This window comes from Labrys sedimenti, assembly GCF_034424805.1.
Classification (GTDB): Bacteria; Pseudomonadota; Alphaproteobacteria; order Rhizobiales; family Labraceae; genus Labrys; species Labrys sedimenti.
The window spans coordinates 1-55,861 of record NZ_JAXOUF010000011.1; the positions used below are offsets into that span (position 1 = coordinate 1).

Annotated in this window: 56 protein-coding genes and 1 pseudogene (1 of these 57 cut by a window edge); 17 read left to right on the plus strand and 40 right to left on the minus strand. The window is 62.5% G+C overall.

Annotation, left to right across the window (positions count from 1 at the left end; all coding sequences use genetic code 11):
• Positions 1-69 precede the first annotated feature (69 nt).
• The 5 genes from U1R88_RS24730 to U1R88_RS24745 all read right to left on the minus strand — a co-directional run bounded on the left by U1R88_RS24730 (position 70) and on the right by U1R88_RS24745 (position 3,700).
• Positions 70-717, minus strand: a complete 648-nt coding sequence (locus U1R88_RS24730) for a GIY-YIG nuclease family protein (RefSeq protein ID WP_322433646.1) — start codon at positions 715-717, stop codon at positions 70-72.
• Between the two features lie 85 nt (positions 718-802).
• A complete protein-coding gene (locus U1R88_RS24735; RefSeq protein ID WP_322433647.1) occupies positions 803-1,642 on the minus strand; it encodes an HAD family hydrolase in 840 nt (279 codons plus the stop codon).
• A gap of 183 nt (positions 1,643-1,825) precedes the next feature.
• The gene (locus U1R88_RS35830; protein ID WP_489671955.1) at positions 1,826-2,074 is read right to left on the minus strand and encodes a YdcA family protein; all 249 of its coding nucleotides are present in this window, start codon (positions 2,072-2,074) and stop codon (positions 1,826-1,828) included.
• Entirely contained in the window at positions 2,010-2,270 is a 261-nt protein-coding gene (locus U1R88_RS24740; RefSeq protein ID WP_322433648.1) for an excalibur calcium-binding domain-containing protein, read from the minus strand. Before U1R88_RS24740 ends, U1R88_RS35830 begins: the two co-directional genes overlap by 65 nt.
• A gap of 299 nt (positions 2,271-2,569) precedes the next feature.
• Positions 2,570-3,700 carry a polysaccharide lyase family protein gene (locus U1R88_RS24745; RefSeq protein ID WP_322433649.1) on the minus strand — a complete coding sequence of 377 codons (1,131 nt, stop codon included), beginning with the start codon at positions 3,698-3,700 and terminating at the stop codon, positions 2,570-2,572.
• Positions 3,701-3,953: 253 nt separating this feature from the next.
• Between U1R88_RS24745 and U1R88_RS24750 the strand changes: the two genes are divergently transcribed.
• Positions 3,954-4,124, plus strand: coding sequence for a hypothetical protein (locus tag U1R88_RS24750; RefSeq protein WP_322433650.1), 171 nt, complete (start codon positions 3,954-3,956; stop codon positions 4,122-4,124).
• 102 nt (positions 4,125-4,226) lie between these two features.
• Positions 4,227-4,757, plus strand: a complete 531-nt coding sequence (locus U1R88_RS24755; protein ID WP_322433651.1) for a DUF3455 domain-containing protein — start codon at positions 4,227-4,229, stop codon at positions 4,755-4,757.
• An 86-nt stretch (positions 4,758-4,843) separates the two neighbouring features.
• Here U1R88_RS24755 and U1R88_RS24760 read toward each other — a convergent pair whose 3' ends face one another.
• Positions 4,844-5,527 (minus strand): hypothetical protein, encoded by a 684-nt coding sequence (locus U1R88_RS24760; protein ID WP_322433652.1) that lies wholly within the window; start codon positions 5,525-5,527, stop codon positions 4,844-4,846.
• Between the two features lie 137 nt (positions 5,528-5,664).
• On the minus strand, positions 5,665-6,156 hold the full coding sequence (locus tag U1R88_RS24765) for a hypothetical protein (RefSeq protein WP_322433653.1): 492 nt from the start codon (positions 6,154-6,156) through the stop codon (positions 5,665-5,667).
• A gap of 452 nt (positions 6,157-6,608) precedes the next feature.
• Between U1R88_RS24765 and U1R88_RS24770 the strand changes: the two genes are divergently transcribed.
• Positions 6,609-8,609: a peptidoglycan-binding domain-containing protein gene (locus U1R88_RS24770; protein WP_322433654.1), complete on the plus strand. Its 2,001-nt coding sequence runs from the start codon at positions 6,609-6,611 to the stop codon at positions 8,607-8,609.
• Between the two features lie 113 nt (positions 8,610-8,722).
• On the opposite strand, the gene U1R88_RS24775 is transcribed toward U1R88_RS24770, so the two are convergent.
• From U1R88_RS24775 to U1R88_RS24785, 3 genes are all read right to left on the minus strand, one after another.
• The gene (locus tag U1R88_RS24775; protein WP_322433655.1) at positions 8,723-8,962 is read right to left on the minus strand and encodes a hypothetical protein; all 240 of its coding nucleotides are present in this window, start codon (positions 8,960-8,962) and stop codon (positions 8,723-8,725) included.
• 141 nt (positions 8,963-9,103) lie between these two features.
• Complete coding sequence (locus U1R88_RS24780) at positions 9,104-9,337, minus strand: DUF6429 family protein (RefSeq protein ID WP_322433656.1); 234 nt, start codon at positions 9,335-9,337, stop codon at positions 9,104-9,106.
• A gap of 52 nt (positions 9,338-9,389) precedes the next feature.
• Entirely contained in the window at positions 9,390-9,704 is a 315-nt protein-coding gene (locus U1R88_RS24785) for a hypothetical protein (RefSeq protein WP_322433657.1), read from the minus strand.
• Between U1R88_RS24785 and U1R88_RS24790 the strand changes: the two genes are divergently transcribed.
• A complete protein-coding gene (locus U1R88_RS24790) occupies positions 9,687-10,100 on the plus strand; it encodes a VOC family protein (RefSeq protein WP_322433658.1) in 414 nt (137 codons plus the stop codon). The genes U1R88_RS24785 and U1R88_RS24790 overlap by 18 nt on opposite strands.
• A gap of 172 nt (positions 10,101-10,272) precedes the next feature.
• Here the strand turns inward: U1R88_RS24790 and U1R88_RS24795 are convergent, their stop codons facing one another.
• From U1R88_RS24795 to U1R88_RS24825, 7 genes and pseudogenes are all read right to left on the minus strand, one after another.
• On the minus strand, positions 10,273-10,461 hold the full coding sequence (locus U1R88_RS24795) for a DUF2171 domain-containing protein (RefSeq protein ID WP_068291536.1): 189 nt from the start codon (positions 10,459-10,461) through the stop codon (positions 10,273-10,275).
• Between the two features lie 207 nt (positions 10,462-10,668).
• A pseudogene (locus tag U1R88_RS24800) lies at positions 10,669-10,932 on the minus strand (general stress protein); the annotation flags it as partial.
• Positions 10,933-11,150: 218 nt separating this feature from the next.
• Positions 11,151-12,209 (minus strand): methyltransferase, encoded by a 1,059-nt coding sequence (locus U1R88_RS24805; RefSeq protein ID WP_322433659.1) that lies wholly within the window; start codon positions 12,207-12,209, stop codon positions 11,151-11,153.
• Between the two features lie 750 nt (positions 12,210-12,959).
• Positions 12,960-14,183, minus strand: coding sequence for a multidrug effflux MFS transporter (locus U1R88_RS24810; RefSeq protein ID WP_322433660.1), 1,224 nt, complete (start codon positions 14,181-14,183; stop codon positions 12,960-12,962).
• A gap of 79 nt (positions 14,184-14,262) precedes the next feature.
• Entirely contained in the window at positions 14,263-14,553 is a 291-nt protein-coding gene (locus U1R88_RS24815) for a hypothetical protein (RefSeq protein ID WP_322433661.1), read from the minus strand.
• Positions 14,550-16,868: an FdhF/YdeP family oxidoreductase gene (locus U1R88_RS24820; RefSeq protein WP_322433662.1), complete on the minus strand. Its 2,319-nt coding sequence runs from the start codon at positions 16,866-16,868 to the stop codon at positions 14,550-14,552. The genes U1R88_RS24815 and U1R88_RS24820 overlap by 4 nt, the downstream gene beginning before the upstream one ends.
• Before the next feature lie 359 nt (positions 16,869-17,227).
• The gene (locus U1R88_RS24825) at positions 17,228-19,279 is read right to left on the minus strand and encodes a caspase family protein (protein ID WP_322433663.1); all 2,052 of its coding nucleotides are present in this window, start codon (positions 19,277-19,279) and stop codon (positions 17,228-17,230) included.
• A 459-nt stretch (positions 19,280-19,738) separates the two neighbouring features.
• Here U1R88_RS24825 and U1R88_RS24830 point away from each other — a divergent pair, with 459 nt between their 5' ends.
• Positions 19,739-21,028, plus strand: a complete 1,290-nt coding sequence (locus tag U1R88_RS24830; RefSeq protein ID WP_322433664.1) for an aminotransferase class V-fold PLP-dependent enzyme — start codon at positions 19,739-19,741, stop codon at positions 21,026-21,028.
• Between the two features lie 24 nt (positions 21,029-21,052).
• On the opposite strand, the gene U1R88_RS24835 is transcribed toward U1R88_RS24830, so the two are convergent.
• Together U1R88_RS24835 and U1R88_RS24840 are read right to left on the minus strand one after the other, a co-directional pair.
• Positions 21,053-21,868, minus strand: coding sequence for a hypothetical protein (locus tag U1R88_RS24835; protein ID WP_322433665.1), 816 nt, complete (start codon positions 21,866-21,868; stop codon positions 21,053-21,055).
• A 180-nt stretch (positions 21,869-22,048) separates the two neighbouring features.
• Positions 22,049-23,428 (minus strand): cytochrome P450, encoded by a 1,380-nt coding sequence (locus U1R88_RS24840; protein ID WP_425545480.1) that lies wholly within the window; start codon positions 23,426-23,428, stop codon positions 22,049-22,051.
• A 108-nt stretch (positions 23,429-23,536) separates the two neighbouring features.
• Here U1R88_RS24840 and U1R88_RS24845 point away from each other — a divergent pair, with 108 nt between their 5' ends.
• Positions 23,537-24,181, plus strand: coding sequence for a TetR/AcrR family transcriptional regulator (locus U1R88_RS24845; protein ID WP_322433666.1), 645 nt, complete (start codon positions 23,537-23,539; stop codon positions 24,179-24,181).
• Between the two features lie 262 nt (positions 24,182-24,443).
• On the opposite strand, the gene U1R88_RS24850 is transcribed toward U1R88_RS24845, so the two are convergent.
• Entirely contained in the window at positions 24,444-24,878 is a 435-nt protein-coding gene (locus U1R88_RS24850; RefSeq protein WP_322433667.1) for an SAM-dependent methyltransferase, read from the minus strand.
• 7 nt (positions 24,879-24,885) lie between these two features.
• Positions 24,886-26,121 carry a bifunctional glucose-1-phosphatase/inositol phosphatase gene (gene agp / locus U1R88_RS24855; RefSeq protein ID WP_322433668.1) on the minus strand — a complete coding sequence of 412 codons (1,236 nt, stop codon included), beginning with the start codon at positions 26,119-26,121 and terminating at the stop codon, positions 24,886-24,888.
• Between the two features lie 166 nt (positions 26,122-26,287).
• Between agp and U1R88_RS24860 the strand changes: the two genes are divergently transcribed.
• Together U1R88_RS24860 and U1R88_RS24865 are read left to right on the plus strand one after the other, a co-directional pair.
• The gene (locus U1R88_RS24860; RefSeq protein ID WP_322433669.1) at positions 26,288-26,470 is read left to right on the plus strand and encodes a hypothetical protein; all 183 of its coding nucleotides are present in this window, start codon (positions 26,288-26,290) and stop codon (positions 26,468-26,470) included.
• Entirely contained in the window at positions 26,467-26,754 is a 288-nt protein-coding gene (locus tag U1R88_RS24865; protein ID WP_322433670.1) for a hypothetical protein, read from the plus strand. Before U1R88_RS24860 ends, U1R88_RS24865 begins: the two co-directional genes overlap by 4 nt.
• A gap of 50 nt (positions 26,755-26,804) precedes the next feature.
• Here the strand turns inward: U1R88_RS24865 and U1R88_RS24870 are convergent, their stop codons facing one another.
• Positions 26,805-27,977: a PcfJ domain-containing protein gene (locus U1R88_RS24870; protein WP_322433671.1), complete on the minus strand. Its 1,173-nt coding sequence runs from the start codon at positions 27,975-27,977 to the stop codon at positions 26,805-26,807.
• Between the two features lie 298 nt (positions 27,978-28,275).
• Here U1R88_RS24870 and U1R88_RS24875 point away from each other — a divergent pair, with 298 nt between their 5' ends.
• From U1R88_RS24875 to U1R88_RS24885, 3 genes are all read left to right on the plus strand, one after another.
• Entirely contained in the window at positions 28,276-28,776 is a 501-nt protein-coding gene (locus tag U1R88_RS24875; RefSeq protein ID WP_322433672.1) for a hypothetical protein, read from the plus strand.
• Positions 28,777-28,890: 114 nt separating this feature from the next.
• Positions 28,891-29,310, plus strand: coding sequence for a hypothetical protein (locus U1R88_RS24880; protein WP_322433673.1), 420 nt, complete (start codon positions 28,891-28,893; stop codon positions 29,308-29,310).
• 849 nt (positions 29,311-30,159) lie between these two features.
• Positions 30,160-30,984 (plus strand): hypothetical protein, encoded by an 825-nt coding sequence (locus U1R88_RS24885; RefSeq protein ID WP_068291335.1) that lies wholly within the window; start codon positions 30,160-30,162, stop codon positions 30,982-30,984.
• Positions 30,985-31,150: 166 nt separating this feature from the next.
• Here the strand turns inward: U1R88_RS24885 and U1R88_RS24890 are convergent, their stop codons facing one another.
• The 8 genes from U1R88_RS24890 to ugpB form a co-directional block, all read right to left on the minus strand.
• On the minus strand, positions 31,151-32,104 hold the full coding sequence (locus tag U1R88_RS24890) for a DUF6454 family protein (protein WP_322433674.1): 954 nt from the start codon (positions 32,102-32,104) through the stop codon (positions 31,151-31,153).
• A gap of 61 nt (positions 32,105-32,165) precedes the next feature.
• The gene (locus tag U1R88_RS24895; RefSeq protein ID WP_322433675.1) at positions 32,166-32,780 is read right to left on the minus strand and encodes a pyridoxamine 5'-phosphate oxidase family protein; all 615 of its coding nucleotides are present in this window, start codon (positions 32,778-32,780) and stop codon (positions 32,166-32,168) included.
• Between the two features lie 45 nt (positions 32,781-32,825).
• Entirely contained in the window at positions 32,826-33,239 is a 414-nt protein-coding gene (locus U1R88_RS24900; RefSeq protein WP_322433676.1) for a VOC family protein, read from the minus strand.
• 143 nt (positions 33,240-33,382) lie between these two features.
• Positions 33,383-33,793 (minus strand): hypothetical protein, encoded by a 411-nt coding sequence (locus tag U1R88_RS24905; RefSeq protein WP_322433677.1) that lies wholly within the window; start codon positions 33,791-33,793, stop codon positions 33,383-33,385.
• Positions 33,794-33,872: 79 nt separating this feature from the next.
• The gene (ugpC, locus tag U1R88_RS24910; protein ID WP_322433678.1) at positions 33,873-34,928 is read right to left on the minus strand and encodes a sn-glycerol-3-phosphate ABC transporter ATP-binding protein UgpC; all 1,056 of its coding nucleotides are present in this window, start codon (positions 34,926-34,928) and stop codon (positions 33,873-33,875) included.
• Between the two features lie 7 nt (positions 34,929-34,935).
• A complete protein-coding gene (ugpE, locus tag U1R88_RS24915; protein WP_068291325.1) occupies positions 34,936-35,784 on the minus strand; it encodes a sn-glycerol-3-phosphate ABC transporter permease UgpE in 849 nt (282 codons plus the stop codon).
• 162 nt (positions 35,785-35,946) lie between these two features.
• The gene (ugpA, locus tag U1R88_RS24920; protein ID WP_322433679.1) at positions 35,947-36,828 is read right to left on the minus strand and encodes a sn-glycerol-3-phosphate ABC transporter permease UgpA; all 882 of its coding nucleotides are present in this window, start codon (positions 36,826-36,828) and stop codon (positions 35,947-35,949) included.
• Positions 36,829-37,104: 276 nt separating this feature from the next.
• Positions 37,105-38,415 carry a sn-glycerol-3-phosphate ABC transporter substrate-binding protein UgpB gene (ugpB, locus tag U1R88_RS24925; protein WP_322433680.1) on the minus strand — a complete coding sequence of 437 codons (1,311 nt, stop codon included), beginning with the start codon at positions 38,413-38,415 and terminating at the stop codon, positions 37,105-37,107.
• A 650-nt stretch (positions 38,416-39,065) separates the two neighbouring features.
• Here ugpB and U1R88_RS24930 point away from each other — a divergent pair.
• Complete coding sequence (locus tag U1R88_RS24930) at positions 39,066-40,223, plus strand: diphosphate--fructose-6-phosphate 1-phosphotransferase (protein WP_322433681.1); 1,158 nt, start codon at positions 39,066-39,068, stop codon at positions 40,221-40,223.
• Positions 40,224-40,247: 24 nt separating this feature from the next.
• Here the strand turns inward: U1R88_RS24930 and U1R88_RS24935 are convergent, their stop codons facing one another.
• A complete protein-coding gene (locus tag U1R88_RS24935) occupies positions 40,248-40,904 on the minus strand; it encodes a DUF2161 domain-containing phosphodiesterase (RefSeq protein ID WP_322433682.1) in 657 nt (218 codons plus the stop codon).
• A gap of 9 nt (positions 40,905-40,913) precedes the next feature.
• A complete protein-coding gene (locus U1R88_RS24940) occupies positions 40,914-41,933 on the minus strand; it encodes a ribonuclease T2 family protein (protein ID WP_322433683.1) in 1,020 nt (339 codons plus the stop codon).
• 415 nt (positions 41,934-42,348) lie between these two features.
• Between U1R88_RS24940 and U1R88_RS24945 the strand changes: the two genes are divergently transcribed.
• The 3 genes from U1R88_RS24945 (at position 42,349) to U1R88_RS24955 (ending at position 45,653) form a co-directional block, all read left to right on the plus strand.
• A complete protein-coding gene (locus U1R88_RS24945) occupies positions 42,349-42,519 on the plus strand; it encodes a hypothetical protein (RefSeq protein WP_156771610.1) in 171 nt (56 codons plus the stop codon).
• A 361-nt stretch (positions 42,520-42,880) separates the two neighbouring features.
• On the plus strand, positions 42,881-44,134 hold the full coding sequence (locus U1R88_RS24950) for an MFS transporter (RefSeq protein WP_425545481.1): 1,254 nt from the start codon (positions 42,881-42,883) through the stop codon (positions 44,132-44,134).
• Positions 44,135-44,246: 112 nt separating this feature from the next.
• Entirely contained in the window at positions 44,247-45,653 is a 1,407-nt protein-coding gene (locus U1R88_RS24955; RefSeq protein ID WP_322433684.1) for an MATE family efflux transporter, read from the plus strand.
• Between the two features lie 10 nt (positions 45,654-45,663).
• Here the strand turns inward: U1R88_RS24955 and U1R88_RS24960 are convergent, their stop codons facing one another.
• Complete coding sequence (locus tag U1R88_RS24960; protein WP_322433685.1) at positions 45,664-47,157, minus strand: caspase family protein; 1,494 nt, start codon at positions 47,155-47,157, stop codon at positions 45,664-45,666.
• 157 nt (positions 47,158-47,314) lie between these two features.
• Here U1R88_RS24960 and ilvA point away from each other — a divergent pair, with 157 nt between their 5' ends.
• Positions 47,315-48,829: a threonine ammonia-lyase, biosynthetic gene (gene ilvA / locus U1R88_RS24965; RefSeq protein WP_322433686.1), complete on the plus strand. Its 1,515-nt coding sequence runs from the start codon at positions 47,315-47,317 to the stop codon at positions 48,827-48,829.
• A 536-nt stretch (positions 48,830-49,365) separates the two neighbouring features.
• Here ilvA and U1R88_RS24970 read toward each other — a convergent pair.
• From U1R88_RS24970 to U1R88_RS25000, 7 genes are all read right to left on the minus strand, one after another.
• Complete coding sequence (locus tag U1R88_RS24970; RefSeq protein ID WP_068284544.1) at positions 49,366-49,653, minus strand: hypothetical protein; 288 nt, start codon at positions 49,651-49,653, stop codon at positions 49,366-49,368.
• Between the two features lie 202 nt (positions 49,654-49,855).
• Positions 49,856-51,004 carry a hypothetical protein gene (locus U1R88_RS24975; RefSeq protein ID WP_322433687.1) on the minus strand — a complete coding sequence of 383 codons (1,149 nt, stop codon included), beginning with the start codon at positions 51,002-51,004 and terminating at the stop codon, positions 49,856-49,858.
• 89 nt (positions 51,005-51,093) lie between these two features.
• Positions 51,094-51,555 (minus strand): molybdenum cofactor biosynthesis protein MoaE, encoded by a 462-nt coding sequence (locus U1R88_RS24980; protein ID WP_322433688.1) that lies wholly within the window; start codon positions 51,553-51,555, stop codon positions 51,094-51,096.
• A 19-nt stretch (positions 51,556-51,574) separates the two neighbouring features.
• Positions 51,575-51,826: a molybdopterin converting factor subunit 1 gene (gene moaD, locus U1R88_RS24985; protein ID WP_322433689.1), complete on the minus strand. Its 252-nt coding sequence runs from the start codon at positions 51,824-51,826 to the stop codon at positions 51,575-51,577.
• Between the two features lie 19 nt (positions 51,827-51,845).
• Positions 51,846-52,448 carry a CDP-diacylglycerol--glycerol-3-phosphate 3-phosphatidyltransferase gene (gene pgsA, locus U1R88_RS24990; RefSeq protein ID WP_068284733.1) on the minus strand — a complete coding sequence of 201 codons (603 nt, stop codon included), beginning with the start codon at positions 52,446-52,448 and terminating at the stop codon, positions 51,846-51,848.
• A 41-nt stretch (positions 52,449-52,489) separates the two neighbouring features.
• Complete coding sequence (uvrC, locus tag U1R88_RS24995; RefSeq protein ID WP_322433690.1) at positions 52,490-54,457, minus strand: excinuclease ABC subunit UvrC; 1,968 nt, start codon at positions 54,455-54,457, stop codon at positions 52,490-52,492.
• Between the two features lie 104 nt (positions 54,458-54,561).
• The gene (locus tag U1R88_RS25000) at positions 54,562-55,311 is read right to left on the minus strand and encodes an SDR family oxidoreductase (protein WP_322433691.1); all 750 of its coding nucleotides are present in this window, start codon (positions 55,309-55,311) and stop codon (positions 54,562-54,564) included.
• Positions 55,312-55,566: 255 nt separating this feature from the next.
• Here U1R88_RS25000 and U1R88_RS25005 point away from each other — a divergent pair, with 255 nt between their 5' ends.
• A protein-coding gene (locus U1R88_RS25005) for a hypothetical protein (protein WP_322433692.1) crosses the window boundary here: on the plus strand, positions 55,567-55,861 show its 5' portion. It continues 173 nt past the right edge of the window; 295 of the gene's 468 nt are visible here — the first part of the coding sequence; it begins with the start codon at positions 55,567-55,569; its stop codon lies off the right edge, out of view.

The following is a 55,861-nucleotide window of genomic DNA, read 5'->3' on the forward strand; positions in this document are numbered from 1 at the left end:
CCCTTCGTCTGGCGCGCCGATCCGGATACCATCATCGCCGCCAGAAACCGTGGGTTCCAAACGTTGGAGTCAATCCACTAGGTGCTCGCTTGCCCGGACACCAGGATTAATAATCCCCTGTTTATAGTAAGCATCTCCGAGACGAATTTCGAACTTCTCAATGCCATTGCTATTCTTTAAAATAACTTCAGAAGAAAAATCTGTGATATTTAAATCTTCCTCAGAATTTTTTGAAAATTCGTCTATCGTTTCTCTTTCAGCTTCTTCCGAGATGGGCTGGCCGCGCTCGCGACCGTTCCAAGGAGGATCAAACTGCTCAATCAAGGAGTCCTCCAAACCAGCGGCTATATTGAGCTCAAACTCCCCATAACGCAGATGGGAAATTGGGTTGAAAACCAAAATGCGGACACTCTTACCCGCTGCTAATGTTTCCCGAATCTTCCCGTTACAACGCCAGTTAGTCCTCTGCCTCACATTGGGTGCGCGATAACCTGATAGCCGCTCTCTAATTGAACGGGCTGTCTTGCCTATATACATTACCTCCTCGCCCGCAATAAATGCGTACAGAGATCTTTTTTCCTGTAACAACACATTGATAGATAGACGATCGGCGTCATATATTTGATAGACTATACCCCCCGCGCTATCTCCTGCCATCCAAACAGCGATATCCCGAAACCCCAGATTGAACAAATTCTCAACACTACGACGTATCATAACTACAAAATCCTAATTTATTCTATGATTCACATTATGCATGTTAGCGCCAGCAACTGCTGTTCAACAGGATTTAGTGATTTCGTTACTTCTTTCCCAATTTCCTTAATTGAATATCAGCGGCTACTTTACGCAAAATAGCCCGCACCTGCAGATCAACCGCCGCCCCTATCGTATAATTGGCTGGCGCCGAGAAATTAACGCGGCCCTCATTAATGAGCGCCTGTGCCTTTTCTCGCGCACCTTTGGCGTTTGGTTTATACACCGCAATCGCATGCCCCCCTTGCTCTTTAACAAGTCGGAAGCAAGGAATGTCTGTCTCTCCATCTCCAATAAAAATCATATTAGTGAATGGAATTGGCCTTTTCTCGGGCTCCACATATCTATTAACAGAGCCATGGTCCCAGACGTTATCTACACCTTTATTTATACGAAATAGATACTGAGTTTTTGTGGTATAATTTAACGCAAGAGCAGGCCAATGCGCAACACCATTATGATCATACCAAAATGACGATGCAAAAATGCTTTTAAATTTTTTAGCTATCAGCGTTCCAGATATCATCTCACGAATACCGGAAGATAAAATATAGTGATGGATTCTTATATCTAATTCGTTCCCATAATCATTAATATTATCGAACCAATTTTCAACTCCTTCGAATAATTCAACTTTTTTACCAAAGTCTTCAAAATCACGCTTGTGAACAGACACCTTAGCCGCGCGAGCTCTATCAAGCATCAATCCCATATATATAAGAATATTGTCTCCCTCTATTTCCTTTGATTTATCCGAAACTTCTTTCCAAAACTCTTCCGATTTCATACCGATCTTAGGTACAAAATCGTATTCCTGCATATTTCCAGGCGCTAAGGTGCCGTCAAAGTCATATGCGATCGCGAAGTTTATTTTCCTCTTTGCCAACTCATCCCCCTATGAGTAGAGAACACCAGTAATAACGACAGCTCATTTAAATCACCATGGACACATCCACTCGTCGTAGGTCGGCCAAGCCTGTGCTGTTGAATACATGGCAACTACTACTCCCTCCCATCTCGCTCCAAATTACGATGACAGTGCATTCAGTCGCTGCTGCGCCCCAGGCGTTTAGTTTTTGTGGCACGTCTGCTTTGACTGGCTAACCGTACCATTTCGGCAGAGAAACCTGCCGTCCGCCGTACAAGCCTTTACCCCTCCCTTACGCCCCGAACAGGGCGTATTGCGTGCTTCGGCTACGACATTTGTCGCCAAGCTTGCGATGATCGTCAGCGCGACGATGCGAACCCGCATATCAATTTTCTCCATCTGTTGCGGTATTGGGCTCTTCGACCGGCAGATCGGGCCGAGCCGCGGCATTCGCCTTGCGTGCGCGGCTGACCGTGTCAGCGGTCTTGCAAAGGTTTTCACAGGGCAGGCCATCGCTATCGCGGTCGAGCTTCGATGCTCCACAATGATCGAAACGCCAGACCGCCTCTTGGCAGGAGGTCATGTCCTTGCAGTAGCGATCCGTGCATGAAAGATCCTGCGCCAACGAGACAGTCGAAAAGGCCATGGCAGTTCCAACGGCAATCAAAAATCGCATCGACTGTCGCCCCTCTTGATGAGGCCGCCATTGGTGGAAATGGAACTACGATGACGGTGCACCAACTCTGTGCCTCATCTCCTCCCCCCTTCATTCAGCGGTCTTGCTTGAAGTAGAGCCAAGCAACCTTGAAGAGCGGAGCCCGTGACATTTCCGTGAAAAGTAACTAGGCCGCCAAGTATCACGGCGACAGTTTACTCATTGTCCGGCAACCCTGTGTGGCCGAAACCCACATCAGGCAAACCGTCACAGCTCTCGTCATTCCCCTCTCACTGCGTCTCCAACGGATGCATGTGCCCGAGCCGCAGCCCGGCCAGATCCGAGGCCTGGGAGAATTCGTCGAGGTCGACGCTGAGCGTCCCCGGCTGCCTGAGGCGATAGAGGCCGAGCTTGATAGATTGCATCCCTGGATCGGCCTTGGGATCGATCGGCGGCCGGGTGCCGAAATCGCCGCTGACACGCACGATCTTCCGGCCGTCGGCCCAGACTTCGAGCAGGGCGCCAACAGGCCTGCCGGACGGGTCGTCGTGCGAACCCCGGATATGATAGACCATGTCGACCCAGGCCTCCCTCGGCGTCGGCAGCGGCCGGTTCGACACCGGCTCGATGCGGACGAGGTGGCAGCCGAGATAGTTCTGCGGGGCGGACAGGAAGGCGAGCCCTTGCAGGTAATCGGCGGCACGGTTCTCCCCGCTGCGCCGGTCCTCCGCCTCCGTGCCCGGCAACGGTGCCGGCAGGGGTGCGTTGGCCGGCATCACGCCGGTCAGAACCTCCGCCTGCCGCTGCTGCCCGATCTTGCCCCGTATCAGCGCGACAGCCTCTTCGCGCACCCGATCGTCGGACGCGTCGAGGGAGGCGAGAAATTCCTGGGCCTGGAGCACCTCGGCCACATTGTTGCGTTCCGTCGCGACGAGGCACCGCCCGTTGGCCGTTTCCACGGTGATATGAAAAATGCCGTCATCGTAGCGCTGCGCCACGAACGGGCTGTCATTACCCGGCCCCTTCCATTGGCCGATGACGGTGCGGTGGCTGCCGGTATCGGCGACCTGCCCCCGGATACGGAAGCTGAACGCGTACCAGCTGTCGGAACCGTAAGGGAGCGCCTGTTTCTTCGTGACCTGCAATTCGGCACGCTGGCAGCCGCCCGCCGGCATTTCCTCGAGCGGGCAATCATTGCCGCCATCGGCGTCCGTCGTGACGATCGAGATGGCGCCCGCGGTTCCGCCGATGCCGGGGACGAGAGGTTGCACCTGCCTGGACGGATAGCCCCCGACGAACTTGCTGAAGCTCCACAAGGCTCGGTCGGCGCTGCCGCTGTCGAAACCATCATGGAGATCGCCGGCCCGGGAACCTCCGGCCAGGCTCGACGAGATCAGCAAACCGGCAACCAACCACCGCATGCGCCGCCCCCCTCAATCGCGCGAGCATAACGAAATCTAGCCCTTGTGGGCCATGATCCCAATAACTTTGAGGAAATAGGACGTGACGGGTCAGTGAAATGCGCAGTAGGCAAGCGGCGCGCACTCTGAGGCAAACGGCGTGACAGGCCTCTGGCACTTTGTTATGCGGGACGGATGCATCGACGTTTACCGCTTTCTTCTCCGCACATGTCCGGGCGCCTCGGGGGCGCACCGGCGGGAACCGGAGAAGATCATGAACTTCAAACGTAAGCACCCTAAATCGGCCCGCAGCGGCTGCCTGCTGTGCAAACCCTGGAAACGCCAGGGGACCTGTCTGCATGAGCGTCGAAAATTCACCGATCATCGCCGCGAGGTTGTCGCGAAGGAAAAGCTGGGGCAGTTTCGATGCGACCGGGGAGCTTGAACCTCTTGCCCGGAGGGCCCGCTGTTGCAGGGCCCATAACGCCCATGCCATGCTACCCCGGCCGCGACAGACACCAGCCCAAGATCGGGCCAGGAGATCATGATGCCCACGCACAGAACCTACGCATTCGTCGCCGCGGCGATGCTGCTTGCCGGCGGAACCCAAGCTGCCAGGGCGGCCGAAGCCGTGCCGGCCGCGTTGCTGCCGCCGGCCGGCTACACGCTTGTTTTCACCGCCAAGGCCAAGGGCCTGCAGGTCTATACCAGCACGGCGGAAGCCGGCGCGGCGCCGAAATGGGTGCTCGAGGCCCCCGTGGCGGAACTGGCGGCGAAACAGGGCGCCGTCCATCATTATGCCGGCCCCTCCTGGGAGGCCGCCGATGGCAGCAAGGTCGTCCGCGACAAGGATACGCCTGTGGTGACGGTGCCGGCCAGGAAGGCCGACGCCGATATCCCCTGGCTGCTCATCAAGGTGACCGCCGATCCGGCGGCCGGTGCGTTGAGCAAGGTCGGCTATGTCCAGCGGCTCGCCACCCATGGCGGCGTCGCCCCGGCCACGACGCCCGTGCGCACCGGAACGAAAGTCGGCGTGCCCTACACCGCGACCTATGCGTTCTTCGCCAAGGCCAACTGAGCCATCACGGGAAGCGGGAGCGCCAATGGCCGACAGACAGGCGCCACCTGCCTCTTCCAGCGCAGTTGCCGACACTACAGTGAAGGTTACCTGATTTCATAGCCTCCCTTCACCAAACGTTCGTGGCGCGTTTGTGAAAAATGAAGATTATCAAGAACGAAGCTATCCTCTTCCGGAAAGTCCTTCCTGATATCCTGGATCTTTTCCTTCAATCGAATGCGGCGAGCTATATCCAGTCCCCTCATTGCCCGTTTGAGGTCGGCTTCATTCCAGAAGTCATTGCTAAGCGGATTTTGAAATGTTGGCTTGCGACTGCCAACGCCTGAGTTGACCAATTGGGAGAACGCTTCGAATGTTTCATCGGATGCATTAACCGCCCATTTGATGGTCGTGACCCGGACATAAAGATCCAGGTCGTGCAGGCATTTTGCCAGGCCGGCTCCAATCGCTTCGTCGTAGCATCCTGAGTTCGTTGCATACCCAACGAAGGCACGTCGGCAGTCGGAAAGAGGGTCGTCTGCCAGCGGCATTACGGATGCTTTCAAGCCGTCGATCGCCTCACCGAGCTCACCAAGATAATATGCACCTCGGAGGCGGTCTCGAGAGCGCTCGGACTGGATGAGTTCCACAAGAAAACTCAGGTCAAACCCCAGCCGCCATCTCTTGAGTAGATCTTGCTCGGCTCTATATCTCAAATCTCCATCCAGATCGTTGCGTATGAGACTTTTGATAATGTCTTCAGTCGAGTATTCGGGCACATTTTCAGCCATGATATCACTTAGTGAAATTACTCTTTATCGTAATTCTAGTTAGCTTAACTCTCTCGCCTTGACGACAGAAAGTCGGTCCGCAACGCACTTGTCAGGTCTTGTCAGCTGCACCATCGCCGCGACCCGGCGCCGTCAGCTTAGGACCGTCGCTTCAGCAGTTCCGCGAAGGTCGTGCGCTGCCGTGGCAGGACAAAAGGTACGGCACCGCGCTTGCCCAGGCCGAAGGGATCGCCCGCCACGCGCTCGACGACATGGCCCTGATAGAGGGCGATCCCCTCGCATTCCCAGTTGCCGCCATGGTTGAGCGTCAGCGGATTGTAGGTGTTGGCTCCGTATTGGAAGCAGATGTTGTCCTGGAAACCGGTGGTCGGATCGGCGCCGACGAGACGCCAGCGACCCTGCAGCACGATACCGTTGCCGGGATACCAGAGGGCGGTCCTGCCATCCTTGCTGAGATATTCGACCTGCGTGCCATGGGCGCTGAACGTCATGTTGGTCGTGCCGCCCTGGAATTTCTTCTTGGTCTCCGGGCTCGGCGGCGTCGTGCTGTTGGCGTTCACCCCTATCAGGGGCGCGCAGCCGGCTATCAAGGCAGACACCCCCAGTACCAACATGAAGTTCCGCAACATCGTTACCTCTGCTGTTCAAAATTACCTAATTCTTGTGGTGCGCAGTTTTGATCGGCCAGCGGTTCCATTCCGTATACCAGTAAAATGCGCTCGCAATGACAGCCGGCCGTCTTGTTGGAATCCAAGCCAAACAACCATGAAGGCCGCAACCGTGACAGCCCCGTGAAAACCGGCTGGGGAGCACCAAAACAGTCATTGAAAACATCGCCCGGCGGTGCGTACCTTATCGGTGAACTATCCATGCCTGAAATACGTGACTTCGCAGCAGAAGGCCTCGCTCTGCATCGCATCCGTGCACGTCTATAGTGACTGTCGATTTCAGTAAGCACCCTTTTTCTGCCGTGAGTTCCTCAATCCTTTTCACGCCGCGACGCAGTGCGAGGTCACGGAAGTAAAACCGCGCGACCATACCTATCCGCCTGAGATCTGCTATCCAAATGGGAGGGGCTGCCATGGCTGATTGCATCGTGATTTCGCAAGCATCGCTTTTTCCGGATCCCGACGATTCCTCCGTGGCGCTGGTCAGCCTCGCGGCGGGCGACCGGGTTTCGCAGCTGCGGGAGCTGTCGAGCTGGGCCAAAGTCTCGTTCACCGACAAAGCCATCCAGACCTATCTCGGCTGGCTGCATGCCGACATGCTGAAGATCGCGCAGGCGACGGCGTTCAAGCTCTATGACGAGCCGCTGGGCACGCCCAGGCCGGTCTCGGGCAGCATCATCGAGGAACGCGCCCAGCTGCCGCCCTGGAAGAAGGTGCGGATCCGGCTGGAAGACGGCAGCGCCGCCGAAGGCTGGATCGACACCAACGACCTGCCGGCCGGGGGCTCCGGCGACGCCGGCGGAGAGGAGGCCGAGGGGCCGGGTTCCGATGCCGGCGACGAGCTCAGCCTGGGGCCGAACGAGGTCTATCGCGCGCCCTTGCTCAAGGCCCACGGCATCACCGACATCGATGCGGCCGCCCTCGCCGCCCTCATCGATGCCGAGGCGGCGAAACTGCCAAGCGGCCAGTGGAACAGCAACTCCAAGGCCGGCACCAGCAGCGCGGCCGGGCTCACCCAGTTCCTCGACAGCACCTGGACCTCGCACGCCACCAACAGGAAGACGCTGCTGAACCAGATCTGCAAGGCCAGGGGCTTCATCGACGCCGGCAACGACATCGTAACCGGGCGCAGGCAGGCCCTGCTCGACCTGCGCTTCGATCCCGAACTCGCGATCGTCTCGGCGGCCGAATACGGCCTGTTCAACCTGGGCGCCCTGATCGCCGAGGGGCTGGTCGACGACCAGATCGGCGACGACGAGAAGGCCCGCTTCATCTATATCGCCCACCATGAAGGGCTGGGCGGCGCACAGGCCTTCCTCAAGCAGACGCGCTCCTACACCTTCAGCGACCTGGTCACCCAGATCGGGCGCAGCAAGGCGCAGTCCTATGTCGACGCCGCCGGCGGCGACACCACGCGGGCCTATCGGGCCTGGCTGAACGACTATGTCGACAGCCATATCGTGCCGGCAAAGTTCAGGAAGAGCGGCACCGCCGCCGAGGCCACGGGCGGCGGCACGACCGCGCTGTCGCAATTCAATGGCGCCGCCATCCCGGTGGCCGAGCTCGGCGGCAAGACCGGCCTGGTCAAGGCGATCCAGTGGCGGCTGTCGGAACTGGGCTTTCTCGATCCGCCCGCCGACGGCAAGTTCGGCCCGGTCTCGCTCTGGGCGCTGAGCGAGTTCTGCGACCTGAACGGCATCTCGCTCGGCGGCGGCTTCAGCAGCGCCATCGCCCGCCGGCTGCTCGAGCCGACGGCGCTTCTGCCCGAGATCGCCGCGACCGGAACCTGGTTCGACAAGGTGATCGCCTATATGAAGGCGCAGAAATACTTCATCTGCCGCCATCCCGACTGCAAGAACATCGCCTATCTCGAAGGGGTGAATGCGGACGGCACGCTGAACGACGACAGGCACAACGTCTTCAACGACCTCCGGATCGTCTTCGCCATTGACAAGAACGGCCGTCCGGATTTCGAAGATTCGCTCTGGGAAGGCACCACCGAGCCCGGCGATTTTTGGACCATCCATCCGATGAACCCCAAGGGGGCGGCCAGGATCGCCTTCAACCAGTACAAGGCCTGGGCCGTCGGCACCCATCATGCCGGCTCGCCATCGGCCCATGAGGCCCTGGTCCAGGCCGAGCCCCTCAGCGTCTTCAGGGACCTCGACAAGGACTTCCAGCGCACCGGCGACCGGCTCGATACCGGCCTGTTCGCCATCAACCAGCATTGGGGCTATGACGCGCCGCAGGGCGACCTCGGACGCACCAGCGCCGGCTGCCTCGTCGGCCGTACCAAGAACGGCCACCGCCAGTTCATGACGCTGATCAAGGCCGATCCACGCTATGGCGTGAACCGCGGCTACAAATTCCTGTCCGCCATCATGCCGGGCGACAAGGTGCTGCAAGTCGGGTGAAAGCGGATTCGGGCAGTGAGCCCCACCGATCATGCCGATCCTCGCTTGCCCTGCCCTCGATGCTCGCGTCGGAACCCACCCGACAGCAACCGGATCATCGGTCGCCGCAGCCCTCAATCGATCGCATGCGCCCGATGCGCCACCGTGGTGGCAAAGGCGCGGGCGCTGGCGGCGTACCATTCGGGCGGGTGCTTGGCGGCCAGCCCGGCAACCGAATGCACCGTGTCGGCCAGCACGCGCTTGCCCGCGGCGTTCTTCGCCACGCTGAACGTATAGGAATGCCCTTCCTCATGATGGGCGATCACCACCTCCAGGCGGGATTTCGAGACGATGTCGAAGGCATGAGCTGACATGAGCGCGTTCCCGGAATGATTGTGGCTACGGCAACAGGTTACTCAATTGAGGGTCTGGTTCGCTTGCGAGGTCTGATCGCCGGCACCACTATGTCACCAAGCAGCCCATTAGGCGAATGATCACCGCAGCGCCGTAGCCGCTCACGTCTCCCGTCGCGCGAACAAGGTGCGAAAGAGCTCCTCGGAACGGCGCAAACCTTCGTCTGTCAGCACTACGGATTTGTTGCGGTTGGCGGGAGACTCGATCAAGCCCTTGCTGTGCAGTCGATCCAGCACCCTCCAGTCGAAGCCTTTCCAGGCATGGCGGCCGTCGTGCAAGGTCAGCCACAACAAGCCGAGCACGGCGGCGTCGACCTTATCATCATCAGCTTCCATCCAAGTCTCCCCGTCCGGCAGGTATGATATCTCGCCACCTGCTCAGATGCACTCACCACGGCTTCCACAAGGACTTCTTCGTCGCGCGGGGCTTGATGACGCCCTCGACCTTGGCGATCCGCTGCTGCGCGTCGAAGGCAAGACTGATCTCCGCGCCGTCGCTTTCCCGCGTCGCCGAGAGCAGCGCGAACTCCGCCTTCAACGCAAAACCCCGCTGGGGCAGGAAATTCATGGTCTGAGGGAACATGACGCCCATCAGCGCGCCCCCGATATTCGCTGCATCGGCCCTCTGGCGTTGAATCGCCGCCCGCTTCTCAGCTACCCTCGCCCGGTCAATGCGGAGACTGCCATGCGCTCGCTGTTCCATCTTGCCTATCATGTCACCGATCTCGACGAGACCCGCCGCTTCTATGGCGAGGTACTCGGTTGCGAGGAAGGACGCAGCACGCAGAACTGGGTGGATTTCGACTTCTTCGGCCACCAGATCTCGCTGCATCTGGGCACGCCCTTCGCCACCAGCCGCACCGGCAAGGTCGGCGATCACCTGGTGCCGATGCCGCATCTCGGCGTGATCCTGCCGCTCGACGCCTGGCTGGCCCTGGCCGCCCGGCTGGAAAAGGCCGGCATCGCCTTCGAGATCCCGCCGGTGATCCGCTTCGAGGGCGAAGCCGGCGAGCAGCGCACCATGTTCTTCCGCGACCCGAGCGGCAACCCGATCGAGATCAAGGGCTTCAAGGATTTCGACGGCGTGTTCGCGCGATAGAGCGTTTTCCAGAAAAGTTGATAGACTTTTCGGTGAAGAAAAACGCGTCAAAACAAAGAATTAGAGAGCAAAGTGCGATTCGGAGAAATCGCACTTTGCTCCAGGCAGGCCGCGGGCATAAGACGGGCGCCCTTTCAGGCGCCCGTCGTCCCACAGCCCGTGCCGAACGGCCCTACCAGACCGCCTGCACCTCCGGCGCCTTGCGCTTGAGATGCACTTGCTCGTCGACATGGTCGACCCAGTCCAGCGGCACGAAATGATGCACGCCGTCGGGCGAGGTGTTCTTGGCGAGCCGGATCTGGTCGTCGCCAAGATCGTCGACCGTGCCGATATTCACGCCGTCGGAGGTAATGACCTCCATGTTCTCGCGGATGTCGCCTCCGGCGGCGTGTTCAGGGGCAAGCAGCGCGCCGTCCGGGGCCACGGCGGCATAACCCGGCCAGCCGCCCTGGCGCCAGGACTCGGCCCGCGCCGGCAAGTCGATCGAGCCATATTCCTGCATGATCATCCGCGCGGTTTCGATCTGGTGGCTTTCGGCCTCGACGGTGAGCAGCGTGCCGCCGCGGCTCAGGCCCTCGCTGTAGAGGTAGCGCCGCTCGTCGGGAAAGAAGAAGTGCTTGAGCATCGCCCAGAAGCCACCCTCGTCGCGCCGGTGATCGTAGGAGGTGGCGTCTTCGTCGCGCACATAGTCGGAATTCTCGTCCTTCGCATTGAGCGTGACCTGGTCGCGGGCAAACCCGGCCGACAGCAATTGCTCGAGCGCGGCTTGGGCATCGGATCGATTGTCGTAGAAGCCGGTGATGATCTCCGTCATGGCAGTCTTCCTTTGCATCCGACCGTGGAGGCCACGGGTCTTGGGTGAGAGGACGTTCCACCAAGACAATCCCCGAACGGCCTATGCGTTCCATCGAAAGCGTAAATCGATGGCAGAAAAGACCAGGCGAACGGCCTGAATCCCCGCTTCAAATAAGCTGATTTGGCGTGCAGGAGGGCGTTCTAGGCGTGCCGATCTGCCGTTCGATTTCGGTTCCGGCGAGAGCCCGCCAGCCTCTATTCCCGCACCGCCTCCACCACGCTGACGGCCGACTCGGTCTGCACCACCCGCGTCAGGCGGAAGCCGGCCTTGGCGAGAAGCTGGCGGTATTCCTCTTCCGTGCGCTCCTGGCCGCCGGGAAGGGTCAGCATCACCATGTCGAGCAGCTTGCCGGGATGGGGCGCATCGCCGGCGGGCAGCACCATCTCGACCAGCAGGAGCCGCCCATCGGGCTGCATGGCCTTGTGGACATGGGCGAGGATGGCCAGGCACTGTGCCTCGCTCCAGTCATGGATGACATGGGAAAGCACATAGGCATCGCCGCCGGCAGGAACCGTCTCGAAGAAGTCGCCGGGCTCGATCGTCACGCGCTCACTCACCCCGCGCGCCTCGAGGAGGGCCGGCGCCTCGGCCACTACATAGGGCCGGTCGAACAGGACACCGCGCGGTTCCGGATGCCGTGCCAGGATCGCGGCGAGCAGATTGCCCGTGGCTCCGCCCACATCGACCACGCTGCGGAAGGACGAGAAGTCATAGGCCGCGGCGACGGCTTCAGGCTCCTGGCCATGCACGCCGACCATCGTCTCGCTGAACAGGGAGGCTTCCTCTGGGTGGTGCCCGAGATAGTCGAAAACCGGCATGCCGTGCACCTTCTCGAAGGCGGTCTTGCCGGTCTGCAGCGAATAGATGATCTCGTCGAGGGGGCCGCAGAACCAGGGACTGCCGAAGGTCAGCACCGTGGCCCGTGCCGCGCCCGGCGCGCCGGTCCTGAGCGCCTCGCCCAGTTCCGTCAGGGCGAAGCGTCGGCCGGGACGCTCGCCGAGGATACCCAGGCTGGCCAGGCAGCGCATGAAACGGTGCAGCGAGGGCGCATGCAGGCCGAGCGGGCCGGCCAACTCCTCGGCGTCGCGCGGGCCTGCGGCGAGCTGATCGGCCAGGCCCAGCCTGGCCGCCACCCAGACCATGCGCGCAACCCAGCTGCCGGTTGCGATCTGGATCAGCTTGACATGGGGGGGAGGTTCCTGGATTTGCGAAGGCATGGAGTGGGCTGAGGCTGCACGCGTCTTGTCGTCCATGGCACCGCTCCCGGGTGGCTTGTGACGGACCAGATCTGCAACCTAAAATAGCATGCCCAGCAATGCCTCGCACGGAATTGATAGGGTTGAATCCTACCGCTCCAAACCAAGCCCCTTCCCCGGTTCATGGGCAGGCAAGCGCTTCGATCCGCGTCAATCTAGCCAAAGCCTTGCATTACCTAGGGATTCTCTACGGCAATCGCGGCGAAAAGCCTTGCCTATCCGCGAGACCATCCTGCTTCAAAATGGGCTCGAAGCTCTAACAGGGAATAGGCCTGGACTGATCGCGCCTCCAGCCCCCAAAAACCCCAGAGCAAACGTTAGCATACGAACAAACATTACTGAGACGTCCTTATGAAATGTTGTTTTCTGCAATACTACTTGGATGTACTCCCATGACCCGGTTGACATTGCGAAAAGTGGGTATAATCTTCGACGTCAACAGCCCTATTACAGGGAAGAATGGAAGTTGGGGATGTCAATCGTCAGTGTCATTGCCGCCCCAGGCAGAGACCAGCGCGACTTTCGACCTTGATGACCGGATAAAACTGAAATCTGAGGGAGGTTTTCGGACCTCCCTTTTTTATTGCCGTAGCGTTATTGCAGGACCATCGCGCAAAAAAGCAGCCCGTTCCTGCAGGAAGAGGCTGCAATAATAACCGGCGACAGCCATCCTTGTGCCCTCGGCCTGCGAAAGAGCCTCGCCTTGCTTTCGGCGACGGCGTTGACGCGGCGATCGATGTCGCCCGGTCAGCCCGTGATATGCCCCCTCCCCGCCATCAGCGCCACGCAGGCCGCCGTCAGCGCAACCATGGCGACATAGCCGATGGCAAGCGGGATCACAGTACCGTCGAACACCTGGCCGATCAGGATGCCGATGGCGGCGCCGGGCACCATCTGCAGGAAGCCCTGGGTCGAGGCGGCGGTTCCCGCCACTTCGCCGAGCGGTTCCATGGCCAGGGCGCCGAAATTCGACAGGATCATGCTGAAGACCAGGAACTGCACCGCACTGAGCCCGAAGAACAGCCAGAGTGGCAGCGCCTGCAGCAAGGCCGCGACCAGGATGGCCAAGGCCGCCGCGCCGAACACGCCGAGCGCCAGCCAGGACAGGAACCGCATGCCATAGCGATTGACCAGCTGCGCATTGACCATGCCGCCCAGCGCCGAGCAGGCCGCGCCGCCGGCGAAGAACAACGGAAACATCGCCTCGACGCCGAAGACGTCACGATAGATCTGCTGGGAGGAATTGAGGAAGCCCATCAGCGCGCCGAACAAGGCCGCCATGCCGATGATATAGGCGAGCGCAACCCGGTTGGCGAAGACGATGCCGAAGCCCTCGATCACGGCACCGAGGCTGAGTGGGCGCTTGTGCTCGGGCTGCAGCGTCTCGGGCAGGCGCCACCAGACCCAGGCGATCACGATCGCCCCCCAGCCGGCCATGAAGCCGAACAGGCCGCGCCAGTCCATCACCGTCATCAGGCCCTGGCCGAGCGAGGGCGCGAGGATCGGCGAGAGCATCAGCACGGTGAACACCAGCGACATGATCCTGGCCATCTGGTTGCCGGCGAAGACGTCGCGCACCAGCGCGGTGGCAATCACGGCGGAAGCGGCTGCGCCACCGCCCTGAACTAGACGCAGGGCCACCAGAGCATTGAAGTCCGTGGTAAAGAAGGCGCACAAGGCCGCCAGGCAATAGATGCCGAGCCCGACCAGCAGCGGTCCGCGCCGACCGAAGCGATCGGACAGTGGCCCGAACACCAGTTGCAGCAAGCCGAAACCGAGCAGATAGGCCGGGATCACCAATTGCCGCCGGTTTGGATCGGGCTCACCCAGGCTGGCGCCGATCTGCTGCAGGCCCGGCAGCATGATGTCGATCGCAAAGGCATTGACGGCAACGAGGCTGGCCACCAGCACGATGAATTCCGTGCGCCCGAGCCTGCCCACCACGGGCGCGCGGCTTGTCATATCGGTCATGATGGGATTCCTATGAAGGGCTTTCATAGGATGATTCCAGGGGTCGCCGATAGGGTTTGGCCGCGATTCGCCGGCGTCCCTACAGCCCGGCGAGCCGTGCCTTGCCTGCCTCGCTGATCGCCACCTTGGTGCGCTGTGTGCGCGCCTGGCGTTCGACCACCTCGAGCCAGCGCCCCTCCTCGGTGAGTTCATGGGCAGCGCGGATCACCAGGGCATGCTCCACCTCGAACAGCCTGGCGAAGCTGCGGGTATCGTCGGCAATATCCAGGGTCACGGCGGCAAGGATGACGCCGTCGAGGGGCGAAAGGCGTGGGTCGAGCCGCCGAATCGCCTCGATCGTGGCCAACAGATCTTCTTCTTCCTCGCTCATGCGGCCACCGCCACCCGGCGCCGGAGAGAAACCAGAACCGATTTGGAGGTCGGCGTGTCGCTTTCCTCGCCGGCGCTCGACAACGGCACCAGCACATTCGCCTCGGGGTAATAACCCGCAATGCAGCCGCGTGGGATGTCGTAGGAAACCAGGCGGAAATTCTCGGCGATGCGGGTGATGCCGTCGTCATGCTCGCCGACGAGATCGACAAGCTCGCCGGGCGCGGCGCCGATGGCGGCGATGTCGTCGGGATGGATGAAGATCACCCGGCGCTCACCCTTGATGCCGCGATAGCGATCGTCATGGCCGTAGATCGTGGTGTTGTACTGGTCGTGCGAGCGGAAGGTCTGCAGCACGAACACGCCCTTGCGCCCGCGTGCCTGCTGGAAGGCCGTCGCTTCCGGCAGCGGCACGGCGGCAAAATTGGCGCGGCCGGTCGGCGTGTTCCATTCGCGCTCGGCCGCGGTGTTGCTCAGGTGGAAGCCGCGCGGCTTGCGCACCTTTACATTGTAGTCCTCGAAGCCGGGAATGGTGCGGGCGATCCTGTCGCGGATCCGGTCGTGATCGTCGGCAAGCGCCGCCCAGTCAACCTTGTCCGAGCCGACGGTCGCGGCGGCAATGCCGGCAATGATGGCCACTTCCGAACGCAGTTCCTTGGAGGCCGGCGGATTGATGCCGCCCGAGCCGTGCACCATGCTCATCGAATCCTCGACCGTGACGATCTGGATTTTACCGGCGCTGTTGCGGTCAACCTCGGTGCGGCCGAGGCAGGGCAGCAGATAGGCGGCACGCCCCGGCATCAGATGCGAATGGTTGAGCTTGGTGGCGATGTGGACGGTGAGGTCACAGGCCCGCAGCGCCTTTTCCACCAGGGGCGAGTCCGGCGTGGCGCGAGCGAAATTACCACCGAGACCGATGAAAACCTTGGCGCTGCCGTCGAGCATGGCGCCAATGGCGGCGAGCACATTGTGGCCGTCGGCACGCGGCGGCTCGAAACCGAATTCGCGGGCCAGCGCGTCGAGAAAGGCGGCCGGCGGCTTTTCGTTGATGCCGACGGTGCGATCGCCCTGCACATTGGAATGCCCGCGCACCGGGCACAGGCCGGCCCCGGGACGGCCGACATGGCCGCGCAGCAGCAGGAGATTGGCAATCTCGCGGATCGTGGCCACCGAATGGAGATGCTGCGTTACGCCCATCGCCCAGGTGCAGATCACCTTCTCGGCCGCGAGGTAGATGTCGGCGGCCGTCTCGATCTCCACCTGCGTCAAGCCCGACTGGTCTTCGATCTCCTCCCAACTCGTCGCTTCGACGGCGGCCCGATAGGCGGCGAGGCCATGGGTGTGCTCGGCCAGGAAGGTTTCGTCCAGCAGGCTCGTCCGACCGGCGGCGCGCTCGGCGTCGTCGCGGGCGAACACGGTCTTGGCCATGCCGCGGAACGCGGCCATGTCGCCGCCAAGACGCGGCTGGAAATAATCGCTGGCGACCGGCTTGGAGCCGCCGCGCAGCATTTCGAGCTTGTCCTGCGGATCGGCGAAACGTTCGAGGCCGCGCTCGCGAACCGGGTTGAACACCACCACGCGGGCACCGCGCATCGCGGCACGCCTGAGGTCGCCGAGCATGCGGGGATGGTTGGTGCCAGGATTCTGGCCGACGACGAAGATGGCGTCCGCCTCCTCGAAATCCTCGAGCAGCACCGTGCCCTTGCCGACGCCGATGGCCTGGCGCAGGGCGACGCCGCTCGCTTCATGGCACATGTTCGAGCAGTCCGGGAAATTGTTGGTGCCGTAGAGCCGCACGAAGAGCTGGTAGAGGAAGGCTGCCTCGTTGCTGGCCCGGCCCGACGTGTAGAACTCGGCCTGGTTCGGATCGGCCAGCGCGTTGAGATGGGTGCCAATCTCACGGAACGCATCGTCCCAGGCGATCGCCTCATAGCGGTCGCTGACCCGGTCATAGCGCATCGGATGGGTCAGCCGGCCCTGGGCTTCCAGCTCGTAGTCGCTCCAGCCACTCAGTTCGGCGAGCGTGTGCTCCCGGAAGAAGACCGGCGTGGTGCGCTTGTCGGTCGACTCCCAGGCCACGGCCTTGACGCCGTTCTCGCAGAATTCGAAGGAAGAACCATGCTCCGGGTCGCCCCAGGCACAGCCGGGACAGTCGAAACCATCGGGCTGGTTCGCCTTCAGCATGGTGCGCGCACCCGTCAAAGGCGAACCGCTCGCCATCAGATGCCGGCCACAGCTCTTGAGCGCGCCCCAGCCACCGGCAGCCGCCTTGCGAAGCCCGGACTTGCCGGCTTCGGTCTTCGTGGTCTCGGTCATGGAGGGCTCGCATCGATCTGAAAAACTGCCCTTGCGAGATATGGGCGACAACCAGCTTTATCAAATCGAAATATTCTATCGTGCGATAGGATATTGCCTTCATTCAGTATTTATATGCAACCCTGTTCATATTTATATGAATTACAAACTGGGTATGCGGTCCATTTCCAGTCATACCGCGCAATAACATGTCGCTATAGGCGCATCAGCGACACGAAAGCGGGCTTCATGCCTATTTCAGAGGCATCAACTCTCATCGCCTCAAGTAGATCTGCACATATTGCATGGCGCGTCAGCGCCAGGCTCATACCGGGCCACGACGCAACCTATTTCAGGAAGAGCTCGAGGCGAGTTGGCAACTACGGAGCGGCAGCCACCGGCGCCGTCGGCATCGGAGCGAGCTTGCGCAACTCCTCCGCCATGCCGGGCGAGAGCTCGCCATCGGCCTTGCCTTCGATGAGGTTGCGCTTGAGCAATTCCTGCTGCAGCACGACCCGGTATTCCCTGGGCCATTTGCCGAAATTGGCCAGGATGTCGTCGACGCTGCGCGGATCGCCGCCGACGACGGCATCGCCCATCATCCGGGCGGCGGCGGCATAGTTCTGCGGCACGCCGAGGCCGTCGAGATACATTAGGGCGAGCTGATAGGTGGCGTAGCTGTCGCCCGCCTTCTGCGCCTTGCCGAATTCCTCCAGCGCATCCTTGACGTCCTGCCGGACGCCGTAGCCGGTCTTCAGCATCAGCGCGAGATGGATGCCGGTATCTTCCGGGCGCGGCAGGCGGGCCTTGTCGAGCGCAGCCATGCCCTTGGCATAGTCCTTCGGCACATTGAAGCCGAAGAGATACATATAGCCGATCCAGACATTGGCCGCCTGGTCGCCGGCTGCGGCCGCCTTGCTCAGGTCGCGCGTGATACCGGCCTTGCCGCGCAGACGCTCGAAGGGCTCGACGAAGCCGCGTTTGAAGAAGAAGGAGCCGAGCGGCTGCTGCCAGGCCATGGTGAGGGAGATGGAGCTGTTGCCATCCGGATTGCTGGCCCCGCCGGCTCTGGCCTTGAACAGGCGGCCGGAGCTGATCCAGGCGCCCTGGCTGCCAGCAATGCCGGCGCGCAGGTTCATGCTCAAGGCCTTGTCGTTCTGGCCCGCATCGGCAAGCGCATCGCCAAGCTGGTGCATGAAGCGCCGCTCGCGCGGATATTGCTTGAGCGCCGCCTCGCAGGCCGCAACGATCTCCTTGGGCGAGGCTGCACGGGTACGGCGCATCACGGTGTCGGGATCGAGCGGGGCCGCTCCGATGCGATCGCATTCGGTTTCGGGCGCCGGGATGCGCTCGCCGGCCGGCGGCGGCAGCGGATCGAGTTCACTGACGCCCAGGAGCTGCTTGAGCCGTTCTTCCGCCGCGCCGGCGTCCCGGGAATCGCGGTAACGGTCACGGAATTCCTCGATCACATCCGGCATGTCGACATCCTTGACCACTTGCCAGACACGCGGATCGGTCATGCGCAGCATCGCGCCGTTGCCGGACCCGCCATTCTGGAACAGCGAGGGTGGCACCGCCAGCGGCGTGAACTTGGTCTGCTTGCGCGGCGGCGGCTCGACGGGCGGAGGCGGTTCGGCCGGCGGCACCATGGCCACCTGCCCGCCAGCTGCGGGCGCGAGCGTGATGACGTCGCCGCCGAGCGAGCCGTTGAAGAACGGCGTCTGCTGGCGATCGGTGGCGTTGAGCACGTCGTCGCGCACCTTGCCGAGGGCGAGGCGGATGTCGAGGCCGGGTTGGGCGAGATAACGCGCCAGGGCCTGTGCATAGGGGCTGTTGATGCCGTTACCATCCAGCGCCACGCTGCCCTCGCGGGCGGCATAGGCGACGAGCACATTGTCCCCTTCCGGTTCCACCCGCGCCAACCCCTTGCCGACCGAACGCGTGCCCCGCGTGCGCGCCATCCTGGCGAGGAAGGGATTGTTGCGGCAGGCATCCAGGATCACCAGCTTGAGCTGCCCGGCTCCGTCGGTGGATTCGACAACGCGCGACAGCGCCAAGGTCTCGTCCTGAACGTCGCGATCGCTGGTCAGGTGCGCGTCGGTGGGCACCAAATAGTTCTCGCCGCCGATCTCGATGCCGTGCCCCGAGAAATAGATCACGGCGATGTCGGCGCCCGAGGCGCTGGCCTGGAAGCGGCGCAGCGCCGCGATCATGCCGGCCCGGTCGGCGTCGACGACGGTATCGACCGCATCGAAGCCGGCCTTCTGCAGGGTCTCCTTCAGCAACCCGACATCGCGCCCGGGATTGGCGAGGCGCGGCACCTTGGCATAGTCGCTATTGCCGATCAGCAGCGCCACCCGCCGGCCGGCAAGCGCGGTGTCCGGCACGAAGGCGACGGCAAGGAAGAGCAACAGGGCAAGGCAGCGTTTCATCGGGCAATCGAACCGTTCTGGAGACTCCATGGCCGCCAAAGGGCGGCTCGCCTATCTCCGATGGAACAAGTGGGCACGAATGTCCATGGGCTGCGAACAACGAAGCCTCACCTGAACCTTTCGAAAACGCCTGGCGCGGAAGTCGTCAGCCAGCATGGCTACCCGTGTAAAATTCGTCCATATTGAGTCTGCCGAAGCGATTGTGGAATTTAGAGAGATGACTACTCGCGCTGTTCGCATAATGTATCCAATCGAGACTATGAAGTTTGGCGTGCGCGAGTTCGGCCTGCTTGACGACAATGGCTATCAATTGTCCTTCGCTCAACATGTTGCAGTGGGCTGACCTTAACTCGAGCGAGCCAGGAATCGACTTCCAATAATGCCCTCGCCCTTCATTCCCCCGTCATACCCCGGCCCTATCCACGCCGGCAGTTCGACATGCAACATTCGGGGGCTACCATGATCCAGCGTCGCAATTTCCTGATCAGCGGACTACTGACCACCGTGATGGCGGCGGTGACGCGGCCGGTGCAGGCGGCCGAGAGCGTTGCTCTTCCCGCGCCAGATCCCGGCAAGCTTGCCACCGATACCGCCTTCTGGTCCGGCGTCCGCGACCTCTATGATGTCGACCGGTCCACCGCCAATCTCGAAAACGGCTATTGGGGCATCATGGCCCGGCCCGTGCTGGAGACCTATGTCGAGAACATCCAGCGTGTGAACCGCCAGAATACGGTCTATGCCCGCAAATCCTTCGATGCCGATTTCGCCGCCGTGCGCGACCGCGTCGCCGGCGCTCTCGGCGTCTCGCCCGAGGAGATTGCCCTCACCCGCGGTGCCACCGAGGCACTGCAAACGCTGATCGCCGGCTACAACAAGCTCCAGCCCGGCGATACCGTGCTCTACGCCGACCTCGACTATGATTCCATGCAATACGCCATGGGCATGCTCGAGAGCCGCCGCGGCGTCACGGTCAAGACTTTCGCCATCCCAGAGCCGGCCACGCGCGAGGCCGTGCTGGAGACCTATCGCAAGGTGCTGGAGGAAACGCCCAAGGCGAAGCTCCTTTTGCTCACCCATCTGTCTCACCGCACCGGACTGGTGATGCCGGTGCGCGAGATCACGGCGATGGCGCGCGCCAAGGGCGTCGACGTCATCCTCGATGCCGCCCATAGCTGGGGCCAGTTGCCGCTCGACATGACCGATCTCGGCGTCGACTTCGCCGGCTTCAACCTGCACAAATGGATCGGCGCACCAGTGGGGCTCGGCTTCCTCTACATCCGCAAGGGGCGCCTCGCCGACATCGACACCCATATGGGCGACAAGGACTGGCCGGCCGACGACGTCCGCTCGCGCATCCACACCGGCACGCTCAATTTCGCCGCCGCACTCACCATTCCAGCAGCCCTCGATTTGCACCAGGCGATCGGCGTTACCGCCAAGCATGCGCGGGTCAGCCATCTGCGCAATTACTGGGTGGAGCGCGTCGCCGGCATCAATGCCATCGAGGTCCTGACGCCGAACGATCCGGCCCTGCATGCCGGCATCACCTCGTTCCGGATCAAAGGCAAGGTGAGCAAGGACGACAACACGGCGACGGTCAACCGGCTGCGGGACGAGTTCAAGGTGCTCACCGTGCGCCGCGCCGGCGTCGCCGCCGGCCAGTGCATCCGCGTTTCCCCGGCCGTCTACACCACCGAAGCCGAACTCGACCGCCTCGTCACCGCCCTGACGGCCGTCACGGCAGCCTGAGGCAAAAACCGCTCGCCCAGGCTCTCACCAGCGCATGCTGCGGTCGACCCGGATGTCATCCCGCACCGGCGAGACCGCCGCCCGGACGGCGGCGCGCTCTTCGTCGGTAAGATCGAGCATTTCGAGCCCAGCATCGAGCAGGATCGGCGTCGAGGTTGTCTGGGGTACGACCGCGAGCACCTGGCGCTCCTCGGTATCGAGGAAGAACGGCATCTCGTTCTTCTTCAAGATGCTGGTCGCCTTGCGGGTCTTGCCGTCGAGCGAGTATTCATACTTGATCGTCTGGTTTAGCCAGGTCCGGGCCTGCGTCAGGACCTTGGCGACGACAGGCCTCATGACAACCGGTTCGGCCACCGCCCGCCTGAGCCTCGATGCCTTGAGCAGCATGGCAAGGCCCGCAATGCCAAGGACGGCAAACCCGCCGACAAAGGCAAGAAAGGTGAGGATGCGGTCGCTGATCTTCTCGACGCCCAGTTCCAGCGTCAGCAGCCGGGGCTCCTCGCGCGAGCGCACAACCCCGGTTTCATAGTCTCCGGCATGCATGTCCACGAACATCATCTCGACCCTGCTCCTGGCACCGTCGGGGGCGATGATGGTGGCCGAGCAATCGGTGAAGACGAGCTTACGGGTCTTGCACTCGCCATTTGAAATCCGCGCATCGTCGGCGATCTCGTAACTGCGGCTGATCTTGTAATCGCGCCATAGATCCTCGGCCTGCCACCAGGCCATGCCGCCGGCGAAGGCGAAGCCGACCAGGACGACGAAACACCCCGTGAGGCGGCTGATGCCGATACGGTTCGCCCGCAGGGGGTGGGTGGGAAATGCGTCGAGCACACTCATGGGGCCGCTTGATCCGGATTGACGATGGGCTCGTCTTATCGCTGGGCAGCGAGCGTGTCATCAGATCAAGCCGGCTTTCTTCTTGAGAAATTACAGTCGAGTTTCGCTGGTTACACCGAAATGACTTCGGCAAGCCGCGATCATCACCGCACGCGGCCCGGAAACGCTTTCGTTGCCGCGTTATCGCCGCTGCACACCCTTCATCCGCAATTTGCGATCCGGCCGCAGTGTGATGCGCAGCTTCGGCTTGGGTTCGGACATATCGACGGAACGCAGCGAGAAGCCCTTCAGCAATACGGCGAGAATGGCTACCGCCTCCAGCATGGCGAAGGCGCTGCCGATGCAGGTGCGCGGTCCGGCGCCGAACGGCATATAGGCATAGCGATGGCGCCCTTTCGCCTGCTCCGGCGCGAAGCGATCGGGATCGAAGCGCTCCGGCTCCTTCCACAGGCTGGCATGACGGTGCACGGCATAGATCGGCACATAGATCGCAGCGCCGGCTGGAATGACATGCTGGCCGAGCTTGAAGTCGACCAACGCCACGCGCGGAATGATCGCCGCCGGCGGGTAGAGCCGCATCGCCTCCTGGAACACCTGGCGCGTATAGGCCAGGCTGGCAACATGTTCCGGCAGGACAGCGCCGGCCTCCCCGGAGACGGCCCCGATTTCCGCCAGGACGCGCGCCTCAACGTCGGGATGGGCAGCAAGGAGATGGAAGGTCCAGGCGAGGCCGAGCGCCGTGGTTTCATGGCCGGCCATCACGAAGGTCAGGAGGTTGTCGACCACCTGCTCGTCGCTCATGCGGCGCCCGCTTTCCGGGTCGGCAGCCGACAGCAGCAAGCCGAGCAAATCCTGGCGTTGCTCGGACGACTTGCGGCGGTCGGCCACGACGCGCGACAGCGTGGTGCGCAGATAGCCGGCCGATCGTGTAATGCCGCTGCGCCCGGGATAAGGCAGCCATTCCGGTGCCTTGAGCAGGCCCATGGCGAAGGTCCAGCCCGATCCTTCCAGGTAGCGGGTGACGCTGCGCTCCACCGCCTCGGCGTCGATCGCCCCCTGCCCCGACATCATGGTCTCGACGATGATGTCGAAGGTCGTGTGCATCATCTCGTGGCCGATATCGAGTTCAGCGCCGGGAGCCGTTTGGCGCCAGCGCGTGCGGGTGCGCTCTGCGGCAGCGATCATGGTGGGCAGGAAGGCCAGCAGCTTCTCATGGCGAAAGCCCTGCGCCACCGACTGGCGCTGCCATTTCCAATGCTCGCCATCGGCCGTGAGCAGCCCCTCCCCGAGCGCCGGGCCAAGCCCGCGCCTCGTGTCCTCGCCCTTGCCGAGAGCGGTGCTGTTCGTGGTCAGCGCTTCGTGGATCAGCACGGGATCGGTGAGGAAGATCCGCAGCTTGCCGCCGCTGCGCGTGACCACCAACGGCTCCCTGAAGGCCTCGGGCGGGATGACCTTGAGCGGATTGGTGATCATGGCCGAGAACACCGCCAGCAGGGAACTGCGGCTGAGGGCGACGCCTTCGCTCGCTTCGGAAATCACGGGATCGACTGCAATGTTCACGCCGGCCTCCATCGCCTCGATTGTACCCATACCAGCAATCGATTTAAGGTAATGACCTTAGAGTTGGGCAACATTAAGGTGAACACCTTAAAATCTGGATGGAGGCGCATGGCGACCGGAACGAAGCGAAGCACGGCAGCAACCAGCAAGGGCGGCGAGACGCGCGGGCGCATCGTCACGCTCGCGCTCGGACTGTTCAACGAGAACGGACCGGACCGCGTCACCACAGCGCAGATCGCCGCCGCCGCCGGCATCAACGAAGGCAACCTTTACTATCACTTCCGCACCAAGGAAGCGCTGGTCGCGGCCGTGCTCGACCGTTTCGAGGCCGATGCCATGGCGTTGCTGGCGGAAGGAACCGAGGACACGGCCGATCCAGCGGCCTCCTTCGGGTTGCTGGAGCGCTGGTTTGCCCTGATCTGGGACTATCGCTTCCTGCTGCGCGACATGATCGGCCTGCTGGCGCTGTCCCCCGATCTGCGTCTGCGCGTGCGGGGCCTGAGCGCGCATCTGCGCGAGGCGGTCGAGGCGCTGGCCCAGCGCCTGCGCGAGCGGGACCTGCTGATCGTGCCGGACGAGCAGTTCCAGCCATTGCTGGCCAATCTATGGATCGTGGCGACGTATTGGGCTCTTTATCTCGACCTGCACGAAGGTATCGATGCCCTCACACCGGACCACCTGGCCTGGGGCCTCGGCCAGGTCCGCAGCCTGCTGCGTCCCTATCTCGCGCCTTCCCTCCAGGCCCTGATCTAGAGGCCGGTATGGACTATGGATAGGGTTTTGATGAGGTCAAGACTGGCTGGATGGGAGGAGCTAGCGCTGCCAAGACTTCCGTCTTGGCAAGCGACGCGACGCTGCAGACGGCCAGTCTTCACCTCACCCCGAAGAGGTGTGGCGATTTTGATCGACGAGTACGTCCTTCCTCGTAGCAAACCGCAAGGTTTGCGTCCTCGAACTCCTTCTCCTCGATCAAAATCGCTCACGCCAAAACCCTATCCATGGTCCATAACAGCCTCTAGACAGAATCGAGCCGAATTTCCTGCAGCGGATCGCCACCATCGATGAAAAACCGCCCCTGAGGCGTCAATGCGGCGGCCAGGCGCAACCGAGCCGTCTCACCGGCCGCCGGATGCCGGCCATCAAGCGCACCGACGCGAATGGCGACGGCTAGGTCATAGGGCACCTCGCCGCGTTCCAGCACGAAGGCCTCGGCGGCGACCTGCCGGAAGCTGAGCCGTCCCGCTGCGATCTCGGTCTTGGAGCCCGCGGCCGCCTGGGCGATCGCACGGGCCGAACGGTCGATAGCCAGGACATGGCCTTCGCCGATACGCGCCGCCATCGCCCGCGCCAGCGCGCCCGGACCGCACCCGATTTCCAGCACGCGCAGGCCCGGGCGCAACGGCAGAGCCTCGAGGATGGCGCGCAGCCGATCGGAGAGCGCACCCGTCATCGCGGTGCTAGGGCAACGCCTTGGCGAAATCGCTCCAGGCACAGAAGCCATCCTGGTCGGTGGGGCAGCCCTTGAGCTTCAGGGTCACCCGGCGCGGCGGGTTCTTCGCCGTCAGCTTGGTGCCTTGGCGCAATTGCGCCTTGGTCTGATAGACATAGTCGAGCCGGAACAGGTCGCGATTGCCCTTGGTGTCGCGCCAGCGCTGGAACTGGATGACGCCGCCGATGGGCGTCTTCTCGTCCTGCCCCGGCAGCACATAGGGCTCGGCCTCGAGGGCGGCGAGGACGGAAGCGACATTGGAATCATGGCCGAACAGCACCGTTACCGGCACGGCCTTGCCGGCCTCCGACTTCACCAGGGCACCGGCGATATAGGCCAGCATCGTCCCGGCAACCTCACGCGCCACGGCGGGTGAGGTGAACAGGGCTTCCTGGTAGCCGTTCTTGATGGCAGCGAGCGAGCGCCACTGCCCTTCGTTGCGGATCTTGCCCCAGGCGACGTCACCGGGTGGAAAGCCCTCGTAATATTGCAGGGTGAAGGCGTCGACCACGGCATTGCCGAGCTTGAGCGGCCCCTTGGTGCCCGGCTCCTCGCCGGCCTTTGCCGTAAAGCTGTCCTCACCCTTGGTCAGATCGCACAGCTTGTCCTGCGTGCAACTTTGCGACGCCTTGAAGCCGAGGATGCCGTCAAGCAGCCGATAGCCCGATGCCAGCGGCGTGGTCTTGGCCTTCTCGGCCATCGCCGCGACTGCCTGATCCCTGAAGCCGTCCTGGTTGTCGCGGATAGAGGGATTAAAGGTGGGATCCATCGAGCCCATCTTGTCCTGGTGGTGCACGACGACATCGCAGCCGGCAAAGGCGCCGGCGACGAAGAACTGCGCCGTCGCTACCGTGCGCTGCAAGCTGTTGGCATAGATGTGCACGCTGCCGGATGCCGGGCAGGCATCCTTGGGGACCAGGCCGTTCTCCGCCAGCCAGCCACCGATGGAGCGGCCCATATAGGTTTCGAGAATGCCACCCTTGACCGTGAGATTGCCGCCCGGCACCTCCCATTCCGGCCATTTCTTCTCGGTGACCTTGGCGAGCGCACTGCCACTATTGGCCAGCGGCGCGCGCAGATTGTGCCGGCTGAGCATCAGCACCTGCTCGAGCTTGTAGCCTTCGGGCACTGATCCGGCCGACGCCTGCGCCGCCGGAAAGGCGCAGGCTGCCGCGGCCAGCAATACGGCATGTCGTGCCATCATGGCGATTCCTCCCCCTTGCCTGCCCTATCAGTGGCACAGGTGGTGGACGTTGTCGCCCCGACTGTGCGGCGATGGCACGCCGTGGTCCTGTAACGGCGGAGATAAGCGAAATCGCGTAATCAAGGTAGGATCGCGTAGCGATATCAGCCGTCGGAACGCTTCGATCATGAACACCAACCGCAGAACCGCCATGACCCTGCTGCTGACGGGGGCGATAGCGACGGTCGGCCTGCCGGCGCTCGCTGCCATTCCCGACATGTCGCCAGCCGCCCTCACCGCCGAGGCGGACTCATTCTCACCGGCCGCCTGGTGGCCGTCACGATCACCAGGAAGGTGCCGGAATGGGTGAAAAAGCGCGATGACATTTCCTTCTTCGAAAGAGGCGCGTTCGCCGACGAGATCTTCACCCTGACGATCGAGGTCGGCACGGTCGAGAAGGGGTCGCGCGAGCTTGCCGGCAAGACCATCGCGGCGCATGGCTGGCGCGCCCATGGACGCCCATCGGGCTGGGCCGGCCCGGGCGGCACCGTCCGCGACCTGCCGGCCGAGGGCACACGGATCAAAGCCTGGCTGCGTCGAGAGCAGGACCGCTGGGACATGATGTCGCCCTCCGGCCTGACGCCCGCGCCATGATCGGATGAGCGGGCGGCACCACCTGACGGAGAATCGGCAGGTGGTGCCTTTCAGCGCAGGATCACGCCCCGTGCTTTCGCCCAGCGCTTCAGCATCGCCTCTTCCTCCGGCCTGGCGAGCCGGTTGGCGAAGCCGCGGATCTGGATAGCGACATGCTGACGATCGAGTTCGATCGTCAGCAGGCGCTCCACCGCCCCGGCTGCCCGGCGGCGCAGCGACCAGATCGAAGCACTGCCGGCGAGGCACTTATAGGCATAGCCCGAGACGCAATGATGCATGGCCCGGCTCTCGGCGACGAGATCGGCGCCGGTCCTGAGCTGCACCACCAGGATTTCCTCCCTGCGATGCCGCGCCTCCTTGGCCGAAGGCTGCCATGACCAATCGGCCAGGGCCGCGCCCGGCCAGCGCCCGCCATCCGACGGCCTGCCATCGGCAGCCGGTCGCCTTGCCTGCGCGCCGGCATGGCGCTGTGCCATTCGCCGGATCTGGTCCAGCTGGGCCAGTTCGCGGTGCCATTCCCGCATCTGCCGCCGCAGCGAAGCGGGCGTACGCCCCTTCAGGCTGTAGCGCCGGTCGGCCTGGAAGCGGGCCGAAAGGAAATCGCAGAGATCGTCGATCTCCTCGAGCGGCAACGGATGCACGCAGAAGAAGCGCGCTGCCTCGCGCCAGAAGGCATGCGCCTTCGGCGTGCGCGGTGCGGCGGCAATCTTCGAGCGGGCGATACGCAGCGCTACGCCGACATCGTCGGTGTAGGAACGGGCGATCGCCTGCCAGAAGGCCGCCTCGAAAGAGAGCGCCACCGGCGGATGGAGGAAGGCATGCACCTCCATGCGGGAGAGCAACTCCTTTGCGCACTCCTTGTAGAGCGAGCCGCCCTGGGCAGCCACGAGATACCAGCGCCTGCGCTCCTTCACCTCGGACGCACCCAGGCCGGCAGGCCCGGACCAGATGTGTTCGAGCGGAGCGGGAACTGGGTAGCGAGCGAAGAGATAACGCGCCGCCGCCAGCTTCAGGCGAGCGGGATCGCGCGTCTTCAGCTGAGGACGCCAGTCGTCGGGATCGCGCAGCACGAAGCTGGACAAGCCGACCCGTACCGCTGCGATTGCATCGCTCAGGGGAGAAGGAGATTGCGCCCGCCGCGCACAAGCGCGCAGCGTGGCCTCATAGGCCTCGATACGTTCGCGCTCGGCGTCCTGCCGGCGCTGAATCATGGAACGTGCCATGGTCATTCAACCTGATGAAACTATGGACAGCCGGACGCAATGCGGGCGCCGGCACGAAACGTGGCGTTCCCTGTTGCGATCTCATGGCTGTTCTCCCTCGGGTCGAACGGTTGCGGGGCGCGCTCTCTAATCCCGCCCCGGCGCTGGCGCAAGACCTTGTGTCGAACGCACGACATTTCAGGTCGCCCTGTGGCATTCCGGCATCACAGGCAGCCGTCGATTGCGCCGGCTCGCTTTCCAAACCAGGCGCTGGCGCCTATACACGGCGGGCCCAAGGCCCAGGCAAGGAGCCCCCTTGATGACCCCTTCCCGTTTCGAGCCTCGCGCACTGCGTGGCGCCGCCGTGTTCGCTGCAAGCCTGATGCTGGGTATTACGGCAGGCCTGTCCGCCTCACAGCCGGCCACCGCCGGCGACGTCACCGACAAGGCCGTGATGCTGTTCCGCGACGCCTGTCTCGCGACCGCCCCCGCCTTCGACAAGGCCATGGCGGCGGCCAAGAAACATGGCATCAAGCCGCAGATGGATCTCGGGGCCAGCCTGGTCGGCATGGCGCCGGACGCCTACTATTCCCTGCAGGTGCGCGGCAAGAAGGAATGCGCCGTCACGGCCGAAAAAAGCGCCGGCCCGGCCGTGGCCGAACAATTCCGCAGCGTGGTCGGTGCAGCCGCGGGCGTGCCGGCCACCAGCCTGGCGAGCGAGGGCCCGATCCAGATCACGATGCGGGGCCAGACCTATGTGGTCCGCCACGATCGCAAGGGCGGCGAAGCCTATGTCATTATGAGCAGTGCGGGTTTGTAAGGAGAGCGAGACACTCCTGATCCGAATCCGCAGCCGAGGTCCCAGTACAATCGACGACATGGATAACCTAACGTCACCATGCTATCGATAAGATCCTGCCGGAATTGTCTCATCATGCAGCGGGATTCCATGATCAAATACGGTATCGCAGCCTTGCTTGTCTTCGGCGCAACCGCCGCCCAGGCCCAGAACTGCTCCTCGAACTTCACAATCTCTGGCGGGCTCGCTCCGGCCATCTCGACTTGGCAGGCCTTTCCCGGCCTGAGCCCGTCCACAGCGATCGACAATCTCACCCGCACCGCGCATCTCAACAGCTATTGGGTCAGCATCAAGGTGAACCGCCGCCTCGGCCTTCTGACGGCTCTCAATGATGGAGCGCGCAACGGGCGGGTCCAGGAAGTCAAGATGGTCGCCCGCAAGCGCGGCAACGGCACGCGCGTCGACTACACCATGATCCTGAATCCCGGTCAGATACCCGGACCCGACTTCCGCTCCGATGTCTGCCGGATCATCCGCTCCGCGGTTGGCGGCTGAAGCATTTTCCAGAAAAGTTGGTAAATTTTTCGGTTCAGAAAATGCGTTAAAACAAACAGTTTCTATTCCCTGCAGGTGCGCGCAAGAAGAAATGTGCCGTCACCGCCGAGAAGAGTGCAGGCCAGGGCGTGGCCGAGCAGTGCCGCAACGTGGTCAGTGGGGCTGCGAGCGTGCCTGCCACTGGCCTGGCGAGCGAAGGTCCGATCCAGATCACGCTGCGAGGGTGGACTTTGTGGTCCGCCCAGACCGCAAGGGCGGTGAGGCCTACGTCATCATGAGCAGTACGGGTTTGTAAGGGAACGGCCGCCTTGGTTCATCCTGAATTCAATCCAAACTCCCCCAAGCTGCACCAACGAACATGAATAGAATCAGAATAGACTCCTCTATATTCATTTTTTTATCCCAATAATATTTATAAATACATTCCAATATCGGAAACTTTCGAAGAGTTTTATTAAAAAAACTCTTATAATTTACAAAATTAATGTTATTTTTTTCATTAATGATTATATTAAATTTTTTACTAAAATTTATAGCAAAAAATAAATATAAAATCTCGATATATTCCCAAAAGTAAATACTGTTTGAATCTCATTTCACGCCCGTGTCCCGCACAGTAGACATGCTTGCGTCGCGCTATGTCGATCCCTATCCGCCCCTCCTGAAAACACTGACGTCAATAACCAGAGCTCAACTAACTGCACCAGGAGATGGAGCCCTATCCAACTCCACCATCAAGAATAGACTTCACAGAGAAACCTAATTCTTACTTTATACTATAATATAAATATATCTATATTATAGTATAAAATATTTGATCGTTAAAAATGCCAACCCATGAGGCATGAAATGGCAAACTATGACGACGATTCTTATTTTCAACCAAGCAACACCAAGAATCCAGAGGCACTCAGATACTGTCCCGGGGGTGACCCGTTCATCACCTTCGCAGGGCGGCAATGGTGGATCAACTATCACTGGACCCAGAGATCCGGGACCTGGGCTGACGAGCCATTCAAGTCGATCTTCGATCCGAAGATCATTCAGCGCACGGACAAAGGGATCCGGCTCCAAATATTACCCAGTGACCAGCCGAATGTCTGGCGTACTTCCGAATTGGTCCTGATGGACAAGCTGGGCTACGGCGAATACCTCGTGACCGCAGAAGCCGACGGCGGATCATTCTCCAATCTTGACGCCAATGCAATCTTTGGCGCTTTTCTCTATCAGTATTCCGAGGCTCCTCCATCCAATGGACCCAATATCCATCGCGAGATCGACTTTCTCGAAGTGCTTCGGAGCGGAGTAGGGAACGCACAGTTCACTCTGCAACCCTATGACAATAATCCTCATCCTGTGAGTTTCTTCAAGATTCCTCCCGGCACCAGTGCGATCACCATATATAACCACTGGTACAAAGATCCGGGCTTCAATCTCGTCTCCTATTTTGCCTGCTATGCCGGCAAGTGGTCACTGGGCAATCTACCCCCTCGCGAAGCAGCGTTCGCATGGTGGATGCCGAGCAACCAGGAGGGGATCAAGCGCCTGATCCCCGACCATACCGACACGAGTTGCGAGCGCCTGCATCTCAATCTCTGGTTGATGCACGGAGCAGCGCCCTCCGGGCCGCAATCGGTGACAGTGACCGGATTTGAGTTCCGACCGTCCAGTTGATGGCTCCGTCTCGTTGGTCGGGACGTGGCTACCGCACCCGTACATTGTCTAGCCAACGCAAGGCAAAGCGCGTTCGTGATTGAACATGCTTTGCTCTGGCCCAATTTTCTTGAACTTTCGCAGATCCCGCTGAGTGCCACAGCCAGTGGCAGCAATATCGTTGAAATCAGGGCGTCTGCGCCTCGTAGACGAACAGGGTCGACTTGTCGTCGTCGGGCATGAAATAGGCTCGCAACCCGCCTTTATTGGCCTCCACGAAGGCCGGATTCTGGGTCATCGGCAGGCCGGAGGGCGCCCACAGCTCGACGGGCACCTGCCAGACCGGCCTGTTGTCCTTGAGATCGACCAGTTCGAGGCCGCCCAGACGGAAGGGCGCGGCGTCCGGCGTCACCTTGTAGGCATTCAGACCGGAACAGAGCATGCGCGAACCGCCAGCATAATGGCAGTCCTGATAGTCGATATATTGAGCCGGATTCATCACCCGCAATTTCTCGGCCGGTATGTCGGCATTGATGATCTTGCCGTCGGCACCAAGCGGCCAGGCATAAAAGCGCCGCGAGCCCCAGCTCACGCCATGCAGCGAGTTGCGCTCGGTGTCGTGGACAATGCCGCCGACATGATCCTTGAAGCGGAACACCTCCACCGCCTTCATGGTGGCGGGATCGACCTTGTAGATGATCGACTGGCTGTTCGGCCGATATTCGGCCACCGGCACCCAGATGAACTTGCCGTCGAAATCGATGCCGCCGGGGTGGTAGACACTGCCCTCCCCCAGCTTGAGGTCGGCCAGCAGCTTGCCATCCTTGGAAACGCGGAAGAGATGCCCCTCGCCTTCGCCGGTATCGCGGTCATAGCCCTCGCGAAGCGCCGGATATTTGGTGGTCGGCTTGATGATATTGACCGATGACACGAAGAAATCATCGCCGATCCTGACCATGCCCTGGGGATGGAAAGTCGGGAAGGCGATGGGGATGGCCGCCACCTGCTTCCATGCGGTCCCGCGCGTGAGCTTGGTCACGCGATCGGCAACCGCCGGATCGCCGGCAAAGGCATTGGAAGCCAAGCCTGGCGCAAGCAACAGGGTGGAGAGAACAGCGGCAATCCTGAATCCGGTCATCATGGCATCCTTTCGTCCCGGCGCCTTACGACATCCCCATAACGGCGATGTGACCGCACCCGATTCAATAGATCGTCTGGCGCATCCGTTCGGGATAGGCCTTGTCATAGGCTTCGCCGTCGAACTCGCCCTTGCTGATCGTGCTGAAGATCTGGCCCATGGTGGGCAGTTCAGCGCGCGAAATCTGGGTCGAGGGATCCCATAGCTTGGAGCGCACCAAGGCCTTCTGGCATTGGGTATAGACTTCCTCCACCGTGACGACGATGACGCACCGGGGCGCCTTGCCCTGCATGGTGAAGCTGGCGCACAGTTCGGGATCAACCGAGATCACCGCGCGGCCGACCACCCGCAGCGTCTCGCCGATGCCCGGGATCAGGAAGAGAAGATGGACGCGCGGGTCCTCGATGATGTTGCGCAGCGAATCCAGCCGGTTGTTGCCGCGCCTGTCGGGGATGAGCAGCGTCTTGCGATCAGCGACACGCACGAAGCCGGCCGGGTCCCCGCGCGGCGAACAATCGACTCCGGCTGCCCCGACCGAAGCCAGCACCATGAAGGGCGAGGCATGGATGAAGGCATGATACTGGTCGGAAACGTGATCGAGAACCTTGAGACGAGCCGTGGGTTGCACAGGTTCGCTGTAGAGGGCTTCGAGCTCGGCGACAGTGCTAATCAAAGACATCGAAAATCCAATTCTGTTGGCGCCGGCGGCATCGACGCTCCCCTATCAATAAGTTCTCCAAAGGCCCGGCGTAGCCAGTTCCAGCATATGACCATCGGGATCGCGGAAATAGACACTATCACCGCCGGCCGGCCAATGCGTGCGGCCTTCCACCAAGACGGCATGCGCGGCCAGGCGCGCCTCCCAATCCGCCAGTTCCGAGGCGCCGACGGCAAAGGCGATATGGATGCGGCCGCTGGCATCATGCCCCGGTATGGTACCGATCGCCGAAGTCATGTCGTGATCGGAGGCGCCGCGCTTGAAGACGAGCAGGACACTGGCGCCGCCGACATCATAGGCATAGAGCCGGTCGATCTTCAGCAAGGGCGCGAGCTGCAGCACCGTCTCGTAGAAATGCGCGGCGCGGTCGAGGTCGTCGACATAGATGGCGGTTTCCAGGATGCGGTCGAGCTTGGGCATGCGACACTCCGGCTTGGGCTGGAAGGATCCCCCCAAGAAGCGTTTTCCAGAACAATCGGCAGGCTTTTCGATCAGGAAAACGTCTCAAACTAGGCGCTGGAACAAAGTGCGGCTTTGGTGAAAGTGCACTTTGCTCCACGACACTACTTCACCGTGATCTCGATCTCCATCGTGTTGGGCACCATGCGCACATTGTCCGTGTGCGACGGCGTCATCCAGTTCACGGTCAGATGGTCGACGCCGGTGAAAGAGCCGGCAGGCCTGTAGACGACGACGGGCGCCTTATAGGCCGTGCCGGCACAGACGCCGGCCTCCTTGCCGAGCTTGGTCGCGACCGTGAAGATCTGGGTGGCGCCATGTGCGGGGCCCGAAGCGATGCGCACATCCTTGACGGGATAGGATTCGCAGGTACCGGCACCGAAGACCCCCAGGGCCAGCACGGCTGACGCCTTGCCGCGCGGCACGGTGATCTGTTTGGATCCGGCGAAGGCGAAGGACGGCATTGCGGCGACGCCGACGGCGATGCCGAGAAGTAACTTCTTTACTTTACCCATTGGGGAATTATCCGAATTGCAAGAGCAAACCGACTATGGCGCCAGCGTTCACCAGTCACTGACGGCAGCTATACGTTATTCAATCCGGGATTCTCAATTGGGTTGACTTGTCGAAAAGATGAATTCCCGCTGGTTCGACAGTAAAATGCATGTCATCGCCGATAGCATGCTCCATGGCCAGGGAAACGACCAGAGGCTGCCCGTCGATGTCGCCATGCAGGAGGCGATGCGCACCGAGTTCCTCGACATAGCGTAGCTTCACGGCCAGGCTGCCCGGCGTCGGGGTGGAGACCGGCTGCAGGTCCTCCGCGCGCAGCCCGACCAGGACCTCGCCCGGAACCTGCCCCGGCAAGGCCAGGCGCGTCTGCCCGAGAATGAGCGTATTGCCCTCCCCCCGCGCTTTCAGGACGTTCATGGCCGGCGAGCCGATAAAACCGGCCACGAAGGTCGAGGCGGGATTGCGGTAGATCTCCAGCGGCGCGCCGATCTGCTCGATCACGCCGCCATTCAGCACTACCAGCACATCCGCCAGGGTCATCGCCTCGAGCTGGTCATGGGTGACATAGATCGAGGTGGTGCCGAGGCGCTGCTGCAATTGCTTGATCTCGCCGCGCATCTGTACGCGCAGCTTGGCGTCGAGATTGGAGAGCGGCTCGTCGAACAGGAAGGCGGCGGGTTGGCGCACGATGGCCCGGCCCATCGCCACGCGCTGGCGCTGGCCGCCGGAAAGCTGGCGCGGCTTGCGCTTGAGCATGTCGTCGCTGAGCTCGAGGATGCGGGCCGCTTCCTTCACCCGCTGGCCGATCTCGCCCTCGGCGGTCTTCCGGTTGCGCAGGCCATAGGCCATGTTGTCGTAGACCGACATATGCGGATAGAGCGCATAGTTCTGGAACACCATGGCGATGTCCCGGTCCATCGGCTCGATCTCGTTGACGCGGCGCTCACCGATATGGACATCGCCCGACGAAATGCGCTCCAGCCCTGCCACCATGCGCAGCAGGGTCGACTTGCCGCAGCCGGAGGGCCCGACCAGCACGCAAAAGCCGCCATCCGGCACGGTGAAGCTCACCCCCTTCACCGCCTCAAAGCCGTTGTCGTAGATCTTCTTGACGTTGTTCAGAACGACTTTCGCCATCGGTTACTCACTTCTCGGTCTCGACCAGGCCCTTGACGAAGAGCTTCTGCATGACGACGACCACCACCACCGGTGGCAGCATGGCGAGGATCGCCGTCGCCATGGCGATCTGCCATTCGGTCAGGGCGTCCTGCGTGGTGATCATCTTGCGGATGCCGATGACGATGGTCTGCATCGAATCCTGGGTGGTGATCAGCAAAGGCCACAAATACTGGTTCCAGCCATAGATGAACTGGATCACGAACATCGCCGCGATCGAGGTAATGGAGAGCGGCAGCACGGTGTCCTTGAAGAATTTCAAGGGACCGGCCCCATCGATCTTGGAGGCCTCCAGCAATTCGTCCGGAATGGTCATGAAGAACTGGCGGAACAGCAAGGTCGCCGTCGCCGAAGCGATCAAGGGCAGGGTCAGGCCGGCATAGGTATCGAGCAGATGCAGGTCGGAAACGATCTTGTAGGTGGGATAGATGCGCACCTCCACCGGCAGCATCAGCGTGATGAAGATCAGCCAGAAGGCGAACATGCGGAAGCGAAAGCGGAAATAGACGATGGCGAAGGCCGAGATCAGCGAGATCACGATCTTGCCCACCGCGATCGCCACCGCCATGATCAGGCTGGTGGTCAGCATGGTGAGCACCGGTTCGCGCGTGGCCCCTTCTGTGCCGTGAAACAGGGTCTGGCTGTAGTTCTTGATCAGGTCCGGGCCGGGCAGCACGCCAATCTGGCCGTTGATGATGGTGGTGGCGTCATGGGTGGAGGCCACGAAGGCCAGCCACACCGGGAAGGCCAGGATCAGCACGCCCAGGATCAGAATGGCGTGGGGCAGGAGGTTTCCGAAACGGCGGTTCTCAACCATGGACGGCCTCCTGGTCATCCCGTGCGCATTGCGGCGCGAAGTGCCGCGATGCAGACACGGGACCGCTCCCGGCACCATGGCTCTTCCGCTCGCGGCCCCGGATCTGCGAAGCGTCACTTCGTGCCGCATCGCGTCCGGGGTGACCGGTATCGACTACCCCCATCAATAGGTCACCTTCTTCTCGATGAAACGGAACTGCAGGGTGGTCATGGCGATCACCATGATCAGCAGGATCACCGACTGCGCCGCCGAGCCGCCGAGATCGCCGCCGCTCTGGCCGTCATTGTAGACCTTGAACACCATGGTGATGGTCTCCCCGGCCGGGCCGCCATGCGTCACCGCATCGATGATGCCGAAGGTGTCGAAGAAGACGTAGACGATATTGATGACGAGCAGGAAGAAGGTCGTGGGCGACAACATCGGCAGGATGATGGTCCAGAAGCGCCGCGCCGGCCGGGCACCGTCGATGGCCGCCGCCTCGATCAGAGATTTGGGGATCGACTGCAGCCCCGCCAGGAAGAACAGGAAGTTGTAGGAGATCTGCTTCCAGGTTGCCGCCAGCACCACCAGGATCATGGCGTGATTGCCGTTGAGCAGGGGATCCCAGGGCAGGCCTAGTTGCTTGAGGCCACGGGCCACCAGGCCGAGCGAGGGCTGGAACATGAAGAGCCAGAGCACGCCTGCCACCGCCGGCGCCACGGCATAGGGCCACACCAGCATGGTGCGATAAAAGGAGGCGCCCTTGATCTTCTTGTCCGCCTGAACGGCCAGGACCAAGGCGAGGCCGAGCGACAGCACCGAGACCAGGCCGGCAAACACCAGGGTGACGCCGACGGCCTTGTAATATTCCGGTTGCTGGAACAGCAGCTGGTAATTCTCGAACCCGACGAATTCGGAGGTGGTGCCGAAACTATCCTCGATGAAGAAGGATTGCCGGATCGCCTGCAGCACCGGCCAGTAGAAAAAGATGAGCGTGATCGCCAATTGCGGCGCCAGCAGCAGCCAGGGCAGGGTCTTGCCGGAGAAGACGGAGCGTTTTTCCATGGATGCTTCCGGACTATGCAATTCAGTCAAGCTGGAAGGGTGCGGGTGCCTTCTCCCCTTGCGGGGGAAGGCCGTGACATCTTCGATACGAAGATGTCACTGTTCATTTCGAAGCAATGAGGGATGGGGGATGGCGGGCAACGCGGCCCGCCGTGAAAGCCGGCACGACGATTGCGCAAATCAGTCGCGTCCGACGTACTGACTGCCACACCCTATCCGACCCGGCTTCGCCGGGCCACCTTCCCCGCTACGCGGAGAAGGCTTTTACGCGGCCTTTTATCGCCCCGCCGTGCGGGCGAAGGTCTTCAGGATCGCATCGCCCCGGCGGACGGCATCGTCCATGGCGGCCTGCGCGGTTTTCTTGCCGGCCAGGGCCTGCTCGATTTCTTCGGCCCAGACATCGCGGATCTGGGCAAGGTTGCCCAGGCGCAGCCCGCGGGAATTCTCCGTCGGCGCCTTGTTGGTCAGCTCCAGCACGGCGACTTCGCTGTTGGGATCCTTGGCATAGAAGCCCTGCTTCTTGGAGAGCTCGTAGGCGGCCGGGGTGATCGGCAGATAGCCGGTCTCCTGGGCCCACCAGGCCTGCACCTCGGGCTTCGACAGATAGGTCAGGAACTTGGCGATGCCCTTATAGGATTCGTCCGACTTGCCACCCATCACCCAAAGCGAAGCGCCGCCGATGATCGAGTTCTGCGGCGCGCCCTGCACATCGGGATAATAGGGCATCGGCGCCACCGAATATTTGAACTTGGCGTTGGCCTTGACGTTGCCCAGGAAGGCCGACGACGTCAGGAAGAGCGGGCATTCGCCCGAGGTGAAGCGTCCCTCGCCCTGATTGGTACGGCCGGAATAGTCGAACGTCTTGTCCTTCTGGGCCTCGACCAGGTTTTCCAGATGCTTCACAACCACCGGATTGTTGAACTTCAATTCGGTATCGAAGCCATCCAAGCCGTTGGCCTTGGTCGACAGCGGCACGTTGTGCCAGGCCGACAGCTCCTCGATATTGGCCCAGGTGGTCCAGGCCGTGGAAATGCCGCAGGTGGCGTAACCGGCTGCCTTCAGCTTCTTGGCCGCCTCGAAAGCCTCCGGCCAGGTCTTGGGTGCCGCCGTCAGATTGGCCTTCTTCAGCGCATCCTCGTTGACCCACATCACCATGGTCGAGGAGTTGAAGGGAAAGGACAGCATCTCGCCCTTGGCATTGGAATAATAACCGGTGACGGCAGGCAGGTAGGACTTTTGGTCGAAGGGTTCGCCCGCATCCTTCATCAGCTGGTAGACTGGCTTGATCGCGCCCTTGGCCGCCATCATGGTGGCGGTGCCGACTTCGAAGACCTGCAGGATATCGGGCGCATTGCCGGCCCGGAACGCGGCAATGCCGGCATTCATCGTATCGGGATAGGAACCCTTGTAGGCGGGAACGATCCGATAGTCGCTCTGGCTGGCATTGAAATCATTGGCCAGCTTGACGATGCGGTCGTTGTTGGCCCCCGTCATCGCATGCCACCACTGGATATCGGTGGCAGCGACAGCCCCGGTCGATACACTGGCCAGAAGAACCACGGCCGAAGCCAGAACGCTCAACTTCATCACATACTCCCTCAGGATGCGCCGCTTCTTAAAAGGACGGCGTCGTTTAAGACTTCACTGGTTGCGCCTCAATGACGAAGAAATGAAGCAAATATGACAGGTAATATGTTGCAGGGTTTATCCTCGGCTTCTCCCTGCGTTCGCTTCGGTGCATTGCCCCAATCCCGACGTAGCGAAACCACCATGGATTTCTTTCAATCCTGCGGATGAGATTAATAGATCATTTTTTTTAATTATAGAAATTTCATTCCATTGCAGACCTGTATTGTCAAGGCCTGAATCCCATCGAACCGACAGCCGATGGAGCGCTTCCCCCTGTAAAACCCACTGGCGGTTTCGATACCGAGCGCGGCGCTCCCAACCCATTGGCATATCGGCGACATCACGGCATCTTCGCAGTCGGTCGGAGCGCCCCTTGGCAGGCCGAAAGAGAGCCGAAACACGAAAAGCCTGAATGCCCCCACCACGGTGCAAGGCCTGCCGGCATGCCGATGGAAGCCGGGCGTCTCGATCCCCTTGCCCCCGAATGAAGCGTCGCCGCCTCCATTTGCAGGGGCAGCCGTGCGTCACGCTCCCTCGCCCAAGTCGCTCGTTGCCGACCGGCGGTTTCAGGGCTAAGCAACTTGAAACCAGATTGCCAGGGAGGCTCCATGTCGTCGATTGTCATCGCTCAAGGAGGCGGCCCCACCGCCGTGATCAATCAGACTCTCTGCGGCGCGATCATCGCCGCCCGCCGGCACGACCCGTCACTGCGCATCCTCGGCGCCCGCCACGGCGTGCGGGGCCTGACGCGAGGCGATCTCGTCGACCTCACCGCGCTTTCGGAAGGCGATCTCGAGCGCCTTGCCCGCACCCCGAATTCGGGCCTCGGCTCGACGCGGGACAAGCCCGATCCAGCCTATTGCCAGACCATCCTGCAGGCGCTGGAAAAGCTCGATGCCCGCGGCTTCATCTATATCGGCGGCAATGACACGGCCGGCACGCTCGATCTCCTGCGCCAGCAGTCGACCGGTTCCTGCAGCTTCGTGCACGCCCCCAAGACGATCGACAACGACCTGATGGAGAACGACCATGTGCCGGGCTTCATCTCGGCCGCCGCTTTCGTCGCCAATGCCTTCGTCAGCATGGATCTCGATTTCCGAGCAATGCCGGGCATTTATGTCGCCATCGTCATGGGCCGGCATGCGGGCTTCCTCAGCGCCGCGGCTGCCGGCTGGCAGCAGGCGCCGGAGGACGCGCCCCATCTGATCTACACGCCCGAAAAGCCCTTCTCGGTCGAGCAGTTCCTCAATGACGTCGACATGGTCTACACCCGTGTCGGCCGCTGCATTGTCTCGATGTCGGAAGGCGTGCAGGACGAGACCGGCCGTCCCCTCGCCGAGGCACTCGCCGCCGGCGCGGTCGAGCGCGACGCCCATGGCAATGTGCAACTCACCGGCGGCGATCTCGGCATCGAGATCCAGAAGGCCCTGAAGCAACGCTTCCCCAAGGCGCGCGCCCGCGTCGACACGCTGGGCTATCTGCCGCGCGGCTATCTCGGCATCATCGACGAGGCCGATGCCAAGGAAGCCTTCGAGGCCGGCGCCTTCGCGGCCCAGAGCGCCTTTACCGGCTCGGGGTCGGTGGTGCTGCACCATGACGGCAAGCACACCTCCCCGCGCATCGTCGCCCTCGACCAGGTCGCCGGGCGCACCCGTCATATGCCCGATAGTTTCTTCACGGGTGCCAACGCCGTCTCGGATGAAGGCCGGGCCTATTTCCGCCGCCTGCTGCCGCCGCGCCCCGACATCTTCACGCCCTTCGTGTAAGGGGCGGGGCCGCCCCTAGTTTCGTCATGGGCGGGTCTGCGGCCAACGCTCCAGGGCCTCCCGACCCGCGGATGTCAGGCCATAGATGCCTTTCTCAACCCGCTCGAACCAGCCATAGACATTGCCCTGCAGGATCTTCGGGGCGTCGGGCACGGTCTTGGCGAGATCCCGCCGGCGCAGCGGCGCCACCACCAGCGCGGCGGCACAGGCCAGCGCCTGCTGGCGATAGGCCGTCATCTGCGGCACACGGCTCGAGCCGCCGACGACAGGGTCACCCTGGCGCTTGCGGTGCTCTCTCAACAGGCGGGAGCGGCGCTTGGGATCGCGGCGCGGGAACGGCGCCTCGGGCGTGACGATGATCTGCACCTGGCCGCTACCGGACACCCCCAGCAATCCGAAGCCGAGACGGCGGCAAAGATTGCGGAAACGCGCATCGCTCTCGCGCCCCTTGCCGCGTAGGGAGAGACGGGCCGCAAGCCAGATCTCGTCACAGGCCCCGGCCCTGTCGACGCCCTGCAGCACCAGTTCAAGGTTAAAACTCTGCTTGAGCTCGCAGATCACCGCCACCGGCGGCTCGCCTTCGCGCAAGGCCAGGACATCGCAGCCACCGATCTCGCCTTTCACCGCAAAACCAAGTGACTCCAGGAAGGCCTTGACCGGCAGATAGAGCTCCGTCTCCACGGCCGCCCCTCACTGCAATCCGACAGGATCGACGATACCGGCCTTGCAGCCCTGATCCGTCGGCGAGGCGGCGGCGATCAGGTCGGCCAGCTTGGCACCGTCCTTGACCTCGCCGCGCAGGCCGATGGTCATCTCCACGATGATGCTGCGGCTGCCGTCGCGCTTGCAGGCAAAGCGCACCCGCTCGCCGGCCCCCGCACCGAAGCCTTGGTCGAAGGCGCTGCGAATCTGGCTGGTGTCGATCTCCTTGCCGACATTATTGGCGAACAGCTTCTGGACGGGCGAGGCATTGATCTCCCCGATCAACGCCACCGAGCGGCGGAAATAGGCATCGGCCGATTTCTCGAAGAAGCAGGTGCCATGCTCGATCCATTCGTGTCGATCGAGGAAGGAGGCGGTGCCGGGCATGGCTTTCTCCAGCGCCGTACGCGTCACCGGCTCGAGCTGGGGCTCCGGCAGGTCCTCCCAATGATGCGCCTTGTCGGCCTCGACATCGCGTCGCGCCACGCCGCAATAGGCATTGCCGCGCGGCTGCGGCCAGAGCCCGTGCAGCGTAAAATGGCTGGCGTCATAGCGATCGGCGGTCTGCGTGCGGCACTCGGTCTTGTCAGGCAACCCCTCGCAGAATGCGGCCTGCCAGCTGATGGCGAAGACATAGGAAGCCCCGCCGGCCGAGATTGCCGCCTCGGATTTGGCCGGGCCGGGCTTGCCCGCACCCGGCGCGACAGCGGTGCCACCATCGCCCGCCTTGACCTCGCCGCAGGAGACGGGCACCCAGCGCTGCGCCGGCTGAGCATCCTCCACCTGGACGCGATAGAAGGTCGGATCGGGCTTGTTGCCGGCAAGCAGCCGATAATCCTGTCCAGGCGCCAATTTGATATCACCGGGATTGGTCTGCTTGCGGATCGACTGGAGGGCCGGGCAGGCCTCCCGTGCCGTGAAGATTCCCTTCATCGTCTCCTCGGCCTTGGCCGGCATGAAGGGAATCAAAGTCGAAACGGCCAAGGCCGCCAGCCAGCTCTTGCGCATGCAATTCTCCCGGTCCACCTGAGCAAGGCACGTTTTGGTGAAAACGCATCTCTGCTCGAACTCGTTGGTTCGACGCGTGTTTGCGATTCGAGGCGTTTCATTCAACCCACAAACGCTTTTGCGCCGGGCCATATCGCTCCCGATCACTCTCGCCGAACAGGAATAAAGCACAGGGCTGAACAGAAACCTACCTTGCCACGCTGCACCGCAACATGAGCCGGCCTGACCTCCGTGCCGGCAAGTCATGCGAGCGTCAGGCACACCAAGCCGCGCATCGGCCGGTAACTTCCTCTAAACCATGCAAAAATAGCATGCCGGGCATACGACTTTGCGCGTGCGATTCTGCACAAATTTTGCCGCGATTTGCCTATATATGCAGCGCAGTAAATGTAGCGCTTTTTCTGGAACCACTCCCGTGACGACCGTCGCCATCATCAACGCCCTCTCCGCCCGCCTCGTAGCCTATCGTAACCGCCGTCGCCTCGCGACCGTGCGCCGCGAACTGAGCTATCGCGACATGCTGGATCTGGGCATGTATCGCGGCCATATCGACCGCGTCGCCAGCGCCGAGAACGAGCCGATCTGAGCTCTTCTCGAGCTTCGGGCCTGCCATGCCCGCCTGATAGTCCGATCGCGATCCTGGCCAACCCGGATCGCGATTTTATTTTCCGCCCCTGCCGTCACGACCTTCTTTTCATCGCGTCAGCGTGATGAATATCATCACGAAGATTTATAGATGACGATGCGTCTCGATATTTCCCGATTGGCGACATTCGGCTAAAACGGTTTAGCGGGCGGCTCCCGCATCTCTTCCCATCACCCGCATAGCCCAGCGGAACCAGGCCCGATCGGCCTTGGCGTGCGCCAAGATGCCGATTTTTCGTGCCGCAACAAAGGGATAGTCCGCGTTTGCACCCCGCGTGCCGCCGCGGGTCTAGCAATGACGTATGGACGCCAAAGCAGCCACCCTGCCCCCCTCAGGTGCCTTCAGCCCCGAGCGCACGGCCTATTCGATCCTGATGGCGATCAGCGTCTCGCATTGCCTCAACGACACCATCCAGTCGCTGATTCCCTCGATCTATCCGATGCTGCGTGACAACTATGCCCTCAGCTATACGCAGATCGGCCTGATCACGCTGGCCTTCCAACTCACGGCATCGCTGCTGCAGCCTTTCGTCGGCCTCTATACCGACCGCCGCCCCCTGCCCTATTCGCTCACCGTCGGCATGGGCCTCAGCCTCATCGGCCTGGTCCTGCTCGCCTATGCCCAAAATTACGCCACAGTCCTGATCGCCGCCATGCTGGTCGGCACCGGCTCCTCGGTCTTCCATCCCGAATCGTCACGCGTCGCGCGCATGGCTTCCGGCGGCAAGACCGGCCTCGCCCAATCGGTCTTCCAGGTCGGCGGCAATCTCGGCACCTCGATCGGGCCGTTGCTCGCCGCCTTCATCGTCCTGCCCTATGGCCAGCATTCGATCGCCATCTTCTCGGTGATCGCCTTGCTCGCCATGTTCATCCTGTGGAATGTCGGCAACTGGTATGCCGCCTATCGCCGTCATACGGCCGGCGTCAAGACCAGGACCGTGTCGGCGGTGGCCTCGTTGTCGCGCGGCCGCGTCATCGCCTCGCTGGCGGTGCTGCTGGCGTTGGTCTTCTCCAAATTCTTCTACATGGCCTCGTTGTCGAGCTACTACACCCTCTATCTCGAGGACCGTTTCGGCCTGTCGCCGGAAGCCGTGCAGATGCAGCTCTTCATCTTTCTGTTCGCTGCGGCCGCCGGTACGCTGCTCGGCGGACCGATCGGCGACCGCATCGGGCGCAAATATGTGATCTGGGTCTCGATTCTCGGCGTGCTGCCCTTCAGCCTGGCCCTGCCCTATGCCAATCTGACCTGGACCCCGGTCCTGGCGGTGATCATCGGTTTCATCCTGTCCTCCGCCTTCTCCGCCATCGTGGTGTTCGCGCAGGAATTGGTGCCGGGCAAAACCGGCATGATCGCCGGGCTGTTCTTCGGCCTGGCCTTCGGCATGGGCGGGGTGGGTGCTGCCGCCCTCGGCGTTCTCGCCGACAAGACCAGCATCGAGTTCGTCTACAAGGTTTGCTCCTTCCTGCCGATGATCGGGCTGCTGACGATCTTCCTGCCCAATATCGAACGCCCAAAGCCGCAGCCCGTCGAAGCGGTGAAGGAAGTGTTCAAATAGAAAGGCGGCACCCCGCCTTTCCATCCCAACGTTTCTGAGGCCGAACGGGGGCTGCGCACCAATGAGGGCGCGGCCCCCGCTCCAATTTCAAATAACCAATGGAAACGACCAAATGGCTACGGTATTTCCGCCGGCAGGCTCGCAAAAGAGCCTCGGTGGTCACCGGAGCTGGAGCCGGGAAGCACTCGAAACCCTTATCCTGGCCTGGCCCCTCATTCTGACCAATCTGGTCGAGCTAGCGCTGACCACCACCAATCTCATCCTCGTCGGTGAATTGGGGTCACAGGCGATCGCCGCCGTGACCCTGGCCAACAACCTGTTCTTTTTCTTTGCCATCATCGGATTGGGCGTGGTGACGGCGGTGGCACCGATGGTGGCCAGCGCCCTCGGTGCCGGCGACGACGGCGGCCGCGATATCCGCCGGACCGTACAGCAGGGATTGTGGACATCGCTGATCGTCTCGATCCCGGGCCTCGCCTGCCTGATGAACGGCGAATGGATCATGCTGCAACTCGGGCAGAATCCCGAGATCGCCAGGCATGCCTCGCAATATCTCGCCGGTCTCGCCTGGTCGCTGCCGGCCTTTGTCGGCTACATCGCCCTGCGTTCGGCAGCGGCCGCCATGGGACAGCCCCGCGCGGCCATGTGGAGCGCGCTTGCCGGCATCATCATCAACGCCGTGCTGGCCTGGGGCCTCACCTTCGGCCATCTCGGCCTGCCCGCCCTCGGCGTGTCGGGCCCGGGCATCGCGACAACGATCGCGACCTGGATCTTCTTCCTGCTGCTGGCCGCCTTCCTGGCCTTCAGCCGGCCGTTCCGCCACTATCAACTGTTCCAGAACCTGTGGCGCCCCGATTGGGAACGGCTCTGGCAGATCTTCCGGCTGGGCGTGCCCATCGCCGTCACGCTCGCCTTCGAGGTCACCGTCTTCAATGCCGCGGCGTTCCTGATGGGGCGCATCGGCGAGACGGACCTGGCGGCCCATGGCATCGCCATCCAGATCGCCTCTATCAGCTTCATGGTGCCACTCGGTCTCGGCCAGGCGGCGACGGTACGGGTCGGCCTCGCCTATGGCGCCGGCGACCAGCACGCGATCAGCCGATCCGGCTGGACGGCCTATGTCCTCGGTGTCGGCTTCATGTGCGCGGCAGCGGCCTTCATGCTGATCGCACCGCACCTGCTGATCGGCCTGTTCATCGATCTTGCCGACCCGGTCAACGCCGACGTGGTGGCCAGGGCCAGCCTGTTCCTGATCTTTGCCGGCCTGTTCCAGATCACGGACGGGGCCCAGGTCGTGGCTGCCGGCATGTTGCGCGGCCTGCACGACACGGTGATCCCGATGTTGTTCGCCGCCATCGGCTATTGGGTGGCGGGGCTGCCGCTCGGCATCCTGCTCGGCTTCCATTTCGGCTGGGGCGGCGCCGGGATCTGGGCCGGCCTGGTGAGCGGACTGACGGCGGTCGCCGTGCTGATGACCCTGCGCTGGCTGCGGCGGGACCGCCTGAAGCCGGCGACGTGACCGTGGCCGCCTATTGCAGGGACTGGAAGTAGTTCAGCCTTTGCCGATAGGCGGCCTCAATGCAGCTGGCCGTTGCGCCGCAGCGGTCGCGATTGCTACGCCAGGCCGTCTGGCTGGCCGACAGAGCGACCTGGTCGGCCTTCGCCAGGCCCCTGAACCGGGCCTTGAACACGCCGTCGAGAGCAAGGTCGAGCCGCGCCAGCGTATCGCTCTGGCAGATGGCACGCTCGCTCGGATTGAGGCGTCCGCCGCAGGGGAAGCTGGGCGACACGGAGGGCGTGCCGGCCGCCTTGTCGACCAGGCCCTTCAGGAAGGCGAGACGCTGCCGGTAGCTCACACCGATGCAGGCGGCATCAGCGCCGCACTCGTCGCGCTGGGCGCGCCACGCCGTCTGGTTCGCCTTCAGCTTGGCCTGCAAGTCCTTCGGCAGGGCGGCGTTGATCATGCCATAGGCGGATGACAGCGTCTGGTCGAGGCCGGCGAGACCGCCGTCCTGGCAGATGGCATTTTCGGTGGGATTGAGGCGGCCATTGCAAGGAAAGCTCGGCGACACGGACGCGGGAACGGTCCTGTCCGGGACCGCAAAGTCGAGGGCCGCATTTTGCTGCGGAGCGGCTCCGGTCTGGTTGTCGCCGCTCGTCGTCACGGCCGGGGCCATGTCGGTCGCGCCCTGCGTCGCCGGCGGATCAACCAGCACTGAGGTCGTCGCGCCAGCCGCCTTGGCCGGCTGCACGTTCTCCGCCTTGCCGGCCATGGCGAAGGAGCCGATGATGGCTTCGTTCACCCAGGGGGTCTGGCCGCCCTGGGTCGACTGGTCGACATCGGCCCTGACCTGTCCGAACATCTGGCGGATGTCGAGGCCGGGCGTCTCCATATGGGCGAGCAGCGCCGTGGTGAAGGGCGAGTTGCGCCCGCTGCCGTCCTGCGCCACCGAGCCCGGCGCCGTCGAAAAAGCGATCAGCGTGCCCTTGGCCGAGGAGGCGTCGAGATCGATGCGCGCCAGCCCGCGCGTGCCCGCCCCCCGCGTCAACTGGCGCGTCAACGGATTGTCCCGGCACGAATCCAGGATCACGATCTTCACCTTCGGCGCCGCGCTGTCGACCAGCTCCAAAAGCTTGTCCAGCGACAGGGTCTGGGTGTCCAGATCGAGCTCGTCCGAGATCTTGGCCGAGACCGGCACCAGATAGTTGCGCCCCTTCACCTGCACGCCATGGCCCGAATAGAATACCACCACGCTGTCGGCATGATCGGCATCGCGCAGGAAGGCCCTGAGCCCGTCATTCATCGCCACCAGGTCGCCGTCCTTGACCAGCGTCACCGCATAGCCGATCCGCCCCAGCGCCGCCGCCATGTCGTTGGCGTCATTGGCCGGGTTCACCAAAGGCGTCACCGAGCGATAGGCACTGTTGCCGATCACCAGAGCCGCCTTCTGGGCTGCACCGGCCGGCAGCGCACCAGCCAGAACGACAGCGGCAAGGAAGAACAGACGGATCAGGCAGGCCATGATGAGGTCTCGGGAGAGCAAGGGCGCGACATTATCTCCGCCAGCGCGCGCAAATCAAACGTGACAGCGCCATGCGAACCCCTCAAAGATGGAAGCCGACAGGCTTTTCTACATGGGAGCGCTCAACAGCTCCCCTCTTTCGACAGTCAGGTGCGTTGTGATCGAATATGTCCGCCGAATCCTCGATGCCCGCGTCTATGACGTGGCCCAGAGAACGCCCCTGGACCCGATGGTGCGGCTCAGCCAGCGCCTGAATGCGGAAATCCTGCTCAAGCGCGAGGATCTCCAGCCGATCTTCTCCTTCAAGATCCGTGGCGCCTATAACCGCATCGCCCGCCTGTCGCAGGAGGCCAAGGCCGCCGGCGTGATCTGCGCTTCCGCCGGCAACCACGCCCAGGGCGTCGCCCTTTCGGCAACGAAGCTCGGCATCGCCTCCACCATCGTCATGCCGATCACCACGCCGCGCATCAAGGTCGACGCCGTGCGCTATTGGGGCGGCAAGGTCGTGCTCAAGGGCGACGCCTTCGACGAGGCCTATGCCCATGCCAGGGAACTCGAACGCGAGCACGGCCTCACCTTCGTCCACCCCTATGACGACGGCGACGTCATCGCCGGCCAGGGCACCGTGGCCGTCGAGATGCTGCACCAGCATCCCGGCCCGATCGAGGCGGTCTTCGTGCCGATCGGCGGCGGCGGGCTGGCCGCGGGCATCGCCTCCTATGTCAAGTTCCTGCGCCCGGAAACGAAGGTGATCGGCGTCGAGCCGGTGGATGCCGCCTCGATGAAGGCGGCGATCGAGGCCGACGAGCGCGTGGTGCTGGACCGCGTTGGCCTGTTCGCCGACGGCGTCGCCGTGCGCCAGGCGGGCGAGGAAACCTTCCGAATCTGCCGCGAGCTGCTCGACGACGTCCTGGTTGCCGATACCGACGCCATGTGCGCGGCGATCAAGGACATCTTCGAAGATATGCGAGTGCTGTCAGAACCGGCCGGCGCCCTCTCGCTCGCAGGCCTGAAGGCCTATGCACAGGCCAATCCCGAGAGAAGCGGAGCGCTGATCGCCGTCAACAGCGGTGCCAACCTCAATTTCGACCGCCTGCGCCATGTCGCCGAACGAGCCGAAGTGGGCGAGGCCCGTGAGATCCTCCTTGCTGTCACCATTCCCGAGGAAACGGGAAGCTATCGCCGCTTCATCGAGGTGCTGGGCAACCGCATCGTCACCGAGTTCAACTATCGCTATGCCGGCGGCAGCCAGGCCCATGTCTTCGTCGGTTTGAAGCTGGCCGATGCCAAGCGGCAGAAGAGCGAGATCGTCGGGCAGCTCGAGCGGCTCGGCTATGGCGTCGTCGATATCAGCGCCGACGAGACTGCTAAGCTGCATGTGCGTTATATGGTGGGAGGACGGGCGCCCGGCCTGACGGACGAACTGGTGCTGCGCTTCGAGTTTCCCGAACGTCCCGGCGCCCTGCTCAAGTTCCTCGACGGAGTCGGCTTCGACTGGAACATCACCCTGTTCCACTACCGCAATCACGGCGCGGATTACGGTCGTGTGCTGGTTGGAATCCAGGTTCCGGAGGCCGATCGGCCACGCCTTTTCGAGCGCCTGGAAGAGCTCGGCTACCCCTATGAGGACGAGAGCGCCAACGACGCCTATCGCCTCTTCCTGCGCGGTTGAACGGCGCGCCGCCAGGCACGCACTCCTTTTCACGGAAAATTAAGCAATAACAATTGGTTAAGGTTTCCCGCAAAGCCGGCTACCGCTATGCTCCACGCCCATAACAGCAATGCCAAATAACATGCCCGCGGCGTGCTTTTCGACACTACATAAACACCGAAAAGTCGCAATAAGTCTTACAAGTAGAGACGAGGCGTTAACCGCGCCCGCGTTACAATGAAAGGTGAGTTGGAGTCAGTACGATGCGTTTGGCGGGATTGTTTGCAGCAAAGGACGGATTTGAGGAAGGCGACATAGCTGGCGTGACGATCGACGTCGTCACCGGGCTGCTTGCCGGTCTCGCCCTGATCATCGGTGTCTGGCTCCTCGGCAGCGCGTTGAACACGGATGCCAGCCATATCGGTTCGGCGCTGACCCGCTGAGAACGCATCGATCATCACGAATGAAGTGAAGCAGTCCAGTCTCCCGCCGTAGGAGACCGGACCGCCTCACCGTGCTTATGATGACGCAGCTGCCGTAACACCCGGCCGCAGCGACTATTTGCTCATCGAATTCTTGATCATGCCGACGATGACCTGAAGGATCGCGCCGCCGGCACCGCCACCGATAACGTTGGTGACGATCGAGCCGATGTCGAAATTCCCCGACTGCATGGAGGCCGCCACGGACGGCCAGACAGCGGTGATGATTTGGCCGAGCACGCCGCCGCCCACCAGGCCGGCGATGATGTTGCCGATATTGCCCATGTCGAATTGCGGCAGAGCCTTGCCTGAGCCAGCGCCGCCAAGCGCGCCCGCTACCAGGTTGATAAGAATCTGTTCCATTGTCGACTTCCGCTTTCAGTGGCGGCTGGTTGCTGAAAAGATGACCGCCTGCGACAATCTGTACAGATTCTGGTTTCGTTTCAATTAATCCGCTGAACGAACCCCGCTTCAGGGCGCCTTACACAAAGTAAAACCTGTGTATTTCGTGTTTGCCGCGGCGTTCCGCCTGAAACGAAAGCCCGCTGCATTGATCCGCGGTACCCTATCCACCCTGAAGTGCCTTGAAATCGCGTTGCCAGATCGCGCCGGTGATATAGCGCAGAACAGGATTGCCCTGTCCGACATCGGGCGCGCCCATCAGTGCGAGCAGGGCCACGCAGGCCTCCCTTGCCTGATGCACCGTCACCGCGGGCTCCCGGCCGGTCCGCTGGGCACCGGTCTGGCCATCCCGGCCAGCAGCATTCTTCCATTTGTCGGCGAAGATCCGCGCCCCCTCCTTGGCGGTGTCGCAATCGCCATAGGGCAGCGCGATCACCACGCCATTGCTGGCGGGCTCCTTCGTCTCGACATCGGCAATGACCACCCCGAGGGACACGGGCGTGGGCGGCTTCTTCGCCCGCTCGGCCATCTTGTCCACCAGCACTTTCTTGTCGACGGTGGGCGATGTTGCCATCATGTCCAGCACATCGTCCCCCTGCATCCAGATCGCCGGGGTAAGCACGATCGCCTGCAGGATCGAGCCTTGGGCGGCCACCTTCTCGATCCCATCGAGGGCGGCCTCAACCGGCGCCAGACCGGCGAGGCTGGTCTTGACCGAAACGGCGCCTGCCTCGGCAGCAGCCCCAGGGTCGGGCGATTGCGCCACGCCACTGGCGAAGGGCGCCAGCATCGATGCCCGCCCCAGCGGACCGAAGAAAGGATTGGTGACGCTACGTTTGGTGAAATCGAGCTTCATCGGCTCACCATTGCGCCATAAGCCGTTGGCCTGGCTGAAGCCGCGCTTGGCGAGCCCTTCCACGAAAGGAGCGGATATGGCGGGCTCGAGGAAGCGCCAAAGGACGACGGCCCGTGGCGGTGTGCCATATTCAGTAAAACTGGCAATGTCGTCGTGCTTCAAGCCCGTACTATCTTTCCAGGACGCTTCGTCGCTGTAAAAGAATGCCTTTGCCGTGTCGCTGCCGCCCAAATTTACCCGCAGCCGCATCGCGGCGGGATCCCCTGCATAGAGCTTGCGCAATTCCGACAGGCCGATAAAGCTGGCGGCAATGCCGTTGCGATCCATCGCGACCTTGGCAGGAACGTGGGACAGCGCGCGCCGCAGTTCCGAATCGGCCGAGGCCGCTCCCGCGACGCCGCATAGCAAGGTCGCCACCGCTGCCGCGCCCGCGAGCTTTCTCAATCCATCCGGCATGAAAATCTCTCCTGTCCATCGCAACGGCGGCAATGGCACGCCGGAAGCGGCCAAGTCTGTCGCCAAGGGAACGCATCAGGGGAACCGCATCAAGGCTTCTTCGTTGCCCAACGCGCCGCGGCTGCGTCGTCCTCGTCCTTGGCGGCGACCCAGCCGGTGCCGGAGGCACGCTCTTCCTTCTTCCAGAAGGGGGCGCGGGTCTTGAGATAGTCCATCAGGAAGGAAGCGGCCTCGAAGGCGGCCTGGCGATGCATCGAGGCCGTCACCACCAGCACGATATTGTCGCCCGGCACCAGCCGGCCATGGCGATGGATGATGGCAACGCCCTGCAGGGGCCAGCGCTCGCGCGCTTCCGCCTCGATCCGCTCGAACTCGGCCTGGGCCATCTCGGGATAATGATCGAGCGTCATGGCGCTGATACGATCGTCGTCCGGCCCCGCCCGGCAGATGCCGATGAAATTGACCACGGCACCGATATCGGTCCGCCCGCGGGTCAAGGAGGCAACCTCGGCCGAAACGTCGAAATCCTCGGGCTGCAGACGAACGCTCACCGTATCAACTCCCGCCGGCTCAGCCGCCCGTCATGGGCGGGAAGAAGGCAACCTCACCCGCACCGGCAATCGGTGCGGCCGGCTTGACATGGCGCCGATCAATCGCCGCCCGCACGATCTTGCGGTTCTCGAAGGCATGGGCATGGGCTTCGCTGCGCTCGGACAGGAACTGCATCAGATCCTCGACCGTCTTGACCTCGGCCGGCAAGTCGACTTCCTCTTCCGGCACGCCGATGCGCTCGCGCAGCCAGGCGAAATAGATCAGCTTCATCGCACGTCCTCCAGCCTCATTACGCATCTTCGAGGAGATGCTGCACGCCGCTGCGGAAATAATCATAGCCCGTATAGAGCGTCACCACAGCCGAAACCCACAGCAGCACCAGGCCGATGATCGTGCAGCCCGGCAGGACGGCATCGCCGGCCGGCCCCGCCAGCAGGAAACCGATCGCCAGCAGTTGGACGGTGGTCTTCCATTTGGCCAGCCGCGTTACCGGCACGGAAACCCGCAATTCGGCCAGGAACTCCCTCAAGCCGGAAACCAGGATCTCGCGGCACAGGATGACGATCGCCGCCCACACGGACAAATTGTCGGTGGTGATGGTTCCCGTCGCCGCCAGCATGAGCAGGCAGGACGATACCAAGAGCTTGTCGGCGATCGGATCAAGCATGCGTCCGAGCGAGGATTGCTGCCCCCAGGCCCTGGCGAGATAGCCATCGAAATAGTCCGTCACCGCCGCCAGGGCGAACGCCCCGAAGGCGACCCAGCGTACCCAGATCACCTCCGGCCAGAACAGGCAGGCCACGACCACCGGCACCGCCGCGATCCGGCCATAGGTGAGGATGTTCGGCAGGGAGAGCGGTGAGGTCCGCTTTGTGGGCGCAGGTGATGTCATGGCTTGAAGGAACATGGCGCGGGCCGCGCCGTCAACCGGGTTTAAGATGCCTTGTCGTGGAAGAAGTCGTAGACCTTGCGGGCGGTCGCCTGATCGATGCCCGGACAGCCTTCGAGATCGGCCATCGAAGCCCGTTCGATCGCCTTGAGAGTGCCGAAATGCCGCAGCAGCGCACGTTTGCGCTGCGGGCCGATGCCGCCGATTTCCTGGAGCCCTCCTTCCTTCAGCGATTTGGAGCGCTTCTGGCGATGGGCACCGATGGCGAAGCGGTGGGCTTCGTCACGCAGGCGCTGCACGAAATAGAGCACGGGATCGCGCGGGGCGAGCTTGAAGGGGGGCTTGCCCTCGACGATGAAGGTCTCGCGGCCGGCATCGCGATCGACACCCTTGGCGACGCCGACCAGAGCGACATCCTCGACGCCGAGGTCGGCGAAAACCTCGCGGGCCACCTGCATCTGGCCGGCACCGCCGTCGATGAGCACGAGGTCGGGCCAGGTCGGCATCACGACATCGTCCAGCTCCGCCGCCTCGCCCGGCTCGTCCTTGGGTGTCTCCTTGATCAGGCGGGAAAAGCGTCGCTCCAGCACTTCGCGCATCATGCCGTAATCGTCGCCCGGCGTGATCTCCGTCGATTTGATGTTGAACTTGCGATAATGCATCTTGGCGAAGCCTTCGCGTCCAGCCACGATCATGCCGCCGACGGCGTTGGTGCCCATGATGTGGGAGTTGTCATAGACCTCGATGCGGCGCGGCGGCTCTTCGAGGCTGAAGGCCTCGGCGACGCCCTCCAGCAGCTTGAGCTGCGAGGAGGATTCGGCCAGGCGGCGCCCAAGGGCCTCGCGGGCATTGGTGAGGGCATGTTCGACGAGGTCGCGCTTCTCTCCCCGCTTCGGCGTCGCGATCTCGATACGACGGCCGGCACGCAGCGACAGCGCCTCACGCAGGATCTCCCCGCCCTCGACCTCATGCGAAAGCAGCACGAGCTTGGGCGCCGGCTTGTCATCGTAGAACTGGCCGAGAAAGGCATCGAGCACTTCGGCCTCGCTGAGCGTACGGTCGGCCTTGGGAAAATAGGCCCGGTTGCCCCAATTCTGGCCGGTGCGGAAGAAGAAGACCTCGATGCAGAACTGGCCGGCCTGCTCGTGTACGGCAAAGACGTCCGCCTCCTCGATCGAGCGCGGATTGATGCCCTGCGTCGACTGGATGGCCGAAAGCGCCGCGAGCCTGTCGCGATAACGGGCGGCGCGCTCGAATTCCAGGGTCTCGGCGGCCTGCTCCATTTCATGCGCCATCGCTTCTTTGATGGCCTTGGACTTGCCGGTCAGGAAGGCGCGCGCCTCGCTGACCAGGCCGGCATAATCCTCGACGGAGACCTCGCCGGTACAGGGAGCCGAGCAACGCTTGATCTGGTGCAGCAGACAGGGGCGCGTGCGGGTGGAGAACACCGAATCCGTACAGGATCGGATGAGAAAGGCACGCTCCAGGGCATTCATCGTGCGGTTGACGGCCAGGACGCTGGCGAAGGGGCCGAAATAATCGCCCTTGCGCGTGCGCGCCCCGCGATGCTTGGTCAGTTGGGGTGCAGGATGGTCACCCGTCAGCAGGATATAGGGAAAGGACTTGTCGTCGCGCAGCAGCACGTTGAAGCGCGGCTTGAGGCTTTTGATCAGGTTGATCTCGAGCAGCAGCGCTTCGGTTTCCGTCTGGGTCGTGACGAATTCCATCGCCGCCGTCTCGGCGATCATGCGGGCGATGCGCGCCGTCGGCGCGATGCCGCGGGCATAGCTCGCCACCCGTTTCTTGAGTGAATGCGCCTTGCCGACATAGAGCACCGTGCCTTCCGCATCGATCATGCGATAGACACCCGGCGCATTGGGCAGCGTCTTCCAGAAGGCGTGAATGACTGCCGTTCCCGCCCGCAGCGAAGATGGCACGGCTTTCTCGTCGAAGGCGAGGTCGACGGAGGAGGAAGCTTCCTCGGTTTCGGCAAGGTCAGGCGAGTCGGTCATGGCTTGATAAATAGGACGCAGGAGGCACGCTGACGAGAGGGCATGGAAAATGCCGGTGAAATTGCCCACCACCGCCGGCGTGCCCGGACCAATGCGTCCGGCCTCTACTCAGCCCAGGCCAGATGCTGGCCCCCGTCGACGGCGATCATCTGGCCGCTGACGCTGCGGGCACGGGCCAGATAAAGCACGGCCTCCACGATGTCCTCCACGGCACTGCCATGGCCGAGCGGTGTGCCGGCCGCCTCGGCGGCGAATTCCTCAGGTGTCTGCGAGGCGGCCTGCAGGGTCGGGCCGGGACCGATGCCGTTGACGCGGATATGTGGCGCCAGGGCCTGGGCCAGGGTCTGCGTGGCGACATGCAGCACGGATTTGCTGAGATAATAGGACACATAGTCCGGCCGGGGGTTCAGCACGCGCTGGTCGATCAGGTTGACGATGGAGGGATCGCAGGCAAGCGGCTCGACCTGGGCCGCAAAGGCCTGGGCGAGAAAGATCGGGGCCTGGGCATTGACGGCGAATTGCCGGTTCCAGACCTGCGCCTGGAGACTGCCGACGCTGTCGGGCTCGAACATCGAGGCCGAATTCACCAGCAGATCGAGGACGCCGATGCCGGCGCGCGCCTCCTCGACGATTGCACTTACCTTGTCGCCCGCGGCCAGATCACCCACGGCGATGCATGTCCTGCGTCCCATGGCCGCGATTTGTGCCGCCACATCCTCCGCTTCCGCGCGCGAACGATTGCAATGGAGCGCGACATCATATCCGGCCTGGGCCAGCCCAAGCGCGATGCTCCGACCGATACGCTTGGCGGCACCCGTCACCAAAGCGCGTTGCGCACGAGCCTTTTCCACCATTTTCTCCATTCCTTCCGCAGGCTTGTCTTCATACTGCGTTTACGATGCAGGCAGATTGCTGCCCAGCGTTAACGTCGATCAACCATTGGGCAGTGTTCAAGTGACGGACTGGCCGATGCCAGCACTGGAGCAAAACGCGCGCATGGCTGAACGTTTTTTGCTCCAGCTCTTTGGTTCGACGCGCGCTTGTGATTCGTGGTGGCTCCCTCCAATCGCAAGACGCTTTGACACCGGAACGGGCAACACTGGGACACGATGCTGAAGGTCACTTTCCTCACTTGCGCGATCCTGGCCTGGCAGCCCCTCATTGGAGTGGCGCAGGCTGGCGAGGCTGTGCCCGGGGCGCCCTCCGCCCTGTCGCTGGTGTGGACCGGTCGCTTCATTGCCGTGACCAAGGCGCCGGTACTGGCTGGCGTCGCCCCGCAGGCTGCCGCCAAGCCGGCCCGCCCGGCAACCGGTGATGACGACATCGATATCGTCGGTTCCATCCCGGCGGATGCCTCAAGAGAAAACGGCAAGAATCGCTCGCTCACACGCATCGCGCGCCCGG

Bases quoted from the DNA above. Each gene is read 5' to 3' on its own strand.
- U1R88_RS24740 (WP_322433648.1), bottom strand. From the start codon at position 2,270: ATGGCCTTTTCGACTGTCTCGTTGGCGCAGGATCTTTCATGCACGGAT.
- U1R88_RS24870 (WP_322433671.1), bottom strand. From the start codon at position 27,977: ATGGCACGTTCCATGATTCAGCGCCGGCAGGACGCCGAGCGCGAACGT.
- U1R88_RS24770 (WP_322433654.1), top strand. From the start codon at position 6,609: ATGGCTGATTGCATCGTGATTTCGCAAGCATCGCTTTTTCCGGATCCC.
- U1R88_RS24775 (WP_322433655.1), bottom strand. From the start codon at position 8,962: ATGTCAGCTCATGCCTTCGACATCGTCTCGAAATCCCGCCTGGAGGTG.
- agp (WP_322433668.1), bottom strand. From the start codon at position 26,121: ATGATGGCACGACATGCCGTATTGCTGGCCGCGGCAGCCTGCGCCTTT.
- U1R88_RS35830 (WP_489671955.1), bottom strand. From the start codon at position 2,074: ATGCCGCGGCTCGGCCCGATCTGCCGGTCGAAGAGCCCAATACCGCAA.
- U1R88_RS24880 (WP_322433673.1), top strand. From the start codon at position 28,891: ATGCAGCGGGATTCCATGATCAAATACGGTATCGCAGCCTTGCTTGTC.
- U1R88_RS24975 (WP_322433687.1), bottom strand. From the start codon at position 51,004: ATGCCGGATGGATTGAGAAAGCTCGCGGGCGCGGCAGCGGTGGCGACC.
- ugpA (WP_322433679.1), bottom strand. From the start codon at position 36,828: ATGGAAAAACGCTCCGTCTTCTCCGGCAAGACCCTGCCCTGGCTGCTG.
- U1R88_RS24970 (WP_068284544.1), bottom strand. From the start codon at position 49,653: ATGGAACAGATTCTTATCAACCTGGTAGCGGGCGCGCTTGGCGGCGCT.
- ugpB (WP_322433680.1), bottom strand. From the start codon at position 38,415: ATGAAGTTGAGCGTTCTGGCTTCGGCCGTGGTTCTTCTGGCCAGTGTA.
- uvrC (WP_322433690.1), bottom strand. From the start codon at position 54,457: ATGACCGACTCGCCTGACCTTGCCGAAACCGAGGAAGCTTCCTCCTCC.
- moaD (WP_322433689.1), bottom strand. From the start codon at position 51,826: ATGAAGCTGATCTATTTCGCCTGGCTGCGCGAGCGCATCGGCGTGCCG.
- U1R88_RS24960 (WP_322433685.1), bottom strand. From the start codon at position 47,157: ATGGCCTGCCTGATCCGTCTGTTCTTCCTTGCCGCTGTCGTTCTGGCT.
- U1R88_RS24885 (WP_068291335.1), top strand. From the start codon at position 30,160: ATGGCAAACTATGACGACGATTCTTATTTTCAACCAAGCAACACCAAG.
- U1R88_RS24930 (WP_322433681.1), top strand. From the start codon at position 39,066: ATGTCGTCGATTGTCATCGCTCAAGGAGGCGGCCCCACCGCCGTGATC.
- ugpC (WP_322433678.1), bottom strand. From the start codon at position 34,928: ATGGCGAAAGTCGTTCTGAACAACGTCAAGAAGATCTACGACAACGGC.
- U1R88_RS24790 (WP_322433658.1), top strand. From the start codon at position 9,687: ATGCGCTCGCTGTTCCATCTTGCCTATCATGTCACCGATCTCGACGAG.
- U1R88_RS24875 (WP_322433672.1), top strand. From the start codon at position 28,276: ATGACCCCTTCCCGTTTCGAGCCTCGCGCACTGCGTGGCGCCGCCGTG.
- U1R88_RS24805 (WP_322433659.1), bottom strand. From the start codon at position 12,209: ATGGACGACAAGACGCGTGCAGCCTCAGCCCACTCCATGCCTTCGCAA.
- U1R88_RS24745 (WP_322433649.1), bottom strand. From the start codon at position 3,700: ATGCGGTGGTTGGTTGCCGGTTTGCTGATCTCGTCGAGCCTGGCCGGA.
- U1R88_RS24955 (WP_322433684.1), top strand. From the start codon at position 44,247: ATGGCTACGGTATTTCCGCCGGCAGGCTCGCAAAAGAGCCTCGGTGGT.
- U1R88_RS24815 (WP_322433661.1), bottom strand. From the start codon at position 14,553: ATGAGCGAGGAAGAAGAAGATCTGTTGGCCACGATCGAGGCGATTCGG.
- U1R88_RS24940 (WP_322433683.1), bottom strand. From the start codon at position 41,933: ATGCGCAAGAGCTGGCTGGCGGCCTTGGCCGTTTCGACTTTGATTCCC.
- U1R88_RS24835 (WP_322433665.1), bottom strand. From the start codon at position 21,868: ATGAGTGTGCTCGACGCATTTCCCACCCACCCCCTGCGGGCGAACCGT.
- U1R88_RS24760 (WP_322433652.1), bottom strand. From the start codon at position 5,527: ATGGCTGAAAATGTGCCCGAATACTCGACTGAAGACATTATCAAAAGT.
- pgsA (WP_068284733.1), bottom strand. From the start codon at position 52,448: ATGACATCACCTGCGCCCACAAAGCGGACCTCACCGCTCTCCCTGCCG.
- U1R88_RS24905 (WP_322433677.1), bottom strand. From the start codon at position 33,793: ATGGGTAAAGTAAAGAAGTTACTTCTCGGCATCGCCGTCGGCGTCGCC.
- U1R88_RS25000 (WP_322433691.1), bottom strand. From the start codon at position 55,311: ATGGTGGAAAAGGCTCGTGCGCAACGCGCTTTGGTGACGGGTGCCGCC.
- U1R88_RS24795 (WP_068291536.1), bottom strand. From the start codon at position 10,461: ATGGAGGTCATTACCTCCGACGGCGTGAATATCGGCACGGTCGACGAT.
- U1R88_RS24860 (WP_322433669.1), top strand. From the start codon at position 26,288: ATGAACACCAACCGCAGAACCGCCATGACCCTGCTGCTGACGGGGGCG.
- U1R88_RS24890 (WP_322433674.1), bottom strand. From the start codon at position 32,104: ATGATGACCGGATTCAGGATTGCCGCTGTTCTCTCCACCCTGTTGCTT.
- U1R88_RS24810 (WP_322433660.1), bottom strand. From the start codon at position 14,183: ATGACCGATATGACAAGCCGCGCGCCCGTGGTGGGCAGGCTCGGGCGC.
- U1R88_RS24750 (WP_322433650.1), top strand. From the start codon at position 3,954: ATGAACTTCAAACGTAAGCACCCTAAATCGGCCCGCAGCGGCTGCCTG.
- ugpE (WP_068291325.1), bottom strand. From the start codon at position 35,784: ATGGTTGAGAACCGCCGTTTCGGAAACCTCCTGCCCCACGCCATTCTG.
- U1R88_RS24820 (WP_322433662.1), bottom strand. From the start codon at position 16,868: ATGACCGAGACCACGAAGACCGAAGCCGGCAAGTCCGGGCTTCGCAAG.
- U1R88_RS24755 (WP_322433651.1), top strand. From the start codon at position 4,227: ATGCCCACGCACAGAACCTACGCATTCGTCGCCGCGGCGATGCTGCTT.
- U1R88_RS24900 (WP_322433676.1), bottom strand. From the start codon at position 33,239: ATGCCCAAGCTCGACCGCATCCTGGAAACCGCCATCTATGTCGACGAC.
- U1R88_RS24845 (WP_322433666.1), top strand. From the start codon at position 23,537: ATGGCGACCGGAACGAAGCGAAGCACGGCAGCAACCAGCAAGGGCGGC.
- U1R88_RS24830 (WP_322433664.1), top strand. From the start codon at position 19,739: ATGATCCAGCGTCGCAATTTCCTGATCAGCGGACTACTGACCACCGTG.
- U1R88_RS24895 (WP_322433675.1), bottom strand. From the start codon at position 32,780: ATGTCTTTGATTAGCACTGTCGCCGAGCTCGAAGCCCTCTACAGCGAA.
- U1R88_RS24765 (WP_322433653.1), bottom strand. From the start codon at position 6,156: ATGTTGCGGAACTTCATGTTGGTACTGGGGGTGTCTGCCTTGATAGCC.
- U1R88_RS24950 (WP_425545481.1), top strand. From the start codon at position 42,881: ATGGACGCCAAAGCAGCCACCCTGCCCCCCTCAGGTGCCTTCAGCCCC.
- U1R88_RS24825 (WP_322433663.1), bottom strand. From the start codon at position 19,279: ATGAAACGCTGCCTTGCCCTGTTGCTCTTCCTTGCCGTCGCCTTCGTG.
- U1R88_RS24850 (WP_322433667.1), bottom strand. From the start codon at position 24,878: ATGACGGGTGCGCTCTCCGATCGGCTGCGCGCCATCCTCGAGGCTCTG.
- U1R88_RS24780 (WP_322433656.1), bottom strand. From the start codon at position 9,337: ATGGAAGCTGATGATGATAAGGTCGACGCCGCCGTGCTCGGCTTGTTG.
- U1R88_RS24730 (WP_322433646.1), bottom strand. From the start codon at position 717: ATGATACGTCGTAGTGTTGAGAATTTGTTCAATCTGGGGTTTCGGGAT.
- U1R88_RS24785 (WP_322433657.1), bottom strand. From the start codon at position 9,704: ATGGAACAGCGAGCGCATGGCAGTCTCCGCATTGACCGGGCGAGGGTA.